Here is a 57,188-nt window from a genome sequence, read left to right as displayed (position 1 = left end):
TGTCTTTATGACTGACTTGCGCTATAGTTTAGCAAGTTTTTACTTTATTAAAAGGGCTAAGTGACAATTTCTATATGAAATTTCTTTGTCATCGCGCCCCTGATTATAGCCCTAATTTTTATGTGCTTTTTATTCTTGAGTAATAAGGTAAAATGTCGCGATTATTTGCAGTAACTCCATCTAGAGGAAGCAATGGAAACTATCGATAAAATCAAACAGCAAATCGCAGAAAACCCAATCCTTCTTTACATGAAAGGTTCTCCAAAGCTACCAAGCTGTGGTTTCTCCTCTCAAGCAGCTCAAGCTCTGATGGCTTGTGGTGAAAAGTTCGCTTATGTGGACATTCTGCAGAATCCTGACATCCGCGCCGAGCTACCAAGCTACGCACAATGGCCAACGTTCCCACAGCTTTGGGTTGAAGGTGAATTGATCGGCGGTTGCGACATCGTGATCGAGATGTTCCAAAAAGGCGAACTTCAGCCATTGATCAAAGAAGCCGCGGCACGCGCTGCGAGCAACGAAGCGGAGTAATCTCGCTCTGCTTTGCTCTCCCATGGATGACGTGGTGTCAGAGTAGTGGTGATGAGCAATCACGTATAGAATACAAAGGAGCTGCTATTTGGCTCCTTTTTCTTTTTTGAGTGGGTAGAATGAAAATCAAACTATATTACGTCCATGATCCTATGTGCAGTTGGTGTTGGGGTTACAAACCCACCTTGGACAAACTAAAACAGCAGTTGCCGGGGGTAATTCAGTTTGAATATGTGGTCGGGGGGCTTGCTCCTGATTCGACCCTGCCGATGCCACCAGAAATGCAGCAAAAGATAGAAGGGATTTGGCATCAGATTGAGCGTCAGCTCGGTACCCGTTTTAACTATGATTTTTGGACCAAGTGCACACCCGTGCGCAGCACTTATCAAGCGTGCCGAGCGCTAATCGCAGCAGGATTTCAAGACAGCTACGAAGCGATGCTTGATGCTATCCAACAAGCGTATTATCTGCGCGCTATGCCACCGCATGAGGAGGCGACGCACCGCCAATTGGCAAAGGAGCTTGGGCTGAATGTGTCACAGTTTGAGCATGATGTGAATGGGGCGTTTCTTGAGGGAGTTTTTCAGGATCAATTGAGTTTCGCGAGCAGTTTGGGTGTGAACTCCTATCCGAGTTTAGTGCTGCAAATCAACGATGCCTATTTCCCGATCGAGGTGGATTACCTTTCATCAGAATCGACGCTTAAGCAGATCCGCGAACGCATTTTACAAACGATGCCTGCGCAGTCGTAGTGATCAGGATGCCAGTTAAAACAAAGCCGCTCATTGAGCGGCTTTGTTGTTGATGGATGTTCTATCACTACAGAATCATCGCGGCGATCCAGCCAAAAATGATCAGTGGAACGTTGTAGTGGATAAATGTAGGGACAACGGTTTCCCAAATGTGTTCATGTTGACCGTCGGCATTGAGGCCAGACGTTGGACCTAAAGTAGAGTCCGAAGCCGGTGAGCCTGCATCACCAAGTGCTGCTGCAGTGCCCACTAAAGCGATGGTTGCCATCGGTGAGAAGCCAAAAGCGATCGCCAGTGGCACGTAAATGGTGGCCAGAATTGGGATAGTAGAGAACGAAGACCCAATGCCCATGGTGACCAGCAAGCCTACAATCAACATCAGCAGCGCGGCCAGCGCTTTGTTGTCACCAATGCTAGTCGAGAGTGACTCTACCAAAGTTTCTACGCCGCCAGTCTGCTTCATTACCGCAGCAAAACCTGCCGCAGCGATCATAATGAAACCGATCATCGCCATCATGTGTACACCTTTGGTAAACACATCGTGCGTTTCTTTCCACGCAATCACGCCACCAAAGGTAAACACCATGAAGCCAGCGAGCGCACCGATGATCATTGAACCGGTGTAAAGCTGAACGCTCAGCGCGGCGATGATACCAACGGCGGCAACCAGAATATGTTGCTTGTTCAGCCCTTGCGTTTCATCGTGCACGACAGTGAGTTCAGTCTCTGCGTATTCGCGAGGCTTACGGTAGCTAAAGAAAATCGCAATCAATAAGCCGCAAACCATTCCTGCACCAGGCAAGAGCATCGCGGTAGGGACTTGGCTGGCAACGACATTGTCTAGGCCGTTGTCGTGCAGATTTTTCAGCAGAATGTTGTTGAGGAAAATGCCGCCAAAGCCAACGGGTAACACCATGTATGGGGTGATGAGACCAAACGTTAGCACGCACGCGATAAGACGACGGTCTAGTTTTAGTTTGGCAAAAACGCCCAGCAGAGGTGGAATCAAAATGGGGATAAAGGCGATATGCACAGGGATAACGTTTTGCGATGACATAGTCACCAGCACTAGCGCCACGAGCACGGCATATTTGAGGCCGGTGGTTGAAGCGGCGCTGTCTTTACCGTTGAGGCGTTTGATGACGCTTTGCGCCAAAAGATCGGTGATGCCTGATTTGGAAATCGCCACCGCAAAAGTACCTAGCATGGCATAACTCAAGGCAATGGTTGCGCCGCCACCAAGGCCGCTCTCAAACGCGGCAATGGTATCGCCGAGATCCATGCCAGCCACCAAGCCACCTACGATGGCACTGAACGTGAGGGCGACCACCACGTTCACTCGCATCAATGCCAAAATCAGCATGACGCAAACAGAAATAACAACAGGATTCATAGTTTTCTCAGGAAGTTGTGTTTACTTATTATTGTCTTCATCATCGACAAGCGGCCAGCCACCTAACGCTTTCCACTTATTGACAATGCCGCAAAATAGCTCTGCGGTTTTCTCGGTATCGTATAGGGCAGAGTGCGCCTCACGATTATCAAATTCCATCCCCGCGGTTTTACACGCTTTGGCTAACACCGTTTGGCCATAAGCCAAACCACTTAAAGTGGCAGTATCAAAGGTGGCAAAGGGATGGAAAGGGATACGTTTTAGCTTGCAGCGCTCGTTGGCAGCGTTGACAAAGCTGAGGTCAAATGCGGCATTGTGTGCCACCATGATGGCGCGGCCACAGTCTGCCGCTTTTTGCTCTTTGCGGATCAGTTTGTAGATCTCTTTGAGTGCTTCCTGTTCAGTCACAGCGCCGCGTAGCGGGCTAAAAGGGTCGCGGATGCCATTAAATTCTAAGGCTTCCTTTTCTATATTGGCCCCTTCGAATGGTTCGACATGAAAGTGAATGGTTGATGCGGGGTGAAGATCGCCATGTTCATTCATTTTCAACGTGATGGCGCAAATTTCCAAAAGTGCATCAGTTTTTGCATTAAACCCGGCAGTTTCAACGTCTACGACGACAGGGAAATAGCCGCGAAAACGTTTTTTTAGGGTCTGTGCTGTGTTTTCTACAGTCATGTTTCTATTTATTTGTGTGACAAAGACGGCATTATTGCAGATTATGACGGCGAAAAAAACGCTACAGAAAGAGAAAACGGCAAAAGTTTACGGGTTTGATGGCTAGATTTTTGCATGTAAATTTCGAAATGAAGTTGGGTAATGTGCGTTGGCAAACTTGCCAGAGCGTGCAGATGATTGAAGAGATGTTGCCGATAATGAAAATGTGGCTTGTAACCAGTAGTTTAGTGCTAACCACTTTTGCCTCTGTCTCCACGATGGCGATGGACAAACGTTATGTGGCCACGCCGCAACAATCTCAGTGGGAGATGGTGGTCAACTCGCCGCTGGAATGTCGCTTGGTGCATCCCATTCCGAACTTTGGCGACGCGGAGTTTTCTTCGCGTGCCAGCAAAAAAATCGTGCTCGATTTTGAGCTGAAAATGCGCCGCCCGATGGGCGAAACGCGTAATGTCAGCTTGATTTCGATGCCGCCACCTTGGCGACCCGGAGAGCGCGCCGATCGCCTAACTACGCTCAAATTCTTTAAGCAGTTTGATGGTTATGTGGGCGGTCAGACCGCTTGGGGTATTTTGACCGAGCTGGAGAAAGGGCGTTATCCGACATTCAGCTATCAAGATTGGCAAAGCCGCAATCAGCGCATTGAAGTGGTGCTTTCGGCGGTGCTGTTTCAGCAAAAATACAATGCGTTTAGCGACTGCATCGCTAACTTACTGCCGTACAGTTTTGAAGATATCTCCTTCACCATTCTGCATTACGAGCGTAACGGCGACAAACTGACCAAAGCGTCGCAAAAACGCCTTTCGCAAATCGCTGAATACGTGCGCTACAACACCGATATTGATCTGGTGTTAGTCTCCACTTACACCGATTCGACGGATGGCACTAGCCTGAGTCAGAACCTTTCTGAGCGCAGAGCGGAATCGCTGCGGGAGTACTTCAAAGCGCTGGGGCTGACAGAAGATCGCATTCAAGTACAAGGCTTTGGCAAACGTCGCCCAATTGCCGACAACGCGACGCCAATCGGCAAAGATAAGAACCGCCGCGTCGTTATTTCGCTAGGCAGGACCGAGGTATAAGTTCAGTTGAGCCTAAATTTGGCGATAATTTCGCATTGGGTTGCGGTATCGATCTTCTCTACCAACTGCGCAATTTTTGGGTTTGGGTGACGTTTTAGGAAATCAAACAGCGCTTTTTTACAACAGCCGATGGAATCAATAAAGTTCTCGCATTGATGCTGTGGGCACTGCGGGATCAAGGTCAGCACTTTTTCTGAAGCGAGCTGCAAGTACTTGAGTTCATACTCGGTGTCACCAGCCCAACGCCAGAATTGCGCCAGATTATGACAAGAGATAACCGAAATTAAGATCTTATCATCGGCTTCAATCTCAACGCTATTGGCTATCTCGTCACTCAGTGCCAAGGCTTGTTGGTAGTGCAGAATACTGCGAATTGGATCGTCGAGTTGCAGTGCAGTGTCTGCCAATAAGGTGTGTTTTTCCCACTCGTTTATCATGCTTTTCTTCCACTTAGCCAAACTCTCATTAATCTAAATGAAAATAATTCTCATGTAAAGCGGCGTCAATGAAACAAAAAAGAGGAAGCGCTTGGCTTCCTCTCTCACATCACTCAGTGTGTCAGACGGTGGTTATCACCCCTCAGAATGTCCGGCTTAGCCTTCCAATCCTGCAGATGCTTGTTTGTTCTGAATCAGCTCAATCATGTAGCCATCGGGATCTTTGACAAACGCGATGTGCGTTGTGCCGCCTTTTACCGGTCCCGGTTCGCGCGTGACGTTGCCGCCTGCCGCTTTGATGGCATCACAAGTGGTGTAAATATCATCAACACCAATCGCAATATGGCCGAACGCGGTGCCGAGATCGTATTCAGACGTGCCCCAGTTATGCGTCAATTCGATCACTGCGCCTTGTGACTCGTCACCGTAACCAAGGAAAGCCAAGGTGTACTCGTATTCCTTGTTCTCGTTCTTGCGCAGCAGTTGCATACCCATGACTTCGGTATAAAACTGAATAGATTTGTCTAAATCCCCCACGCGTAGCATGGTGTGTAAAATGCGACCATTTGACATTGTTTGCTCCTAATCAATCGAACTTAGTTATCTGGGTAGACCTTCTCTTTGAACTCACAAAGGTCTTCTATAATACAGCTCCCACAACGCGGCTTTCTGGCGATACAGGTATAGCGGCCGTGGAGAATCAACCAGTGATGGACATCAAGTTTAAATTCCTTGGGCACCACTTTCAGCAGCTTTTGCTCTACTTCATCCACATTTTTACCGATGGCAAACTTGGTGCGGTTAGATACACGAAAAATGTGTGTATCAACGGCAATCGTTGGCCAGCCAAACGCAGTATTGAGCACCACATTAGCCGTTTTTCGCCCAACGCCCGGTAAAGCTTCGAGTGCTGCTCGGTCTTCCGGCACTTCACCGCCGTGTTTTTCCAGCAGAATCTGGCAGGTTTTAATGGTGTTTTCTGCTTTCGAGTTAAACAGGCCGATGGTTTTGATGTACTCTTTCAGGCCGTCGACCCCTAAATCTAAGATGCTTTGCGGGGTATTCGCCACCGGGAAAAGTTTGTCCGTGGCTTTGTTGACGCTCACATCCGTCGCTTGGGCTGAGAGCAGCACCGCGATAAGCAGTTCAAACGGTGAATTCCAATTGAGCTCCGTTTGTGGGTTGGGATTGTGCTCGCGCAAACGCTGCAAGATTTGAATTCGTTTTTCTTTGTTCATGCTGACTTCCAAGGGAAAGGCTTAGCGCTAGGATAATTATAATGGCCGCTAAGCCGATAAAACCGATTAGGCGTTAGTGACGCGTGCGCGCTCGATTGCCGGCTTTTCTTGTTGAGGCTGACGTGCTTTGAGATTGGCATCAATCACGTTTTTCAGGGCAATCAAAAAGCCGACGCCAATAAATGCACCCGGTGGCAACAAGGCTAATAAAAAGCTGGTGTCAAAATGGAATATTTCTATACGCAGTGCGGCAGCCCAATCTCCCAGTAATAAATCGGCGCCATCAAAGAGTGTCCCGTTGCCGAGAACTTCACGCATCGCGCCGAGCACGACCAAAACGCTGGTCATGCCCATCCCCATCCAAAAGCCGTCTAATGCTGCGGGCAATACCTCATTTTTAGAGGCATACGCTTCTGCTCGGCCGATGATGATGCAGTTGGTGACGATCAGAGGAATGAAAATACCGAGAGAGAGATAGAGCCCGTAAGCATAGGCATTCATCAGCAATTGTACGCAGCTTACTAAAGACGCGATGATCATAACGAACACGGGGATGCGGATCTCTTTCGGGACATGATTGCGGATCAAAGAGACACTGACGTTTGAGCCAACCAACACCAGTAAGGTAGCAATACCGAGGCCAAGCGCATTGGTGACGGTTGAGGAGACGGCAAGCAGTGGGCATAACCCGAGCAGTTGAACCAGAGCGGGGTTATTGCTCCACATGCCGTTTTTCAGCAAAGTTTTATGTTCACTCATGGCTGTTCTCTCCACAGTTTAATGGCTGAGTCAGAAGTTGCTGGCGATTAGCGTTGACAAACTCTACCGTATTACGCACCGCTTTTACAACGGCACGGGGTGTGATGGTCGCGCCAGTAAATTGGTCGAAATCGCCGCCATCTTTGCGCACCTTCCAACGGTCATAGTTGCTTTCATTGAGTTGCTTACCGGAAAAACTGCTGATCCAGTCGCTCACACGCAAGTCAATCTTATCACCCAATCCGGGTGTTTCTTGATGGCTGAGAACGCGAGTTGCCAAAACCGTGCCTGTGTTATCAATGCCTGTGATGATTTTAATCGCGCCGTTATAGCCATCTGGAGCGATGGATTCAATCGCGATCGCGGTTGGTTCACCGTTCAAGGTCGCGAGGTAAGCGGGCATGGCTTTATCGGTGCCAAGAGCTGGATTGGTGAGCAAAATACAGGATTCAAACAGCAGATTATCGTGCATCTGTTTGGGAATCACCTGATTGAGCACTGAAGAGAGCTGCGCTTGCTCTTGGCGCTTGATCTGATCTTTGGTGAAATATTGGGTAACGGCCACCAAACCTGTGGTGACACAGGCAAAAATAGCGAGCGTTAATCCGTTGTGACGAATGGCGTTAATCATGCACTTTTCCTGTTTAATGTCCGTAAGTTCGCGGTTTGGTGTAGTAGTCGATCAACGGTACACACATATTGGCTAACAGAACGGCAAAGGCGACACCATCAGGGTATCCGCCCCAGCTGCGAATCACGAAAACCAAGGTGCCGATGATGGCGCCAAAGATCAATCGACCTTTCACCGTGGTGGATGCAGACACCGGGTCGGTGGCAATAAAAAACGCGCCGAGCATGGTTGCGCCCGAGAGCAGGTGAAGGACTGGAGAAGCAGTTTCGCCAGGCGCAAACAGCGCAAATAGACTGCTGAGTACCGCTAATGCGCCAAGAAACCCTGCTGGAATGTGCCATTGGATAATTCTTTGTTTGATAAGCACCAAGCCGCCGAGCAGATAGGCGAGGTTTACCCACTGCCAGCCCAGCCCTGCCAAGCCTTCAAAGATCGGCTGTTGAAGAATCTCTGAGGGTGTCGCACCAGCGCGTAACCCAGTTTTGAAAGCATCCAGTGGCGTCGCTGTGGTGATGCCATCGATGCCTGCACGCACTTGCTGGAGTGAAGAGCCATCAAGCGTCAAACCACTAAAAATAAGGGAAAGTGTATCGCCAAAAGTGGTAGCTTCGCGGCCAACGGTTTGCCTAATCTCTTGCAGCATGCTTGGCTCATTCCAACTGGTCATTTGCACCGGAAATGAGATAAGCAGAACCACGTAAGCGACCATGGCCGGATTGAATGGGTTTTGTCCCAAGCCGCCATAAAGGTGCTTGGCAATCACGATGGCAAACACCAGACCAATGGCGATGATCCACCAAGGCGCCAAAGGCGGGATCGCGACAGCGAGTAACCATGCCGTGACGAGGGCGCTGTTATCGCGTAAAGCGCGCGCAGGTGAACGCTTTCTCAACAGCATGACCAAGGCTTCTAAACTCAATGCTAGGGTGATGGCCATGATCAGTTGAATCAAGGTGCCCCAGCCGAAAAAGTAGCTTTGTGCAATCAAGCCAGGCAAGGCACACAACGCGACCCATTTCATCAGGTCAGGCGTGCTGCGTCGATTATGGGCGTGTGGTGAACTGGCAATAAAAAACGACATTACTCGTTCTCCTCAGACTGATTCTTTTCTGCTTGTTGTTGTGCTTTGCGTGCTTTAGCGCGGGCAATAGCGGCTGCGACGGCGGCTTTTTTCGGGTCGTCTTGCACTTCGGCTGGCTCTGCTGGCGCTGCAACTGCCTCTTCACTTTGTGCTTTACGCGCTTTGGCGCGGGCAATCGCGGCTGCGACGGCGGCTTTTTTCGGATCGTCTTGCACTTCGGCTGGCTCTGCCGGCGCTGCGACTGTCTCTCCACTTTGCGCTTTACGTGCTTTGGCGCGGGCAATCGCGGCTGTGACAGCGGCTTTTTTCGGATCGTCTTGCGTTTCGGCTGCTTCTGTAGGCGCTGCAACTGCCTCTTCACTTTGCGCTTTACGCGCTTTAGCGCGGGCAATGGCGGCTGCGACGGCGGCTTTTTTCGGATCGTCTTGCGCTTCTGCTGCTACAACTGCTTCTTCACTTTGCGCTTTACGCGCTTTGGCGCGAGCAATCGCGGCTGCGACAGCGGCTTTCGAGTCGGAACTCTTGGCCTCATCGTCAACGCTTGGCGGCGTTTCTTTGGCCGCTTTACGCTCGCGAGCGAGGCGCTTACGTTCTTCACGCAGTTTGGCCATTTCGGCATTATCAGGTTCGGTTTTCCCTGCTTGTAAAGCCTGCGCTTGCTTTGCTTTCGCTTTGGCAATCGCGGCGGCAACGGCAGGTTTGACTTCGGTTTGCGAGCGGCTTTCTTGCGCTTTCTGAGCTTTAACTCGTGCAATCGCCGCGGCAATCGCATCATCGCCGCCAGTTGATTTCATCTCTTTCCGGCGATCATCAGCCGCTTTCTTAAAGCGGTTTTCCCGTTCCTCTTTCTCTCGCTCAAGGCGCGCTTTTTTCTCTTCAAAACGCAGTTTAGCACGCTCGGCGGCTTCAGCTTCTTGAGCGCGAGTGCGGATTTCGGCTTTTGCTTGGCGATAGTAGTTGACCAGTGGGATTTCACTCGGGCAGACGTAAGCACAAGCGCCGCACTCGATACAATCTTTCAGGTTGAGCTCGGTGCACTTTTCGTACTCTTGCGCTTTGGCGTGCCATTGCAACTGCTGAGGCAAAAGCGATGCAGGGCAAGCCTCAGCACACGCGCCACAGCGAATACAGTCCATCTCATAACGAGATGGTTCAATTTCCCGACGGGTTGGCGCGAGAATGCAGTTCGAGGTTTTGGTGATTGGCACATGCGCGTGCGGTAGGCTAAAGCCCATCATCGGGCCGCCCATAATCAGGCGCGGCAGTTTTTTATCGGCTTGATAGCCAAACTCGTCCAGCAGTGCTTGCACTGGTGTGCCTAGCAAAGCCCAGACATTGCGTGGCTGTTTGAAGGTGTTACCCGTGAGAGTCACAACGCGGTTGACCATCGGCTCGCCATCGACAATCGCTCGTTTGACCGCGTAGAGTGATCCGACGTTCTGTACCAAAATACCGATATCGGCAGGAATGCCACCGGCAGGCACTTCTTTGTTGGTCAACACTTTGATCAGTTGTTTTTCGCCGCCAGAAGGGTATTTGGTCGGGATAACGCGAATCACGATATCTTTGTTGATGGCGGCTTTTTCTAACGCCGCGATCGCAAGGGGTTTGTTGTCTTCAATGCCGATGATGGTGAGCTGGGGCTTTAAAATATGCTCTACAATTTCAATACCTTGGATAACTTCGTCGGCGTGCTCTTGCAGCAGTTTGTCGTCTGCGGTGATGTAAGGTTCGCACTCGGCGGCGTTGACAATCAGAATGTCAGTACGACTCAGCCCAGATTGCAGCTTTTTGGCGGTCGGAAAGCCAGCGCCGCCCATACCGGAAATACCCGCCATGCGGATGAGATCGACCAATGTTTCCGCATCGCACTGCGTGTAATCGCTCACAGGTTGCTTGGGTGCCCATGCATCTTGGCCGTCTGGGCGAATAACGACACACAACTCACTTAAGCCGGAAGGGTGCGCGGTGGTTCTTGGCTCAATCGCTGTGACAATTCCAGAGGTGGACGCATGCACTGGCAGAGTAAAGCCTGTGGTTGACTGAGTGAGCGCTTGCCCTTTGAGGACGCGATCGCCAATGTTGACCAACAGGTTGCCCGCTTTGCCAATGTGCTGTTTAAGCGGCAGAACGATTTCTTGCGGGATGGAAGCAAAAACCAGCTCTTGCTGGTTAGATTGGGTTTTGTTTTCGGCCGGATGAATCCCTCCGGGGAAGTCCCACAGGGCGCCAGTACGAATTTGTTCAATCAAAGACAACATGCTGCCCCTTAATTGTTATTGTTGCTGTCCGAAGCGCGGTGAGTATCTGCCTCGGTAATGTTGACCACAGGGATAGTATTTAGCTGCCATTTCCAGCTCTCTGGAGTGGCTGTAAGCGGGATCATCTCAATACAATCCGTTGGACATGGTGCAACACATAAATCACAGCCAGTACATTCATCCTTGATCACCGTATGCAGGGCCTTGGTGCCGCCGACGATCGCATCCACTGGGCATGCTTGAATACACTTAGTACAGCCGATGCACATGTCTTCATGAATGAAGGCCACGGTTTTGACTTTGCCCTCTAAATCATGAGCCGACTCTTGAGCCTCAACGCCCATCAGATCGGCCAGCTTTTCTATGGTTGCTTGGCCACCAGGAGGGCATTTATTGATGCTGTCGCCATTGGCGATCGCTTCTGCGTAAGGTCGACAACCAGGGTAGCCACATTGACCACATTGAGTTTGCGGCAAAATGGCATCGATTTGATCGACGATGGGGTCAGCTTCGACTTTAAAACGGATCGAAGCGAAACCAAGAATGGCGCCAAACAGCGCCGCCAAAATGGCGATCGCGATAACCGCGATTAAAATGGTACTCATGCTATCTTACCAACCCGGTGAAACCGAGAAATGCCAGAGACATCAAACCTGCGGTGATCATGGCAATCGAAGCGCCTTTGAAAGGAACAGGCACGTCGGCAGCATTAATGCGCTCACGCATAGCAGCAAAGAGGATCAACACCAGCGAAAAGCCCACTGCGGCACCAAAACCGTAAATGATCGATTGGATGAAAGTGTGGTTTTCATTGATATTGAGCAGCGCAACGCCAAGTACAGCACAGTTGGTGGTAATCAATGGCAGGAAGATACCCAACAGACGATAGAGGGTTGGGCTGGTTTTATGTACCACCATTTCGGTGAACTGTACCACCACCGCAATCACGAGAATAAAACTCATGGTTCTGAGGTATTCAATCGCAAGCGGGCGGAGAATGTAGCTTTCCACCAAATAGGCACAGACAGAAGCCAGAGTGAGGACAAACGTAGTCGCAAGCCCCATGCCGATGGCTGTTTCCAGCTTTTTCGACACCCCCATAAATGGACACAGGCCCAAAAACTTCACCAGTACAAAGTTGTTTACCAACACAGTGCCAATCAACAACAACAGATATTCGGTCATAGTTATAAGGTTCTTCAATTCCGATCCCGGTATTATCGTGCTTTGTTACGTCAATAACAACCAATGAAAGCTAAGGTTTTTGTATAGCTGGCTGAAATTTATACGTTATGCAATCGCTCGGACAAGCAGAGCCGAGAAACGTCGCCGTGGATGGCAAGGAAAGCCGTTGGCAACGCTATCAAATAGTGGAATGAAGTCGGTCGTGTGTTTTGAATGAAATTGGCTAACGCGATCTGTTTTTGGCACTTGATAATTCATTTGGCCCGTTAGCCCAATCTCGAGGTGAAATGTACTTATGCCGCTTTTTGGTACAAACACAAAAAGGCCGTCACTGCGCGCTCCGTGGAAAGACGAAGCTGTTCTGATGACGGTTGTTCGATCGCGCCTAACACGTAAGGTTCATGATATTCCGAGTAGAGCAGCGCTTTAAACTGCATGGCGGCTACCCAAGGATCACAAGGCACCAATACCCCACGTTCAGTTTGTAATGAAAGATAATTTTTCATCCGGGCCCAGCCTCGCTTTGGACCATTTTCATAGAAATGTTTACCAATGTCTGAGCGCTCTGCATCATGAATTGCCATGCGATAAATCGAGATGACTTCAGGACGCAGAACCGATTTTAGAAAATTGTAACCAAATTCTAATAGTGCGCTGCGGATGTCGCTATTTTGCTCAAGTGCGAGGAATGAATTGGAAATTTGTGATGCAGCACATTGCTCCATAACGGCAGAAAAGATCTCTTCTTTTGAGCAGAAATAGTTGTAAAGCGTCGCTTTTGAGCCGCCCAGTTGCTTCGATATATGTGACATGGAAGTCTGTTCAAATCCTTGTTTAGTAAAGGATTCTTTGGCTATATCCAAAATGGCTTGGCGCTTTTCATCGCTTTTAACTCGCATCTTTCTTACCAATTCCAACCGAAAAAATGGGGTTAAGTTTCTCTTGACGGTTTCCTGATGTCAAGAGTATAACTGTACAGTACGGTTTAGTTATTTACTCAAGACGTTCAATTTGACTGCTGCCTAACGAAAACGGCGCAACTGGTGTGCGCCGTTCTCATTTCCCCTTGATTTCCGGATGAAGCCAATCTTCAAAGGCTCCATCGTGCATTTTTGACGAAGGTTTACTATATGACATCTCCAACCAAAGAAGAGACAGGCCAAGATTTTGATGCCGCACGCGCTGCTCAATCGCGCAAAAAGGGATTCCTCGCTTTAGCTGCCGCCGTGGCCATCGCGGCGGGCGGCTATACAGCCTATTGGCACTTTGTCGGATCTCATTTTGTAACCACAGACAACGCATACACCGCCGCTGAAGTGGCAGAAGTGACGCCTGCAGTCGGCGGCATTGTCGCTAACGTAAACGTCGTGGATACCCAATATGTCAATCAGGGGGATGTCTTGGTGCAAATTGATGATACCGATGCCCGTTTAGCACTGCGCCAAGCGGAGGCGGATCTGGCTTTAGCCATCCGTCGTGTGCGTAGCTATCTGGCAAACGATGAAGGGCTGACCGCGTTAGTCGAAGCGCAAGAAGCGAATGAGCAACGAGCGCAGGCACAGCTCAATGCTGCTAAAGCCGATTTTGAGCGTGCCCAAATTGATTTGAGCCGCAGAGAAGATCTGCTGCGCTCTGGTTCGGTATCGAAAGAGGAGTTGACCAACGCGAAAACACAATTTGCTCAAGCTAAGGCGAATCTCAATGCGGCCAAAGCCGCCATGGCACAAGCGCAAGCGAATAAGTTATCCAGCATCGGCTCGCAGAAAGCCAATGCAGCATTGACAGACAACACTACGCTGGAAAATAACCCGGAAGTGTTGCTAGCCAAAGCGCGCTATGAGCAAGCGAAAATTGACTTGGAGCGTACCGTGATCCGTGCGCCAATCAGTGGTGTCATTGCCAAGCGCCAGGTACAGACTGGTCGCCGTGTGCAAGTTGGCGTGCCGCTGATGAGTGTGGTTCCCCTGCATAACATTTATGTCGATGCCAATTTTAAAGAGGTGGAGCTGCGCGATGTCAAAGTGGGCCAAGAAGTCACTCTAAAAGCTGATCTGTACGGCGATGATGTACTTTATCACGGTGTCATTGCGGGATTTTCTGGCGGTACAGGCGCAGCGTTCTCCATGATCCCGGCACAAAATGCGACCGGTAACTGGATTAAAGTGGTGCAACGCTTGCCTGTGCGCATCGAACTCGATCCTAAAGATTTGCAAGCACATCCATTGCAAGTCGGTTTATCGATGGAAGTGACGGTCGATACCACCGCCGATACTCACGGGCAAACCTTAGTCAACTATCGCGCAATTAAACTGGCCAACCAAGGTTAAGGAGGCGACATGAGTCATTCCTCCGACCAAGCGATCCAGCCCCTATCGGGAGGGGCACTTTTTATCGGCGCGCTCTGCTTGGCGATGGCCAATTTTCTTGCCATTCTCGATACCACCATAGCGAACGTTTCGGTTTCCAATATCGCAGGTAGCCTCGGTACGTCGACCAGTCAGGGCACTTACGTGATTACCTCATATGCGGTCGCTGAGGCGATATCCGTGCCATTAACTGGCTGGCTCGCGTCGCGTTTTGGATCAATTCGCGTATTTGTCACTTGCTTTATCTTATTTGGTGTATTTTCGCTGCTCTGCGGTATGGCGGACAGCATGAGCACATTGGTGATGTTTCGTGTTTTTCTTGGCTTCGCGGGTGGCCCTCTGATGCCTCTATCGCAAACCTTGATGATTCGCATCTTTCCCAAGCACAAGAGTCACGCGGCGATAGGCATTTGGAGTATGACCACCTTGATTGCGCCGATCATGGGGCCAATACTCGGTGGCTATTTGTGCGACCAATACAGCTGGCCTTACATCTTCATGGTGAAAATGCCGTTTGCCATCATTGCAGGCTTGCTATGCTGGAAACTGCTGCAGAGATTTGAAACCAAGACGGCGAAAGTAAAAATAGACAAAGTGGGTCTGCTGCTGCTGGTTGTTTGGGTGGCTGCACTGCAATTGATGCTGGATGAAGGTAAAGATCACGACTGGTTTGAATCGTCGCGAATTGTCTTTTTGGCGGTAGTGGCGGTGATTGGTTTTATCGCGTTTCTAATATGGGAACTGACCGAAAAGAACCCCGTGGTGGATCTCAAAGTCTTTCGCCATCGAGGCTACAGTATGAGTATGGTGACGCTCTCTTTGGCCTTTGGTGCTTTCTTTAGCATCTCTGTGTTGACGCCGCTTTGGCTACAAATCTACATGGGCTATACCGCCACCATCTCCGGTTTTGCGACAGCGAAAATGGGCATTTTAGCGGTGTTTTTAGCGCCGATTGTTGCCAACTTGGCGTCAAAATATGATCCTCGGCCGTTCGTTTTTACCGGAGTGATGTGGCTTGGGTTGTGGACCTTATATCGCAGTTTTGGTTCGGTTGAGATGACTTTCGCCCAGATCAGTTGGCCGCTGTTTTTTCAAGGTATCGGCATGCCGCTGTTTTTTGTGCCGCTCACTGCGATTGCCTTGGGAAGTGTCAAACCGCATGAAATGGAATCTGCGGCAGGATTAATGAATTTTATCCGAACCTTATCCGGCGCGTTTGCCACATCGATGATCAATACCTCGTGGGAGCATGAAACGCGGTATGTTCATGCGGAGTTGGCAGGCTTAACCGATCGCAGTGGTGTGGCGTTAGAAGCAATGCAAAATGGCGGAATGAGTGCTGAGCAAGCACGCTCTAGCATGGATTGGATGCTGCAAGGGCAAAGTGTCATGATCGCGACTAACCAACTGTTTATGGTGATTGCGTGTATCTTTGCGTTGGCCGCTTGCATGATATGGTTAGCACCTAAGCCCAAACGAGGCGTCGATACCTCGTCGGTACACTGATTCGTCGGTTTCACAAACAAAAAAGCCACATCGCAAGATGTGGCTTTTTTATGAATTTGGCTCCTCCTGCTGGGCTCGAACCAGCGACCTGCGGATTAACAGTCCGTCGCTCTACCGACTGAGCTAAGGAGGAAAGGTCGTGCTAAAAAGCGGGGCAAATGGTACCGATCGGGTGATAGCCTGTCAATAGCTATTCATGTCTGAGACACACATTTTTGCTTAAAAAAAAACTTTACTTTTCTGTATGCCTTACGGTTCAAAGGCTGAGTTTACTTATCCACCAAAGTTGTGGATAAGTGTGTGAGTTAAACTTGAGCAAATAGATTGAGTGGATAATTTAGGTATTAAACTCTAGAAATTAATGACGAATTACTAATGCTAATTTAATGATTTCTATCGAATAATCCAAAAATATGACACGGATCCAAGGTGTGATCGAAATGGTTTGCGGGTCGCGGAAAAGTAAGAAAACAGGCAAAAACGCTCTATTCTGGGGAAAACTTGTGGAAGAATATTTTGCTGTTAAAGCCAGTCAAGCCGCAAAATGGGCGAGGATAATATCAAGTCATTGTCAGGAAATCCAGAAAAAACTCTGTGCGATTTTGCCTGAATGCGGATCAGGCAAAATCGACAAACGTTTGTCGCACTGTCATTCTCTGCAGATGATGTGTATATTTATACAGCTTTGAATCGCAGCCATCAGAAACGGGGAAGATATGAGCAAAGTATTTGATTTAGTTTCGGAATATGCACCATCCGGAGACCAACCAAGTGCAATTAAGCAATTGGTCGAAGGATTAGATTTCGGTTTGGCCCACCAAACTTTATTGGGTGTGACGGGATCAGGCAAAACCTTTACTCTAGCGAATGTCATAGCGCAAGCACAGCGACCCGCGATCCTGTTGGCCCCCAACAAGACCTTAGCGGCTCAGTTGTACGGTGAAATGAAAGCCTTTTTCCCCAACAACGCCGTTGAGTATTTTGTTTCATACTACGATTACTATCAGCCCGAAGCGTATGTGCCCACCACTGACACCTTTATCGAGAAAGATGCCTCCGTCAACGCACATATTGAGCAGATGCGCTTGTCGGCCACCAAAGCGCTGCTGGAGCGAAAAGACGCGATTATTGTCGCTTCGGTTTCTGCGATTTATGGTTTGGGCGATCCTGAAGCGTATTTGCAGATGATGCTGCATATTCGTCGTGGCGACGTGATGAATCAACGCGATATCTTACGCCGATTGGCTGAACTGCAATACAGTCGCAACGACATTGCCTTCGAGCGAGGGCAGTTTAGAGTTCGTGGCGAAGTGATTGATATTTTCCCCGCCGAGTCCGATCAAGATGCGGTACGAGTGGAAATGTTTGACGATGAAATTGATTGCATTAGCATTTTTGATCCCTTGACGGGCGTGATTAAACAGCGTGATATTCCTCGCTTTACGGTTTACCCCAAAACGCACTACGTGACGCCGCGTGATCGCATTCTCGAAGCGATTGAGAATATCAAGAAAGAGTTACTTCAGCGTCAAACCTATTTGCGAGAAAACAATAAATTACTGGAAGATCAGCGTATTACCCAACGCACTCAATTTGATATTGAGATGATGCTCGAGCTGGGCTTCTGCTCGGGTATCGAAAACTACTCTCGTTATCTTAGTGGACGTTCAGAAGGCGAGCCGCCACCAACCTTGTTTGATTACCTCCCGCACGATGGTTTGCTGATCATCGATGAATCGCACGTGACCGTTCCACAAATCGGCGCCATGTATAAAGGTGACCGTTCGCGTAAAGAGACCTTGGTAGAATATGGTTTTCGTCTGCCTTCAGCGTTGGATAACCGCCCGCTCAAGTTTGATGAGTTTGAAGCCTTGGCGCCACAGACTATCTTTGTGTCGGCCACACCCGGCAACTACGAGTTGGAAAAATCGGCGGGTGAAATCGCTGATCAGGTTGTGCGCCCGACAGGATTATTGGATCCAGTCTTGGAAGTGCGCCCAGTGGCGACTCAGGTCGATGATCTGCTTTCGGAGATTCGCCTGCGCGCCGTGAAAGACGAACGGGTGCTGGTGACCACGCTAACCAAACGCATGGCGGAAGATTTGACCGAATATCTGCATGAACACGATGTCAAAGTACGCTATTTGCACTCGGACATTGATACGGTTGAGCGGGTTGAGATCATCCGCGACTTGCGTCTGGGTGAGTTTGACGTGCTTGTAGGGATCAACTTATTGCGCGAGGGGCTCGACATGCCTGAGGTGTCGCTGGTGGCGATTCTGGATGCCGATAAAGAAGGTTTCTTACGCTCTGAACGCTCTCTCATTCAAACCATTGGTCGCGCAGCGCGTAACTTAAATGGTAAAGCCATCCTGTACGCGGACAACATCACCAAATCAATGCAAAAAGCGATGGACGAAACCAACCGCCGTCGAGAGAAGCAGCAGGCTTACAACGAGAAAATGGGCATCCAGCCGCAAGCGCTAAAACGCAATATCAAAGATATTATGGAGCTGGGCGATATTGCCAAGAGCCGCAAGCAGAAGAGCAGCAAAATGGTACCTCTGTCTAAAGTGGCTGAGCCTTCTCAGACTTACGACATCTTGTCTCCGCAGCAACTTGAGAAAGAGATCAGCAAATTGGAAGCTCAAATGTACAAGCATGCACGTGATCTGGAATTTGAGTTGGCCGCAGAGAAGCGCGACCAAATTGAAAAGTTGCGCCAGCAATTCATCGCCAATAGCTAGGAGCAACTTGCAATATCAGACGCAAAAAAAAGCCAACAGCGTTTTCACTATTGGCTACAGTTGCGAACACGAAGTTCACTAACAACGTCAGTTGGCTAGGTGACCTAAAAGGTCAGTTAGCCACTGCATCCTTTATGCCAATCTTTGTGGCTCTCATTGCTTGAATTTCGAACATATTTTCGAAAAATTACCTTTTGTAATTTGCAAAATGCATCGCGCAATGCGATTATTGTTCGAAACACAAATAAAAATTGGCTAGAGTATGCAACACACTACTGATGCGCCGCGCTCGCGTTACCTTCTCATGGTGGAAGATACTGCGTCTGTTGCGGCTTTATACCGATCCTATCTAACGCCATTGGGTATCGACATTAATATTGTCGGTACTGGACGCGATGCGATTGAAAGTCTCAAACACCGAATTCCGGATCTGATCCTGCTTGATTTAAGGTTACCTGATATGACCGGGATGGATGTACTGCACGCAGTGAAAGCCAGTCATCCCGATGTCCCGATTATCTTTATGACCGCGCACGGTTCGATAGATACTGCAGTCGAGGCGATGCGACATGGTTCACAAGACTTTTTGATTAAACCTTGTGAAGCAGATCGCTTGCGGGTCACGGTCAATAACGCCATTCGTAAAGCCAGCAAACTGAAAAATGAAGCCGACAGCCCGGCGAATCAGAACTACCAAGGTTTCATTGGTAGTAGCCAGAAAATGCAGCAGGTTTACCGCACCATAGATTCAGCGGCAAGCAGCAAAGCGAGTATTTTCATCACCGGAGAAAGTGGTACGGGGAAAGAAGTCTGTGCAGAGGCCATTCACGCCGCGAGTCGTCGTGGCGACAAGCCTTTCATCGCGATCAACTGTGCGGCGATTCCCAAAGATTTGATTGAAAGTGAGCTGTTTGGCCACGTAAAAGGTGCTTTTACCGGCGCAGCGACGGATCGGCAAGGGGCGGCAGAATTAGCCGATGGCGGTACTTTGTTTCTTGATGAGCTGTGCGAAATGGATTTGGATTTGCAAACCAAGTTGTTGCGCTTTATCCAAACAGGCACGTTCCAGAAAGTCGGCTCGTCAAAAATGAAAAGTGTCGATGTGCGTTTTGTTTGTGCCACCAACCGCGATCCTTGGAAAGAAGTTCAAGAAGGGCGTTTTCGTGAGGACTTGTACTACCGCTTGTATGTGATCCCACTGCATCTTCCTCCGCTGCGAGAGCGGGGAGAGGATGTGATAGAAATCGCCTACTCTTTACTGGGTTACATGTCTCATGAAGAGGGCAAAAACTTTGTACGTTTCTCTCCACAGGTACTTGAGCGATTCAATGAGTACGAATGGCCTGGCAATGTGCGACAGCTCCAAAACGTGCTGCGCAACATAGTAGTACTAAACAATGGTAAGGAAATTACCTTGGAGATGTTGCCACCGCCGTTAAACCAACCATTGGCTCGCAGTGAAAATCGCCTATTCAAAGAGTTAGAGCCGGTTTCTGTAACAGATATCTACCCGTTATGGATGACAGAAAAAATGGCGATTGAGCAGGCGATCAAAGCGTGTGATGGCAATATTCCACGTGCTGCAGGTTACTTGGACGTTAGTCCATCGACTATCTATCGCAAACTCCAAACTTGGAACAGTAAAGAAGAGATCAGGGCCCGTGATGGAATTACTGAATAAACAGAAAATCGCTTCGCTTGGTGAAGAGATTGGTCCGGAGAATGTGCCTGTATTGCTAGGTATTTTTCTCAACGAACTTGAGACCTACCTCGGGGTACTGTCGGATGCCACTTACAATGACAAAATCACTTACCTCAAAGAGATCAGTCATGCATTAAAAAGCAGCGCCGCCAGCTTTGGTGCCGATGTTCTATGCGACTTTGCCCTCAATTTGGACGGACGAGCGAAACAAAACGACGCGTTTGACGAAGTGAACGATGTGTTGGCAATGATTGATGTGTTACATCAAACTCAGCACGCGTATCAGCGATGGTAAATCGAGGCGTTCTAAGCGCCTAGTATAAGAATCGAAAACGGCCCTAGATGGGCCGTTTGTGTATCACAGATTAAGTTTGGATCAGTTGCTGTTCTATGGCTAAACGCAGTTTGTTGCGATCATGCCGCCAATCGTGGTTGGCAGAGGCAAGAGATTGGGTCGCGAAATGCCAATGTTGTTTTAAATCAGGATGTTCAGTATCGCCAAGAATGACATCAATTTTCCGTCCTTGACAAGCACGCTCACACCATTCCAACTTCTGTTTGAGATCCATTCTTCCTGCTGGGCCATATTCTGGGCTTAGGTTAGCTACAAAAATCAGCTTCGCCTTGCTGTTACGTGCGATCGCTTTACCCAGCTCAGGCAAAAGTAAAGGTGGCATAATACTGGTCAAAAAGCTGCCCGGGCCGAGAATAATCGCATCCGCTTGTTCAAGGGCAATGACGGCTTCCTTCGTCGCGGGCACTTTGGGGGAAAGATCTAAGCGTTTTAAATCGGCCGTCATTTCATCCACGCTGGTTTCCCCAGTAACCCATTTTCCCTCCACCGACAGGGCGGTAAGATCAGACGGGTGCTCAGACATGGGGAGAATATTGACCGCGACTTTGAGCATATCACGCACAAGATTGATGGCGTCCAAAGGCCGAACGGATAAGTTGTCTAATGCCGTGAGCATCAGATTCCCTAAGTTGTGCCCATCAAGCTCGCCACTGCCTTTAAAACGGTATTCAAACATCATGGAACTGATCGATGGTTCGGTGATGAGCTGGTTAATGCAGTTACGTGTATCGCCCCAAGCAATGCCACCTTGGCAGTGGCGAATGCGCCCAGTAGAGCCGCCGTTATCTGTGGTCGCGACAATGCCTGTCGCGTTGCCACCAAAGTCTTTAAGAGCTGCCAAAACTCTTCCTAAGCCATGGCCGCCACCCACTGCGACGACCTTTTTGGAAGTGTATACGTTCATTCAATTCTTCTTATTTTTTGTCATAACCAACTACAATTTAGAGTATTCGATTCATATCAGATACTCATTAAGTAGTAAATTGTGTATTTAGTGATGTTTTTATTGGCTAGAGCTAGATTCCACCATAAATATTAAGTATTTTATCTGGCAAAGCTACCCTTATCTTTCTAGAACAAGGGTGCCATAACTCCGAGCTTAACTTGCTAAGTCGTGTTTTACGATAAGCAGATTAAGCCAGTGGCAAAAGGCCACAAGGGCGACATTGGAAATGATCTCGCCTCCCGTATTTGGAAAGGTGTTCCGTGGCGCAACAATTTGAAGATACATTTCATCGCAAGTTCTATTACCTGCGTTTGTCGGTGACTGACGTCTGTAATTTTAAGTGCACTTACTGCTTACCTAACGGCTATCAGCCGCACGGGCAAGCGCCTTCGTCTTTTTTATCTGTCCCAGAGATCCGCCGGCTGGTGGCTGCGTTTGCCTCTTGCGGCACGAACAAAGTGCGCATTACTGGTGGTGAGCCTAGTCTGCGTAAAGACTTTTTACCCATCATTGAGAGCATTGCTTCAACCCCGGGCATCGAAAAAGTGGCGATGACCACAAATGGCTATCGGCTTGAGAAGCAGGTAGCGCAGTGGAAAGCGGCAGGGCTGACTCACATCAATGTCAGCGTCGATAGTCTTGATGCGCGGATGTTCCAGCAAATTACCGGTGAGAACAAATTTGCTCAAGTGATGTCAGGCATCGACCGTGCATTTGATGTCGGTTATGAGCAAGTCAAAGTCAACGTGGTGTTGATGAAAGGGCTGAATTTACGCGAGTTTCCGGCTTTTCTGCGCTGGATAAAAGATCGCCCCATTCAATTACGTTTGATCGAACTAATGCAAACCGGTGAGATGGACCAACTCTTCAACCAGCATCATGTTTCTGGTGCTGTGATCCGCACTCAACTACTCAACGAAGGCTGGCTACCGAAAGTAAGAGCTGCCAATGATGGCCCTGCACAGGTTTTTGCCCATCCAGATTATCGGGGTGAAATTGGTCTGATCATGCCCTACGAAAAAGATTTTTGCACCAGTTGCAATCGCTTGAGAGTATCGGCGAAAGGTAAATTGCATCTGTGTTTGTTTGGTGAACAAGGAGTCGATCTGCGTGATCTCTTACACCGTGACGAGCAACGTGACGAGCTGATCACTCGCATTGCAGGCGGATTGAAAAATAAAGCCGTCAGCCACTTTCTCCAACAAGGAAACACCGGTGCAACGCCGCATTTGGCTTCTATCGGTGGATAACACCAAACTTCTCGAACTCACCGCCTAAACGGTGAGCAGACAACTGATTAAATGATATGACAAGGTGAACAAAAATGGGTCACGCTGAAAGTAAATTCCAACCAGCAAACATTGCGGTATTGACCGTTTCAGACACACGTAGCGAAGAAAATGACACTTCTGGTGCGTATCTGGTGGAGAGCGCCAAGGAAGCCGGACATCACATAGTCGATAAGAAAATTGTCATCGACGATATGTATAAGATCCGCGCCATCGTATCTCAGTGGATTGCCGATGAGAGCGTACAGGCCGTGCTTATTACTGGCGGAACGGGCTTTACTTCGCGTGATAGCACGCCTGAGGCGCTCAAGCCATTGTTTGATAAAGAAGTAGAAGGCTTTGGTGAGCTATTCCGTCAAGTATCGTATGAAGAGATCGGTACCTCGACGATTCAGTCTCGCGCGATTGCAGGTTTTGCCAATCATACAGTGATTTTTGCCATGCCGGGTTCAACGGGCGCGTGTCGCACGGGCTGGAGCAAAATTATCAAGCAACAATTGGATGCCAGCCATCGTCCGTGCAACTTTATGCCTCACCTGAGTGTATAGAGGAAAGAGTATGAGTCAATTAACCCATATCAATGCCTCGGGCGAAGCCAACATGGTGGATGTGTCGGCTAAAGCTGAAACGGTGCGTGAGGCTAGGGCAGAAGCCTGGGTTCACATGGCGCCAGAAACGCTGCAACTTATTCTTTCCGGCCAACATCATAAAGGTGATGTTTTCGCGACGGCGCGCATTGCCGGTATCCAAGCGGCAAAAAAAACTTGGGATTTAATTCCACTTTGCCACCCTTTGTTGCTGACAAAAGTCGAAGTACAGATCGAAGCCATTGACACGGAAAATAAAGTCCGTATTGAATCGGTATGCAAATTGGCGGGCAAGACAGGCGTTGAAATGGAAGCGTTGACTGCGGCTTCTGTTGCGGCTCTCACCATCTACGATATGTGTAAAGCGGTACAGAAAGACATTGTCATTGGCCACATTCGGCTGTTGGAAAAAACTGGCGGCAAATCAGGGCACTTTAAGGTGGGCGTATGATCAAAGTTCTCTTTTTCGCTCAAACCCGGGAGTTGGTAGGCACGGATGGTGTTGAGCTGCAAGAGCCGTTTGCGAATGTCGAAGCGATTCGAGCTCATCTCGCCTCACAAGCCGGAAAGTGGGCGCTTGCATTGGAAAGCGATAAGCTGCTGGCGGCCGTCAATCAAACTATTGTGCCATTAGATACCGAGGTCAAAGACGGTGATGAGGTGGCATTTTTTCCACCCGTGACAGGAGGTTAGCCTTGGATTCGCGTGTTTCTGTTCAGTTAGAGGACTTCGATCTCGCTACAGAATATGCCCAGTTAGCGCAGGGGAGCGCCGCCGGGGCTGTGGTCACTTTTGTTGGCAAAGTGCGTGATATGAATCTCGGCGACAAAGTGATTGGCTTGTCACTCGAGCATTATCCCGGCATGACGGAAAAGTCTCTGAGTGAGATTTGCGATCAAGCGCAAACACGTTGGCCACTATTAAGCGTTCGCGTGATTCACCGAGTTGGTGACCTAGCACTTGGCGATCAAATTGTCCTAGTCGGCGTGTCCAGCGCGCACCGTAGTGCGGCATTTGAGGCGTGCGAATTTATTATGGACTTCCTCAAGACCAAAGCGCCTTTTTGGAAGAAAGAGATAACCACCGATCAAACGCGCTGGGTGGAATCTCGAGAATCGGACAACAAAGCAGCGCAGCGTTGGCACTCTTCACTATAAATAACAGACAATGAAAAAAGCGATGGTTTATCCCATCGCTTTTTTGTATCACGATCACTGTCAGTAATAACATGATCTTAAGTTAACTTTTGTATCTGTGTTGAATCGGTGACATTGTTCACAAGACCATCTTTTCTGACAAAATAATCGCCACAATTCGTTAGACGCCATATGTCATAAATGTTAATTTTTAACAACATATCTAGCACAAGATGCTGATGTGGAGTGGATTTTTAGATTTATCGACACTTACATTTGCGAGTTTTGGTTAGCTGGTCAAGAAACTTCTGCTGAAAACTAAAGCTGTAGTATAAGGTGCTAATATTGTGCGGTTTCCTAAGGATTATTACGTTTTTTGCTACATTTTTATGGCAAATTACTTTGATGATTGCTAATGTGTGCCGCAATCTTTGCGAGTATTTAGCTATTTTTGCTGAAAAAACAAGCTAAAAATTCCTAAATCACTGGCCGTTCTGGTGTATTGCAAAGAAGTCATGGATGCAAATGAAAAACTTGGAGTTTATGCATGTATAAGAACAAAATCACTCAAGCCCTTCTTCTAGGCGCTGGTTTGGCAATGGCTGCCACTTCTACACTTTCCCTCGCTGCTGACGTTCCAGCAGGCACTAAACTAGCAGCAAAACAGGAACTGGTCCGTGGTAACGGTACAGAAGTTGCGACGATCGACCCGCACAAATCACAAGGTGTGCCTGAGTCTCATGTTATCCGCGATCTATTAGAAGGACTTGTTAACCAGGACGCAGACGGTAAGACAATCCCTGGTGTAGCAACAAGCTGGGAAACGACGGACAACAAAACGTTTACTTTCCACCTACGTAAAGACGCCAAATGGTCTAATGGCGATCCAGTCACGGCACAAGATTTTGTGTACAGCTGGCAGCGGGCCGTTGATCCAGCAACCGCGTCTCCATACTCTTGGTACATGGAATACACCAAGATGGTTAACGCAAAAGATATCGTTGCGGGTAAAAAAGACAAATCAACACTGGGCGTAAAAGCGCTCGATGATCACACCTTGGTGATTGAGCTGGAAACGGCCGTACCTTACTTCGTGATGATGACTGGTCACACCACCATGAAACCGGTTCATAAAGCGACAGTAGAAAAATTTGGCGATCAATGGACGAAACCAGAACACTTCGTTGGTAACGGCGCGTACGTTGTTGATAAATGGGTAGTGAACGAGCGTTTAGAAATGGTTCGTAACCAATACTACTGGGACAATGCGAAAACGGTGATCAACAAAGTCACTTTCTTACCGATCGAAAATGCGGTAGCGGAAATGAACCGTTTCTTGTCTGGTGAAATTGATTTCACGTCGACACTGCCAACTGAACATTTTAAGCGTTTGCAGAAAGAGTACCCAGAATCTGTGTCTGTTGAAGGTAGCCTGTGTACTTACTACTACTCTTTTAACACTAAGAAAGCGCCATTTGATGATGTCCGTGTACGTAAAGCGATCTCTTACGCGATCGATCGTGACATCGTATCAAACGCTATCCTTGGTCAAGGTCAAAAACCAGCGTATTTCCTGACGCCAGAAATCACCGCAGACTTCAACCCTGAACTGCCAGCATACGGCAAGATGACTCAGAAAGAGCGTAACGCAGAAGCAGCACGCCTGCTTGAAGAAGCGGGTTACGGTAAAGGGAATCCACTGAAGTTTACGTTGCTGTACAACACCAACGAGAACCACAAGAAGATTGCAGTAGCACTGGGCTCTATGTGGAAGAAAACACTAGGTTTGGATGTAAACCTAGAGAACCAAGAGTGGAAAACTTATCTATCAACAAAAGATCAGGGTGATTTTGAAGTAGCACGTGCTGGTTGGTGTGGTGACTACAATGAAGCCTCTTCATTCTTGACTCTAATGGTGAGCGCGAACACGACTGGCGGTCAGCACTGGGGTAACAAAGAGTACGATGCTCTGATTGACAAAGCACTCAAGTCTACTTCTGAAGCAGAGCGTTCAAGCTTGTACCTTGAAGCGGAAAATCTGATGGCGAAGGAAATGCCAATTGCTCCAATCTATCAATATGTTCGCTCACGTCTACTGAACCCACGTGTTGGTGGCTTCCCATCAAACAACGCAGAAGAGAAGATCTACTCTAAAGATCTTTACATCATCGCGAAGTAATTAACTAAGCTGATAACTATAAAAAATCCAGGCACTGCATGTGGTTGCACCACATGCAGGGTCTATTTACATTTAAACTGTCACAGACTGAAAGAGTGAGTTTATGCTTAAATTCATCATTAAAAGGATATTTGAGGCGATCCCAACTATGTTGGTTTTGATCACCGTATCTTTCTTTCTCATGCGTTTCGCACCCGGTAACCCGTTTTCAAGCGAGAAACCACTTCCACCGGAAGTTATGGCGAACATTGAAGCAAAATATGGCCTAGATAAGCCAGTATTTGAACAATACACCACTTATCTGTTTAACGTAGTGCAGGGGGATTTTGGTCCTTCATTCAAATACCTAGATTACTCGGTAAACGAGCTGATCTCGGTTGCTCTGCCAGTTTCAGCCAAAGTGGGCTTTATTGCATTTATCTTTACGGTCATTGTTGGGGTGACGATAGGTACAATTGCTGCACTCAAACATAACACTTGGGTCGACTATACCATCATGTCTACAGCGATGATTGGTGTAGTAATGCCTTCGTTTGTTTTGGCCCCCGCACTTATCTACTTGTTTTCGCTGCATTGGGATATTTTCCCTGCCGGTGGTTGGCACGATGGTGGACTGATGTACATCGTATTGCCTGTGATCGGCATGTCGTTATTGTACGTGGCGACATTTGCGCGTATTACGCGCGGCTCTATGATCGAAACACTAAACAGTAACTTCATCCGTACTGCTCGTGCGAAGGGTCTAAGTTATCGTTACATCATTATCAAGCATGCTTTGAAACCAGCCATGCTGCCTGTGGTCTCCTACATGGGGCCGGCATTCGTTGGTATCATTACTGGCTCTGTGGTCATTGAAACCATTTTTGGTTTGCCGGGTATCGGTAAACTATTCGTTAACGCTGCGTTTAACCGCGATTATTCATTGGTTATGGGCGTGACGATTCTGATCGGTTTCTTGTTTATTCTGTTCAACGCCATTGTGGATATTCTGCTGGCGGTGATTGATCCGAAAATTCGCTACTAACAGGGAAGTTTGAAGTTATGTTGACGAAAAAAGAGCATCTTGAAGCGATCGAAAAGTTTTCTGAGAATTTGGAAATCGAAGGTCGCAGCTTATGGCAAGACGCCCGCATCCGCTTTATGCGCAATAAAGCGGCGATGGTGAGCCTATTTATTCTGATGGTGATGACTCTGGCAGTGATCGTCCTGCCAATACTTGCGCCATTTACATTTGACGATACCGACTGGTATGCGATGCACGTTGGTCCAAACGCAGAGCACTGGTTTGGTACAGATAGTCTTGGTCGCGATCTTTATGTCCGTACTTTGATCGGCGGGCGTATCTCACTGATGGTTGGTGTGCTAGGGGCGCTGGTGGCTGTACTGATCGGCACACTTTATGGCGCGGCATCGGGTTTTATTGGCGGCCGTACCGACCGTATCATGATGCGTATTCTGGAAATCCTTTACGCTGTGCCATTCATGTTTCTTGTCATCGTGTTGGTGACCTTCTTTGGCCGCAACATTATCCTTATATTTGTGGCGATAGGTGCGATTGCTTGGCTTGATATGGCGCGTATTGTACGTGGTCAGACACTGAGCTTGCGTAGCAAAGAGTTTATTGAAGCTGCACACGTATGTGGTGTCAGCAAATGGAAAATCATCACACGTCATATCGTACCAAACGTACTCGGCATCGTAGCGGTTTACTCCACTTTGCTGATCCCAAGTATGATTCTGACGGAATCCTTCCTTTCATTCCTTGGTCTTGGTGTTCAAGAGCCGATGACGAGTTGGGGCGCTCTTCTACAAGAAGGCTCACAGACAATGGAAGTTGCAATCTGGCAATTAGCTTTCCCTGCGTTGTTCATGGTCGTAACCCTGTTCTGTTTCAACTACGTCGGTGACGGTCTGCGCGACGCGCTGGATCCAAAAGACAGATAAGTAGAATAAAAGATTAAGGAAGCAATGATGAACTTATTAGATGTCAAAGATCTGCGCGTCGAATTTACCACGCAAGATGGTATCGTCACCGCAGTAAACGATTTAAATTTCTCGTTAAACCAAGGTGAAACCTTAGGTATCGTCGGTGAGTCTGGTTCGGGTAAATCCCAGACGGTATTCGCCATCATGGGCTTATTGGCGAAAAACGGTAAAATTTCAGGTAGTGCTAAGTTTGAGGGCAAAGAGATCCTTAACTTGCCTGAAAAGAAACTGAACAAAGTGCGTGCAGAACAGATCGCGATGATCTTCCAAGATCCAATGACGTCGCTTAACCCGTACATGAAGGTGAGCGATCAGTTGATGGAAGTGCTTATGCTGCACAAAGGCATGAGTAAAGCGCAAGCGTTCGAAGAATCTGTGCGTATGTTGGAAGCGGTAAAAATTCCCGAAGCGCGTAAGCGTATCACCATGTACCCGCATGAGTTCTCAGGTGGTATGCGCCAGCGTGTGATGATCGCGATGGCGCTGCTGTGTCGTCCGAAATTGCTGATCGCCGACGAACCAACGACCGCATTGGATGTGACCGTTCAGGCGCAGATCATGGATCTGCTCAATGAGCTTAAACGCGAGTTCAACACTGCGATTATCATGATTACTCATGATTTGGGCGTCGTTGCTGGCTCTTGTGACAAAGTGCTGGTGATGTACGCGGGACGTACCATGGAATATGGCACGGTTGATGAAATTTTCTATCAACCGACCCATCCGTACGCCGAAGGTCTTTTGAAAGCGATTCCTCGTCTCGATACCGAAGGCGAGATCTTACCAACTATTCCGGGCAATCCGCCCAACTTGTTGCGTTTGCCTCCAGGTTGTCCATATCAAGAACGCTGTCATCGCGTGATGGATCACTGTAAACGCGAAGCGCCAATTCTGACACCATTCGGTGAAGGTCGTCAGCGCGCCTGTTTTTCTGATTGGGAGGCTTGGACAAAATGAGTGCACAAGAGAAAAAGATACTGCTCGACGTTAAAAATCTGAAGGTTCATTTCAGCATCGCGTCTAAATCCGCTTGGCCTTGGAGCAAGCCTGCAAATCTGAAAGCGGTTGACGGTGTTAACATCCGTCTTTACGAAGGGGAAACGCTTGGCGTAGTAGGCGAGTCTGGTTGTGGTAAGTCTACCTTTGCTCGTGCCATTATCGGTCTTGTTCAAGCGACCGAAGGCGAAGTCGTTTGGCTTGGCCAAGATGTGACCAAGATGAAAGAGGTTCAGCGCCGCGAAACACGTAAAGACATGCAGATGATTTTCCAAGATCCATTGGCATCGCTTAACCCGCGTATGACGGTTGGTGACATCATCGCAGAGCCTTTAGAAACCTTCTACCCGCAGCTTTCTAAGCAAGATGTGAAAGATCGTGTGAAAGAGATGATGGCGAAAGTGGGCCTATTGCCTAACGTAATAAACCGTTATCCGCACGAGTTTTCTGGCGGTCAGTGCCAGCGTATTGGTATTGCTCGCGCGTTGATCTTGAACCCGAAAATGATCATCTGTGATGAACCTGTTTCTGCATTGGATGTGTCGATCCAAGCTCAGGTTGTCAACCTATTGAAAGAGCTGCAAAAAGAGCTTGGTCTCTCTTTGGTGTTTATTGCGCACGATTTGTCGGTGGTGAAACACATTTCTGATCGCGTATTGGTGATGTACCTCGGTAATGCTGTTGAGCTAGGTAAATCAGAAGCCTTGTTTGCCGATCCGAAACACCCATACACACGAGCGCTGATGTCAGCGGTGCCGATCCCTGATCCAAAGATTGAACGCAGTAAAACCATCCAGATGTTGGAAGGTGATTTGCCTTCGCCAATCAATCCACCATCAGGCTGTGTCTTCCGCACGCGTTGCCCACAGGCAACGGAAGCGTGTGCCAAAACCAGACCAACTATTCAAGGTACAGACACTCACGCGGTTTCGTGCCTGCACGTTGAAATCTAAGCCATTCAGCCTGTGACGGGCTTAAGCGCGGTATCGTGATGATCCGCGCTTTTTTTGTCTCTATTTTTGCCTCTCTGTGGCGCTTCAAATTACACTTCTGTACTTGTTCGAAATTTCTGAATATCACTAGCAATCACCACTTGTTAAGAAAAATGCCAGCCTGTTTATACTGAGAAAAACACGAGGAGGCACGAAAATGGGCAAGCTGATCAACGGTGAATGGCACGATGTTTGGTACGAAACGCAGCAAAATCAGGGCAAATTTGTCCGTGAAGAGGCCGGATTTCGCCATTGGATAGAAAATCGCGAAGCAGCAACATTTCAACCTGAATCTGGGCGTTATCATCTTTATGTGTCTCTGGCGTGCCCTTGGGCGCATCGTACCTTGATTTTTCGCCATCTTAAGGAGTTAGAAAGCCATATTGATGTCACGATTGTCTGCCCTGATATGCTCAGTGAAGGCTGGAAAATGGGATTGCCTGAGCCGCTATTTGGTCATACGCGTTTGCACCAAATTTACACTCAGGCGCAGAAAGACTACACCGGAAGAGTCACGGTACCTGTTTTGTGGGACAAAAAGACCCACACTATCGTCAGTAACGAATCGTCTGAAATCATTCGTATGTTCAACTCAGAATTTAACCAACTGACGGGTAATACGGAAGATTACTATCCGCTTGCGCTTCGTGATGTGATTGAAGAGTGGAATGCGTTTATCTACCCAAATATCAACAATGGTGTCTATCGTTGCGGATTCGCCACCACACAAGAAGCCTACGAAGAGGCATATGAAGCGCTCTTTGCAGCTTTAGACAAAGTGGAAGCACATTTGGCGACTCATCGTTATTTAGCTGGTCGTCACTTAACTGAGGCTGACTGGCGTCTGTTTACCACCTTGATTCGCTTCGATGCTGTGTATGTTGGCCATTTTAAGTGCAATAAAAAGCGCATTGCCGATTCCCCCAATTTGAATGGCTACCTAAAAGAGCTCTATCAGATCGAAGGCATTGCTGAAACGACGGATTTCTACCATATCAAACGTCATTACTATTTCAGCCATACGACCATTAATCCAAGCCAAGTGGTGCCTGTTGGTCCAGATTTGGATCTGAACTCGCCTCACGGACGTGAGCACCTGTAATGAAAAATGAGTCGTCTTTTGTGTCACAACCTTTGTCATGTCACACTCCATATTGGTGAATCAACTAAACTGAATTTAAAGGGGATTTTCCCATAAAGGAGGTGGAATGGACGTCAGTGGGTTGGTTAATGAGCAAGGCGTTTGGCATCTATTGATTGCGCTGTTACTCGGCGCAATCATCGGCACTCAGCGTGGCTGGGTGATGCGCAACAGTGCAGAAGGGAGCCGAGTAGCGGGCATTCGCACTTTCTCTCTGGTTGGCCTGTTTGGCGGCTTAACCGCTTTACTTGCCGCCCACACATCAGCAATCATCCTTGGCTTTGCATTAATCGCTTTAGTGGTACTCTCTTGCATCGCTTTTGTCATGCAACAGAAAAGCAGTCAGGATATCAGCATTACTGGCGTTGTCGCCTTGTTGATCACTTTTGTCATTGGTAGTTTGGCCGTCAGCGGACAACCTGTGGCGGCGGCCGCATCGGCGGTGATTACCGCGGTGGTGCTCGACAACAAACGCGAGCTTCATCAAGCTTTACAGCGTTTGCAAGAGTACGAGCTTGATGCCGCGCTGCGGCTGATGATGATCTCAGTGGTATTGCTGCCGTTGCTGCCCAATCAACCTTATGGGCCTTGGAATGCGCTCAATCCCTATGAGATCTGGTGGATGGTGGTGTTGATTGCCAGCATCTCTTTTGTTGGTTATTTTGCCATTAAAATCGGTGGTGCTAAGCGCGGGATCTTGTTCACCTCAGTTTTTGCGGGGTTGAGCTCGTCAACCGCCTTAACGCTGCAATTTTCTCATCTCTCCCGCGAACAGCCTGTGATTAGCCCATTGCTTGCCACCGGGATATTACTCAGTTGTGGCACCATGTTTCCTCGACTTTTGGTGGTGCTTTCGGTGCTTAATCCTCAATTGGTGGTTCACTTGTGGCCAGTTGCATTGGCGATGATGCTCATGCTCTACCTTCCCGCTTGGTGGATTTGGCGTTTTAGCGATACAGAATTTTCAGAGCAGCCCGGCAGGCAGAAGAACCCGCTTGCACTGCAATCGGCGCTGTTTTTTGGTGTGATCTTGGCCATCATTATACTGCTTTCTCATGCGCTCGCAGACTGGTTCGGCAATGCTGGAACGTTGATTTTAGCCGCGCTTTCTGGCCTTACTGATGTCGATGCGATTTCGCTCGCGCTCGGCCGACAGAGTGTATCGGGGCTAAATGTGACTACTGCGGCGTTGGGTATTTTTATCGCCGCTTCGGTAAACACCTTAGTCAAAATGGGTATGGTGTTGGCGATAGGTGACAAGCGCTTGTGGAGGCGATTGGTTCCCGTGATGCTTGCCAGCGTTGCAGTCGGCGGGGCGGTGTTCTTCTTACTGCACAGCGGGTCGTTGGCTTGAAAATAAAAAGCCCTCGACTTAGCGAGGGCTTGAACTTTACAGTGACAATTACTTCTGCTCTTGGCTTGACTGAATGGCCGTTAGAGCGATGGTGTAGACGATATCGTCTACAAGCGCACCACGAGACAAGTCATTTACTGGCTTGCGCATACCTTGCAGCATTGGACCGATAGAAACTAGGTCTGCGCTGCGTTGTACCGCTTTGTAAGTCGTGTTGCCTGTGTTTAGATCAGGGAAGACGAATACGGTTGCTTTACCCGCAACTGGAGAGTTTGGTGCTTTAGAAGCGGCCACGTTTTCCATAATTGCTGCGTCGTATTGCAGTGGACCGTCGATGATCAGATCAGGGCGTTTCTCTTGTGCAATGCGTGTTGCTTCGCGCACTTTGTCAACGTCAGCGCCTTTGCCTGATTCACCGGTTGAGTAAGAGATCATGGCTACTCGTGGTTCAATGCCGAACGCTGCGGCAGAATCTGCTGACTGGATAGCAATCTCTGCCAACTGCTCTGCGGTTGGATCTGGGTTGATCGCACAGTCACCGTAAACCAGTACTTGATCAGGCAAAAGCATGAAGAATACTGATGATACGATCGACGCATTTGGTGCTGTCTTGATGATCTGGAACGGAGGAACGATGGTGTTCGCAGTCGTATGGACCGCACCCGAAACCAGACCGTCAACTTCATCGGCTTCGAGCATCATGGTGCCAAGGAACACAGAGTCTTGCAGTTTTTCGCGCGCAACTACTTCGGTCATGCCTTTCGCGCCACGCAGCTCAACTAGGCGAGCAACGTAGTTTTCACGAATCGCATCTGCGTCGATGATTTGCACGCCAGCACCAAGTTCAACGCCTTGCTGAGCGGCAACACGTTTGATCTCTTCAGGGTTACCAAGCAGGACACATTCTGCGATACCGCGCTCGGCACAGATAGCCGCCGCTTTGACGGTACGTGGCTCATCACCTTCTGGAAGCACGATACGTTTACCCGCTTTACGTGCCAGTTCAGTCAACTGATAACGGAACGCTGGTGGGCTCAGACGGCGTGATTTCTGCGTGCCTTCGGTCATGGATTCGATCCAGTTGCCGTCAATGTGGCTTGCAACGTGGTCGTTGATGAATTCAATACGCTCTTTGTCGTCTGCTGGTACTTCTAAGCTAAAGCTTTGCAGGTTCAAAGAGGTCTGCCAAGTGTTGCCTTGTGCTTTGAAGATAGGTAGGCCGGTTTCAAACGCTGGCTTACACAAACCTTCGATTTCAGCCGGAATATCGTAACCACCAGTCAGAAGCACGGCGCCAATTTCCACACCGTTCATTGCGGCAAGCGATGCTGCAACGATAACGTCTGGACGGTCCGCAGAGGTCACCAACAGCGAACCCGGTTTAAAGTGCTCAATCATGTGCGGCAGAGAGCGTGCACAGAAGGTGATGCTTTTGATACGGCGAGTCTTGATGTCACCTTGATTGATGATCTCGGCCTTCAGGTGCTTAGCCATGTCGATGGCGCGAGTAGCAATTAGATTGATGCTCCAAGGCACACAACCCAGAACGCGGATTGGACTTGAGTTGAAGATCTGCATCACTTCAAGCTGGTTCTGTTTTGCGCTGTCGGCGTCGTCAAAGATTTCCGACAAGTCAGGGCGAGTACGGCCCGCTTCGTCAACAGGGGCGTTTAGCTTGTTGATGATCACGCCAGAAATGTTCTTGTTTTTTGTGCCGCCGAAGTTTGAGCAAGCCACTTCAATGCGCTCTTTCAACTGCGATGGGTTGTCTGTGCCTGGGGTGGCAACCAACACAATTTCCGCGCCCAGTGTAGCGGCGATTTCTGCGTTCACTTGGTTGGCGAATGGATGCTTACGTGTTGGAACCAAACCTTCGATCAGCGTAACATCCGCATCTTTATTGATCTGGTTGTAACGCTCTACAACGGTCTCAAGCAGCTCGCCCATGTTATCGTTGCCGATCAAGTTTTCAGCCACTGACATCTGCATTGGCTCGCCAATTTTCATGTCACTATTGACTGCAACGATGGTGCTAGTTAGATCGGGCTGATCACCGCCACTGCGTGGCTGAGCGATAGGTTTGTAAAAAGAAACTTTAACGCCCTTGCGCTCCATAGCGCGTAGGACACCCATGCTGACGCTGGTTAAACCAACACCGGCACTGGCTGGGATAAGCATAATAGTACGGGACATCAGACAAAGTACCTTTAACTATTGGGGGATAAAAGCTTAACTGCGTATGGCTTGGCCGAGCCAAACAATAGCAGTGAAGCCCCTTATTCTTTTGTCAAAAAGAAATCTGGCTAGCGGTGAGGCTAGCCAGTGAAGTCGATTACAGACCTGCGAGACGCGCAGTATCTTCTGCAATCACCAACTCTTCGTTGGTTGAGATAACCATCGCTGGGATACGGCTGTTTGCTGTTGTGATAACGCCTTCGCCGCCGAAACGTGCTTTTAGGTTTGCTTCGCTGTCTACTTCGATACCGAAGATGCCAAGGCGGTTGAGAACCATTTCACGGATTGGAGCAGAGTTTTCTCCGATGCCGCCAGTGAAAGTGATGGCGTCTAGACGACCGTCTAGAGTTGCAGTGTAACCAGCAACGTATTTAGCAAGGCGGTGACAGAATACATCCATCGCGCGAGTTGCTTCTTCTTTCTGGCCGTAGTTGTCTTCAACGAAACGGCAGTCAGACGTCACTTCAGTCAGACCAGTTAGGCCAGACTCTTTGGTCAGCATAGTGTTGATTTTTTCAACCGAGTAGCCAAGCGCATCGTGCAGGTGGAAGATGATCGCAGGGTCGATATCGCCACAACGAGTACCCATTACTAGACCTTCAAGTGGTGTTAGGCCCATTGAAGTATCCACTGACTGGCCGTTCTTCACTGCACAAACAGAAGCGCCGTTACCTAGGTGACAGTTGATGATGTTCACTTCTTCCACTGGCTTGCCAAGGATATTGGCTACTTCACGAGTGATGAAGAGGTGAGACGTGCCGTGCATGCCGTAACGACGGATACCGTGCTCTTTGTACAGGCTGTATGGCAAAGCGTATAGGTAAGATTCTTCAGGCATCGTTTGGTGGAAAGCAGTATCAAATACCGCCACGTTTTTCAGTGCAGGGAACGATTTTTGTGCCGCTTTAATGCCGATGATGTGTGCTGGGTTGTGAAGCGGTGCCAGTGTTGCGCAGTCTTCGATACCTTTGAGAACGTCGTCAGTGATAAGCGCTGACTGAGTGAATTGCTCGCCGCCGTGTACTACACGGTGACCGATTGCTGCTAGGTTTTCAGAAAGCTCTGGCTTAGAAGCAAGAATAGTTTCTACCATAAACGCTAGGGCTTCTTCGTGTGCTGCACCGTTACCCAGCTGAGCTTCGTGTTTGCCATCCAGTTTCCATTTGATACGTGCTTCAGGAAGGTGAAGACACTCAGCAAGACCTGATAGATGCTCGTCGCCATTCTCGGCATCAACAACAGCAAATTTGAGAGAAGAACTACCGCAGTTTAAAACTAAAACTAGCTTAGACATTTGTGACTACCTGTTATTCGTCTGATAAAGATCAGTAAGGATGAAAAATCATTCACAAGAATAGACGATGCCGTTACAGCTGCGTACTAATCTTGGTCAAAAAACTTTTGCTTTCCGTAATAAAGAAAGGTGGCGATCCCAATCACCACCTTTGCCATCCTTTGCAGATAGGTCCTCAGAGTTGCTTAAATTGTAAAATACAGCAACAATGACATTGAGGATCGTCAAAGGATAACGATAATAGGCAATGATAACAAAAAAAATTTGAAAGGATATTAACTTTCATCAATTTTTTGCGTTTTCAGTTTAAATCTTCAACTAAATTTTAGTGAGGGCGTTATGAGCAATAAAGTCGGATTAGCCCACAGCCTACGAGATGGGCAAAAGTACATGGATATCTGGCCGATGCGCAAAGAGTTGAACGCCATATTTCCTGACCAGAGAATCATTAAGGCGACGCGCTTCGGCGTGAAAGTGATGCCTGCGATTGCGGCCATTAGTCTGCTTACCCAAATGGCTTTCGACAATTACCAAGCCCTGCCACAAGCTATTGTGGTGGCACTGTTCGCTCTAAGTATGCCGTTGCAAGGAATGTGGTGGCTTGGCAACCGCTCTAACACGCAATTGCCTCCTGCGTTGGCGAGTTGGTATCGTGAGTTGCATCAGAAGATTGTCGAGACAGGGTTTGCTTTGGAACCCCTCAGATCTCGCCCGCGCTACAAAGAGCTAGCACAGATCCTCAATCGTGCTTTTCGTCAACTGGATAAAAGTGCCTTAGAACGTTGGTTTTAGCGCAATTTCTACGTGCTTAAGTGAATTCTTCCGGGCAGCCTTCGTGCTGCCTTTTGTTTTGCGTTATTTTCCGCTAGACACTTTGTCTTATCTCTCCTTTTTGTTTGTTTTCTGTTAAATCCCACTTTCCATCACGCTAAGTTACTGGTAATAATGTCATTCAGATGCACGAAAAGTGCACACAATAAAGATCGAACACAATAAACAAACACAACATCACCCACCTAAATTATGCTGAAATCAAGGAGTCAAGATGAAAGCAGGAAAACTGATCGCGACGGCCGTTCTTGCCAGTGCTGCATTACTCTCATCTCAATCGGTATTAGCGAAAACTGCCAAAGTTGCGGTATCGCAAATCGTTGAACATCCCGCCTTGGATGCAACGCGTCAAGGATTGCTCGATGGCCTGAAAGCCAAAGGCTATGTTGAAGGGGAAAATCTCGAATTTGATTACAAAACAGCGCAAGGCAACCCAGCGATTGCGGTGCAAATTGCCCGTCAGTTTGTTGGGGAAAACCCAGATGTATTAGTGGGCATTGCTACGCCAACTGCGCAGGCTTTGGTTTCGGCGACTCGCTCTATTCCGGTGGTGTTTACTGCGGTAACTGACCCTGTTGGGGCGAAGCTGGTCAAAACTATGCAGCAACCGGGCAAGAATGTGACGGGTTTGTCTGACCTTTCTCCTGTTTCTCAGCATGTTGACCTTATCAAAGAAATTCTGCCGAATGCCAAGTCGATTGGTGTGGTGTATAACCCAGGTGAAGCCAACGCGGTGACGCTAGTCGAGTTGCTGAAAAAGAGTGCAGCAGAGAAGGGTTTACAGGTGGTGGAAGCCACTGCGCTGAAAAGTGCTGATGTTCAGTCAGCGACTCAAGCGATTGCGGCTAAGTCTGACGTGCTGTATGCACCGACGGACAACACCGTTGCCAGTGCGATCGAAGGGATGATTGGTGCTGCAAACCAAGCGAAAACCCCGGTGTTTGGAGGGGCGACCTCTTATGTTGAAAAAGGGGCGATTGCGAGCTTAGGTTTTGATTACTATCAAGTCGGTGTACAAACGGCAGAGTACGTCGCAGCCATTTTAGATGGCCAAGAACCGGGCAAGTTGGATGTAAAAGTCGCCACTGGTTCTGATTTAGTGGTGAACCAGCGTGTTGCTACTAAGCTCGGTGTAACGATTCCTGCTTCTGTACTTGAGCGCGCGACAGACGTTCAGTAATCCTCCTCATCGGCCAGCGGGAAGCTGGCCCAATTCTTGAGCAGAATTAAAGGAGTGACTATGTCTGCTTTTGCATTTTTCGGAGCTTTAGAGCTTGGCCTGCTGTACGGTTTGGTCGCATTGGGCGTTTTTCTCACCTTTCGTGTGTTGGATTTTCCTGATCTCAGTGTTGACGGTAGTTTTCCGATGGGCGCGGCGGTTGCAGCAACGGCAATCGTGGCGGGCGTTAACCCTTGGCTTGCCACTGGAATGGCGATTCTTGCTGGCGCAATGACCGGTTGGGTAACGGCATTTTTAGCAGTGCGCTGCGGAATATTGCACCTTTTAGCATCCATTCTCACCATGATTGCCGCGTTCTCCATCAACATTCGCATCATGGGCCGGCCAAATATGGCTCTACTTGGGGAAGAAACCATTCTCACGCCGTTTGAGTCTTTGGGCGATCCTATGCTGGTTCGTCCATTGGTGGTTGGTATCTTAGTGTTGATCTCAGCTTGGTTAGTGGTTCGTCTGCTGAGCAGCGATTTTGGTCTGGGTTTGCGTGCCACGGGGGTTAATGCTCGAATGGTGCGCGCGCAAGGTGGAAGCACTTCTTTTTATACCTATTTTGGCCTTGCACTGTCGAACGGTTTTGTCGGCTTTGCGGGGGCATTGTTTGCGCAAACCAATAGTTTTGCCGATGTTACCTCTGGGGTTGGCACCATTGTAGTCGGTCTTGCGGCGGTCATTTTAGGCCAAACGTTGATCTCAGGTCGTAAAATTTGGGTCGCCGTCGTAGCGGTGATTGTTGGCTCGGTTCTTTATCGTTTAGCCGTTGCCTTTGCCTTGAGCTCTGGCATGTTCGGTTTACAAGCATCGGATCTCAACTTAGTGACCGCCATTCTCGTTGCGATTGCCTTGATCGCGCCGAAACTGAAAGGAAACCTCAGTATAAAAAAGTCCGTTAGCCCTGCCAAAGTGGCGGGTGGAAAAAGTCGATCAGGAGGTACGGCATGATTAGGCTGGAAGATATTCAGGTGACGTTTAACCGCGGCACTATTCTTGAAAATCGCGCTTTGCGTGGTGTCTGTTTAGAAGTGCCGGAGCACCAGTTTCTCACGGTTATTGGCTCAAATGGCGCAGGTAAATCAACACTTTTGGGCGCGGTAACAGGTGAAACGCCGATGGTCGGAGGCAAAGTATTGATTGATGACACCGACGTGACCCATCAAACCGTAGACCAGCGGGCTAAGCTTTGCGCACGTGTATTTCAAGATCCATTAGCGGGTACTTGCGGCGCGCTGACCATCGAAGAGAACATGGCTTTGGCTTACATGCGCGGGAAATCTCGTGGTTGGAACTTAGCGCTCTCTTCCCAGCGCAGAAAGCTCTTTCAAGAGCGCATCAGTATTCTGGGTTTAGGTTTAGAGGATAGGCTGGGCGACAGTATTGGCCTGCTATCGGGCGGGCAGCGCCAAGCCGTGAGTTTGGTGATGGCGACCTTATCAGACAGTAAGCTGCTCTTGCTGGATGAGCATACCGCAGCCTTAGACCCTCGTATGGCGGCGTTTATCATCGATCTGACCAAACGCATCGTCAAAGAGTTTAACCTGACTGTGATGATGGTGACTCACTCAATGAAAGATGCGCTAGCGTGTGGCGATCGCACCGTCATGTTGCACCAAGGCGAAATTGTTTTGGATGTCGCCGGAGAGCAACGGGCAGGAATGACGGTGACTCATCTGCTCGAAATGTTCTCGAAAGTGCGTGGTGAAGAGTTAGCGGACGACAGCTTACTGCTCAACTAAAAAGAGTCGCGTCACATCTCTACGCCCCTAACAATACGCCTACCAAGTGTGATCTCCCCTTGAAAAATAAAGGATTATTTATTTTTTAAGGGGGGAGTTTCTCGGTTGTTTGCGCTTTTACAATAAAGCAAAGCAACAACCAGAGTACCTCAAATGACGCATCCCTTTCTTTTTCACTCGCAGACTCAAGATGGATTTTGCTTAAGCCAAGGCTTAGCGCAGGTGACACTTCGCACTCAATCGCAAGGCATTAAAAAGGTCTATCTCAGACATGAACCCGATAATGAAGAGTACTTAGTCGAGATGCAACCGATTGAGCCAGTCGGGGCGTTAAAGCAATGGCGAGCAAGTTTCGCGCTCAACAGTGACCGCGATGTCACTCAATATGTCTTCAAAGTACTGACGGAAGATGGACAGTATTGGTTAGATGCTCGCGGGGTGCAAAAGCGTATGCCGGGCAGCGAATATCACTTTAAATACAATGCTAAGCATCAACCGCCAGAGTGGGTGAAAGAGCAGGTTTTCTATCAAATCTTCCCAGATCGCTTTTGCAACGGCAATCCTGATATCAGCGTGAAAGATGGTGAGTACACAGTAAAAAATGGTACGCGCCCGGTGGTGGCCAAAGCTTGGGGAGAGGCGGTTGATACGGGCTCTGGCTACGGTGGCTGTGAGTTTTATGGCGGCGATCTGGCTGGTATCGCAAGCAAACTGGATTATCTACAAACCTTGGGCGTGAGCGCGCTCTATCTCAACCCTATTTTTACCGCACCGAGTAATCATAAGTACGATACGACCGATTATCTGACGGTCGATCCGCATCTTGGCACCAATCAGGAGTTTGCCGAGCTCACGCAAGCATTACACCAGCGCGACATGAAAGTGATACTCGATGCGGTGTTTAACCACACCTCTTGCGAGCATCCTTGGCTCGATCGCGGCGGGAAAGGAGACAACGGTGCCTACCATCACAGTGATTCGCCTTACCGTGACTACTATTTCTTTGATGGGGATACGAAGAATTACATCGGTTGGAAAGGGATTGAGAACTTACCAGTGCTCAATTTTGCCCATCAAGCGGTAAGAGATTACATCTACCAAGGTGAAGATGCGGTGATACGCCATTGGCTCAAAGCGCCTTATCAAATTGACGGCTGGCGGTTTGATGTGATCCATATGCTCGGTGAAGGGGAAGGGGCTTACAACAATCCCCATTACGTGCAGGCATTTCGTCAGGCGACCAAAGCGCAAAACCCACAGGCGTACGTGCTCGGAGAACATTTTTTCGAGGCCACTAAGTGGCTGCAAGGTGAGCAAGAGGATGGCTCAATGAACTACTACGGTTTTGCCCACCCAGTTCGAGCTCTACTGGCACAACAAGATATTGCTTACGATCCGATTGCCATTGATGGCTGTGAGTTTGTCGAATGGCTCAATGAAGCGCGTGCGAAAGTTCCTTGGCTCAACCAATTAAGCCAGCTCAATCAACTCGATAGCCATGATACCGCACGTTTTATTACTTTGCTCAATCAGCACCAAGGTTACATGGAAATCGCACTCGGGCTGTTGTTTACGTATGTTGGCACGCCGTGCCTTTACTATGGGACAGAAGTGGGCTTAGCAGGCGGACAAGATCCCGATAATCGACGCTGCTTTCCTTGGGAACAGGTCGACACGTCCCCTTGGTTTGGTTATGTGCAACGCTTGATCCAATTAAGAACAACCCATCCTTGTTTACAGCAAGGCGCAATACTGTTTCTGGCGATAGAGAAGGACCACTTTGCCTTTACTCGCCAATTGGGAGAAGAATGCGCGCTGGTGGTTGTCAATTTAGCCAGTCAAACACAGCCGATCTCATTACCATTTTGGCAAACGGGAATATCAGCAGGCCAATTGACGCCGATGATGGAGCAACGCGCGCCTTTAGCCATTAGTGAAGAGATGTGCATGGAGATTGCACCAGAGTCCATTTCCGTATGGATGGTGGACACGAAGTGAGGCTCTCGGCCGCTGCGTACCAGCGGCCGATACGTTTTCATTTTATGCAGGAATGCTTTCTGCATGGAGCTGCGCGCGATAATGCTGCAAATGAGTCACAATCGGCTCAACTTGGGTCAGAGTACGAATGTCACTAAAGAGTGGGGCGGCTTGAGGGTAAGCTTGGCGTAAGTAGGCAAACCACTGCTTAATGCGATTCGGGTAATACTTACTTTTATCGCCGCGTACCTCGTATTCACTGTATTGCAGTAGCAAATCCACCACTTGATCCCACGGCATCGCCTTGTGATCATGTTTCATCACATTGCCTAAGTTCGGCACATTTAGCGCGCCGCGACATACCATTAAAGAATCGACCCCTGTGGTTGCTATACAAGCTTGCCCATCGGCGTAATTCCAGATTTCGCCATTGGCGATCAGAGGAATGTTGCAGCGCTGGCGGATCTGGTCGATATAGTGCCACTTAATTTCACTGGCTTTGTAACCGCCCGTTTTGGTTCGGGCGTGCACCGTCAGTTCATCCGCTTTGCCTTGTTCGACTGCATCGACGATCTCAAAGCAATCTTCTGGATTTTCCCAACCTAGGCGAATTTTGGCAGAGACAGGAATATGCGCAGGAACGGCTTCTCGGCACGCTTTGACCACTTGATAGATAAGCTCTGGATGTTGCAACAGCGCCGCGCCACCTTTACTTTGGTTAACCATCTTCGCCGGGCAACCAAAATTTAGATCGATGCCATAAGCACCAAGCTCGGCTGCTCGTACCGCGTTTTCTGCCATCCAATGTGGATCTTGACCTAGAAGTTGCAATTTGATTGGCACACCAGCACGTGTCCTTGAGCCTTGCAGCAGTTCAGGGCACAAGCGATAGAAGACATGATCGGGAAGTGGCTGACTGACCACGCGAACAAATTCGGTGACGCAGAAATCGTAATCATTGATCTCTGTGAGCATCTCACGCATCAAATGATCCAATACTCCTTCCATCGGTCCCAATATTACACGCATCGCTAATTTTTGCCTCTGTCAAAACGAGGCGCGATTGTAGCGATAAGCGACTCGCTTGTCACGATAAGAGGGATCCCAAAAGCCACAACGAATTTATCCACCACGTGGCCAAGCTTAGGTATATAATCGGCGCTATTTACTGAAAAAATTGCCGAAAAAAGTTAAAGACAATGCAATACCAACTTATCGACCTCACGACTTCCACATGCCCAGAATCAGCCTGGTTTATTGAAGGGGCTGTTTTTGCTGCCAATTTGACCGTCAAACCGACCGATCCAGAACAATGGCTAGCCAGCTTACTGGGCGAAGTCTCTGACGATATTCGTCATGCGGTCACAGAGCAGATCCACAAGCAACACAATCGCATTCTGCGCAATGAGTACTCGCTGCAGACACTACTCGAGCAAAATCAAGAAGCATTAGCGGATTTTGCCGAAGGGTTTATGTCGCTATGGCCGATGGTGGAAGAGCAGTGGCAAGAGGTGCAAATCAATGACGGTACGCAGCGTATGCTCAGCGCATGGTTAACGTGCTTGATGCTGGCTATCGACCAAGAACAAACTCAAGCGCAAATGAAGGCGGCAGGAATCGAGACGCCACCGCAGCTGGGTGATTTTCTGCCTCAGCTCGATCTGATGCTCAACGAAGTAGCACAAGCCGCCGATGAACTGATGGTTGGCAACAAATCGCAAAGTCTGAATCCTTACAAAGGCATCGGCCGCAACGATACATGCCCTTGTGGTAGCGGTAAGAAATTCAAACAGTGTTGCGGGCAGTAACATTGGTCTACAACGTAGAGAAAGCAAAAAGCCGGGAAATCACCCGGCTTTGTTTCATCTTTGCTCAAGCTGTTAGCGAATGGGATTTCTTTTTTTGATGGCAAAGAACTGGGAAATCATCACAAACGCGAGGACCACGAGGTTGGCAGCAAATATCACCACGAGCCACTGTGGCATGGATAAAGTTAAGAACTGCCAAACGATTTTGCTGCAATCTCCATAGGCCTCAAACAGCCAAGGTGCCCACTGGTTTAGCGGTGCCCAATCAGGGAAAGTGACAAACAGATCACAGGTTGCAAAAGGAGATGGATTAAACTGGTAGTCCACGTGTTGCATCGCCAGCGCTAAGCCTTTGTATGAACTGGCTCCCCAAGCCGCAAAACCAAGCCAACGAATCAATGGGTTGCTCGGTGCTATTAGCCCTATGAGTGCCGCGCCACCAATACCAAACATGGCGACTCGTTCATAAATGCACATCACGCAGGGCGAAAGTAGCATGACATGTTGGAAAAAGAGGGCTGCCCCCTCGAAGAAAAGAACAAAAATCAACAAAAGTAGCCATGAGGCACGACTACGAGAAAACCGATTAAGTGATGAAAAAAGAGTCACTTTAAGCAATCCTTTTGTAAAGAAAATAAAAAAGCCCTGAGTACTCAGAGCTTTTTATCTTGGATAAGTTTCTTAATCAATGGAAATATTTAGTGGCCACTAGAAACTGCGTGTGAAACGGCTCCAACATGATGCGAAATCCAACCAGCGTCATAAAACCAGGCAGTCATCGGCTCAAGTAAGAACACAATACCAAACAGACCCACCAAAGCGAGCACGACCGTATATGGCAGTGCCATCAGCACCATACGTCCATAAGAGAGGCGGATCAAAGGCGACAAGGCCGAAGTCAATAAAAACAGAAATGCCGCCTGACCGTTTGGTGTGGCCACCGAAGGTAAGTTGGTCCCCGTGTTGATAGCAACCGCCAGCAAGTCAAACTGATCGCGGTTAATCAAACCTTCGTGCAAGGCGGTTTTCACTTCGTTGATATAAACAGTGCCAACAAACACGTTGTCTGAAACCATAGAGAGCAGACCGTTAGCAACATAGAACATCGCAAGCTGTGTTCCTTTGTCTTCGAGAGCCAATACTGAATCAATCACAGGCTTAAACAGTTCTTGGTCGATGATCACCGCAACAATAGAGAAGAATACCGCTAGTAGCGCAGTGAATGGCAGCGCTTCTTCAAACGCTTTACCCAGTGAATGTTCTTCAATCACTCCTGTGAAGGCAGTGGCGAGGATGATAACCGATAGACCAATCAAACCGACCGCAGCCAAGTGCAGTGCGAGTCCAACAATCAGCCAAACCGCAATCAGGCCCTGAATCCACAGTTTTGCGACGTCTTGATTGGTGCGGGTTTTGCGCTCTTCGTTGTCAAAATCGACCAGGATATGACGAACATTGTCAGGCAGCTCAGCGCCATAGCCGAACACTTTAAACTTCTCAACCGCAACACAAGTGAGTAAGCCGCAGACAAAAACAGGCAGTGTGATTGGCGCCATACGAATCAAGAATTCACCGAACAGCCAGCCTGCTTGATCGGCAATGATCAGGTTTTGCGGTTCGCCAACCATAGTGGTTACGCCACCGAGTGCAGTACCCACACCTGCGTGCATCAATAGTGAGCGTAGAAATGCGCGGTAATTCTCAAGGTCATCTCGAGTTAGCTCAGTAAAGTGATCATCTTGGGTATGATCGTGGTCTGAACTTACCCCGCTGCCAGAGGCCACTTTGTGGTAGATTGAGTAGAACCCGACGGCAACACTGATAACGACAGCGATCACCGTCAGGGCATCTAGAAATGCCGAAAGAAACGCGGCCGCAAAGCAGAATGCTAGAGAAAGCATCGCCTTAGAGCGGATTCCGAGCAAGATCTTAGTGAAGATGAACAGAAGCAGGTGCTTCATAAAGTAGATGCCAGCTACCATGAATACCAGGAGCAGTAGCACTTCGATATTCGCAACCAGTTCATGTTTGACTTGTTCTGGACTGGTCATCCCGATAGCAATTGCCTCAATCGCTAATAAACCGCCGGGTTGAAGTGGGTAACATTTTAGTGCCATCGCCAACGTAAAGATGAACTCTACCACCAGTAGCCAGCCTGCTACGAAAGGATTGACGAGGAAAAAAACGATAGGGTTAATGATTAGAAAAGAAATGATGGCAAGTTTATACCAATCAGGTGCCTTACCAAGAAAATTCTTGATAAAAGCGTTTCCGAGCGATATCGGCATGATAATTCTCTTAATTTAACTGAGTTATGAATAGACACTACAACATAGTGCTTAAGCCTATGTGTCAAAGACGAAACATCTATCTTAAAAACAATAACTTAGAAAAACAACAAATCCTTGTTTTCATGTAGTTTTGCCAAGTTACTTCCCTTGAACTTAAGCACCGCTCCTTTTCGCCCGCAACTCTACTATTAAGTAACACTTAGTCAACAAGAAATCCCCTTCAGATTGACAAATAGCGACTTTGTTTCATAAAACGCGATCGAAGTAGCACAAGTATACCATGAAAAGTATGCAAAAGTTCTCTTATCATCATAATTTACGTTCAAAGGAGAAAAAAGATAAATTAAGGTGGTGTTTTAAGTGATTCACTCAAATTTAATTTTCAGTTTTTCAATTTAAAAATGTGACGAATGACCCTTTATTTATTCTGGGTTTGTGCGTGGTTCGATAGTCATAAACTGTCATTTTTGACAATCTTCTTCAACTTTCTAGTCTTTCAGTACCCACTTGGGATTAGAGTAAATATACAATATTGCAGTTTAGTTTCATTTATTGTTAGGAAATTTTCGCTATTGAATAAGTAGTGGTATGATGAGTGCCATTGAAGACGCCAAAACAAAAACTGGATAACAAAATATAATGGTTATTAAGGCAAAGAGCCCTGCGGGCTTTGCAGAGAAGTATATTATTGAAAGCATCTGGAATGGTCGCTTTCCACCCGGTTCTATTTTACCTGCCGAGCGTGAGCTCTCTGAATTGATTGGGGTAACCAGAACAACACTGCGTGAGGTGTTGCAGCGCTTGGCTCGCGATGGCTGGTTGACTATTCAGCATGGTAAGCCAACCAAAGTAAACCAGTTTATGGAAACATCTGGTCTGCATATCCTAGATACCTTGATGACGCTTGATGTCGATAACGCGACTAACATCGTGGAAGATCTTCTGGCGGCGCGCACCAACATCAGTCCTATTTTTATGCGTTATGCGTTCAAAGTGAATAAAGAGAGCTCTGAGCGAACCATCAGGAATGTGATTGACTCTTGTGAACAATTGCTTGAAGCGCCATCGTGGGATGCATTTTTGTCATCGTCTCCTTATGCCGACAAAATTCAACAAAATGTAAAAGAAGACAATGAGAAAGATGAAGTCAAGCGCCAGGAAATTCTGGTGGCGAAGACGTTCAATTTTTATGATTATATGCTGTTTCAACGTTTGGCGTTCCACTCCGGAAACCAAATCTACGGCCTCATCTTTAATGGTCTAAGAAAACTGTATGATCGTGTTGGAAGCTTCTATTTTTCTAACCCGACTTCGCGAGCGCTTGCTCTGAAGTTTTATCGCCAGTTACTCCAGATCTGCGAGTCAGGTCAACGTGAGCAGCTACCAGGCCTTATTCGTCAATATGGCATTGAAAGCGCGATGATTTGGAACGAGATGAAAAAGCAGTTGCCGACCAATTTCACGGAAGACGATGCTTAGAAGCGAATAAAGAAAACCGCCAAATCGGCGGTTTTCTTTTAAGCGATGGACAGTTTGGGCAGTGGCAGGTAAACACTCTCAATGATCTCATCTAACATGGCGTCATAGCTGGTAAAAATGGCCGCCGAAATTTGACTGGTCAGCTCATAAAGTTCGGTCTTTATCGGACGACTTTCTGCCGATTCTGCGTATGCCTCTAATGCACGAGTGATTTCCATCCCAGCCGGAGAGGCGATACTCAAAGGACTTATCAGCGCTAATTGATTCAGTCTTCTAACCATCCTCTCTGCATTATGACGAAATCGCGTTAGCCCTTGCTCATCTTGAATGTCTTGGATTGAGATGCGCAGCTGTGTCAATGCTTCAAGACTTTCAATCACAATCTGCCAATGACCGTGGTATTCATCACTCAGTTCATCACGTTCTGACTCGGCCAACCAACTGACAGTCACTTCATCGATTAGGTAGAGTGTATGACGGATCAACTTACCATGGTGAAATTGACTTTTTGCCACGCTGTTTTCCTGCCAATTGTTAAAAAGAAACGTGTATTGATTCAATAGGATGCGATACAAAGGCTTGCTGTCTATCGCAGTGAGATCGATCAACATCTGACAACGCAACAACACTTCTTCCTGAATGTGCTTAATCTCGCTACAGTGAGGCTGTTTGTAGAGCAAGCTCAAATGCGCCGCAGAGCGGTGTTGTCGTGTTAAGTGCACCACTTCTCTCAATGTGCTAAGGATTTGATACTTCTGCATGTAACGGTTTTCACGCTTTTGTGAAAGGTAGAAGAGTGAACCTAAAACGGCGATAGACAATAATGATGACAGTAAAACAAACATAACTTACTCCTTGTATGCGTTCCTAGCCACAAAGGGGTAGAGCAGGTTTAATGCCAGAATATTAATTGTTTAAATTCAAATGGTTAGATTTTTCTAGTGAAAATTTCTGTGCCAATTTGGTGCAGTCATCACCAAAAGTGTGAAATAGGACACAAAAAAGCCTCGCATTTATATCGCGAGGCTTGGAGAGAAGTAAAAGGTTGGCGGCGGGTTACATCACACGCATGCCAGGCTGCGCGCCTTCATGCGGCTCAAGGATCCAGAGATCTTTGCCACCAGGGCCTGCCGCTAGGATCATGCCTTCAGACATGCCAAACTTCATCTTACGTGGTTTGAGGTTAGCAACCACAACAGTGTATTTACCAACCAGATCCTCGGGGTTGTAAGCGGCTTTAATGCCAGAGAAAACTTGACGCATTTCACCGCCGATATCCAATTGGAATTTCAAAAGTTTGTCCGCTTTTGGCACCGATTCACAAGACACGATTTTGGCAATACGAAGGTCAACTTTTGCGAAGTCATCGAATTCAATTTCATCGGCAATTGGATCTTTGCTGAGCTCAGTCTCTTGAGCTGCATTAGAGGCTTCCGCTTTCTCTTTTGCCGCCATTTCAGCCGCCGCATCTTCTTTTGATGCTTCAATCATGGCTTCGATGTTTTTCGGATCGATACGATTGAACAGCGCTTTAAACGCGGTAATTTCGTGTGCCGTTAATGGCTGAGCAATCCCTTCCCACGTCAGCTCTTGATTTAAGAAAGCCTCAGTGCGAGCAGCAAGCGCTGGCATCACAGGCTTCAAGTAAGTCATCAGAACGCGGAACAGGTTAATACCAACAGAACAGATTTCCTGCAGTTCCTGATCTTTACCTTCTTGTTTTGCCACAACCCAAGGCGCTTTTTCATCAACGTATTGGTTGGCTTTGTCCGCCAACGCGGTGATTTCACGGATCGCACGACCAAACTCACGCGCTTCGTAAAGTTCTGCGATACGCTCTGCCGCGGCAACAAATTCGTTGTAAAGCTCTGGCTCGACGAAGTTTTCAGCGAGCTTGCCTTCAAAGCGCTTGGCAATGAAACCAGCGTTACGCGATGCTAGGTTGACGATCTTGTTCACCACATCGGCGTTGACGCGCTGAGTAAAGTCTTCAAGGTTAAGATCTAGGTCGTCAATACGGCTGTTCAGCTTTGCTGCGTAGTAGTAACGTAGGCACTCAGGATCTAAATGCTCTAGGTAAGTACTTGCTTTGATGAAAGTACCTTTAGACTTAGACATCTTAGCGCCGTTGACCGTAACGTAGCCATGAACAAAAACGTTGTTTGGCTTACGGAAACCAGCACCGTCTAGCATCGCTGGCCAGAACAGGCTGTGGAAGTAAACGATGTCTTTACCGATGAAATGGTACAGTTCTGTTTTGCTGTCTTTGTTCCAGTATTCATCGAAATCAAGATCATCACGCTTATCACATAGGTTTTTGAATGAACCCATGTAGCCGATTGGCGCATCTAGCCAAACGTAGAAAAACTTGTCTTTTTCGCCTGGAATTTCAAAACCGAAGTAAGGTGCATCACGGGAGATATCCCACTGCTGCAGGCCCGACTCAAACCACTCTTGCATTTTGTTGGCGGTTTCAGTTTGAAGAGAGCCAGAGCGAGTCCACTCTTTGAGCATGCTTTCAAACTGAGGCAGGTCGAAGAAGAAGTGCTCTGAATCTTTCATAACTGGTGTGGCGCCTGATACCGCTGATTTCGGGTTAATCAGTTCAGTTGGGCTGTAGGTTTCGCCACAAGCGTCACAGTTGTCGCCGTATTGGTCTTCTGACTTACATTTTGGGCACGTCCCTTTAACGAAACGATCCGGTAGGAACATCTCTTTTTCAGGGTCGAACAACTGAGAAATAGTACGGCTAGAGATAAAGCCATTTTTCTTCAGTTGTAGATAGATGTGCGAAGCCAGCTCGCGGTTCTCGTCTGAATGCGTGCTGTGGTAGTTATCAAAGCTGATATCAAAGCCAGCAAAGTCCTTCTGGTGCTCCACGTTGACCGCAGCGATCATCTCCTCTGGCGACATACCCATCTGTTGAGCTTTAAGCATGATTGGCGTGCCGTGAGCATCGTCAGCACAGATGAAATTTACAATGTTGCCGCGTAGGCGTTGGTAACGAACCCAAATGTCCGCTTGGATATGCTCAAGCATATGACCAAGGTGGATCGAACCGTTAGCGTACGGAAGGGCACAAGTTACCAGCAATTTCCTTGGGGGAAAGTTTCTTGGATCGTTTGCCATACTTAATATTCGCTTTTCTCGATAGGTATAAAAATTTGATTGATAATACTAACTCAGTAAATCGGTAAGTCCAAGGTGTGACAGAGGATAATCACCTGGTTTTTTTGGGGTTCAGTCGTGCTTTACTCGGTGATAGGATGCAGTCAACAGAGGAGGCGATATGCGTCAATTCACTTCAAAACAAGATTTCTCTTATTGGCTTAATCAGTTCGAACATTGGGCTTTGATACCGCAGTGGGCAGATATGCACGGTGTGGTGAGTTTAAAAGCCGATGGTGGGCTGCACATCACGCTGCCTTTTGCTGCCAAATCGTTGATCGAAGCGTTGACGAGTTGGGTAGAGCAGCAGCAAGCAAGCGGCGAGGCGGCTAAGGTGGGGTTCACTATTGAGCAGCGAGTCAAAGCGATGGAAACGCCAGTTGCTCACGCTGTAAGTGGAGTAAAAAACATCATCGCGGTTACCTCCGCCAAAGGCGGTGTGGGCAAATCTACTACGGCGGTTAATTTGGCACTGGCGATAGCGGCCAGTGGCGCAAAGGTCGGATTGCTTGATGCCGATATTTATGGCCCGTCTTTGCCGCTTATGCTCGGCACACTAAATAAAAAGCCAGACGTCGAGCAGGGAAAATGGATGCAACCCGTGCTGGCGCATGGCATCTATACCAACTCAATCGGTTACTTAGTGGATCAAAACGAAGCCGCTATTTGGCGCGGGCCGATGGCTTCCAAAGCGCTGGCGCAATTGCTCAATGAAACTCAGTGGCCGGATCTCGACTATTTAGTCATCGACATGCCTCCCGGTACCGGTGACATTCAACTGACCTTATCACAGCAAGTGCCAGTGGCAGGCAGTGTTATCGTCACCACGCCGCAAGATCTTGCGTTGGCGGATGCGCGCAAAGGGGCCGCGATGTTTCGTAAAGTAGGCGTACCGGTGCTCGGTGTGGTTGAGAACATGAGTTACCATATTTGCCGACACTGCGGGGCCCAAGAGGCGATTTTCGGCCATGGTGGTGGTGAAGAGATGGCCAAAGAGTATGGACTTGCTCTGCTAAGCCAGATCCCACTGCATATTGAGATGCGCGAAGACATTGACGCTGGTGTGCCAACGGTTTGTCGGCGACCAGAAAGTGAACACGCGCAGCGCTATTATCAGCTTGCGGAGCGTATATGCAGTGCGTTGTACTGGCAAGGAAAGGCAAAACCAGAGACCATTCTCTACACTCGGCTTGATTAAATAAGCCCGTCGATTTTGGATGAAAAAAAGACCAAGTAATCGTTTGCTTGGTTTTTTGTTCTCCGCCACCGGAGAAAAGGGCGTTAAAGCAGGAAAAGCGACTAGTATCTAAAGGATGAACTCCCTATAATCAGGCGGTTTATCTATTCCTACTGCTACAAAATCATCATCGGGTGCAACTAATGTCTGAGAATAATCAATGCGTCATCGTCGGTATTGCGGGCGCGTCAGCTTCTGGAAAAAGTCTGATTGCCAGCACGATCTATAATGAACTTCGTGCCAAAGTAGGCGACCATCAAATCGGTGTGATTACGGAAGATTGCTACTACAATGATCAAAGCCATTTGAGCATGGAAGAACGCGTTAAAACTAACTACGACCACCCGAGCGCACTCGACCACGATCTGCTTTGCGAGCACCTAGAAAAGCTCACCCGAGGTGAAGCGGTTGAAGTCCCTGAGTACAGCTATACTGAACATACTCGCACGGCCAATACCACTACCATGACGCCGAAAAAAGTGATCATCCTAGAAGGCATCTTGCTTTTGACCGATCCGCGTTTGCGTGACTTAATGCACGCGACCGTCTTTATGGATACGCCACTGGATATCTGTCTGCTGCGTCGTGTGAAACGTGATGTAGAAGAGCGCGGCCGTACCATGGAATCGGTGCTGAAACAGTACCAGCAGACTGTGCGCCCAATGTTTATGCAGTTTATTGAGCCTTCAAAACAGTACGCGGACATTATTGTCCCTCGTGGTGGTAAAAACCGCATTGCGATTGATGTACTGAAAGCGCACATTGCAAAACTATTGAAAGCTTAAGTCATTGTCTCGTCAGCGAGCTTTATTTTTATTTGAGAAAGTGGCACTTTAAGTGCCACTTTCTTTTTTGGAGCAAGAACGGCGCAAAATAGGTGTTTTCTCTGTTCTTGTCTCAACTCTTGCATGCAAAGGAATACGCATATGAAAAAACTGTTCCTTATTTTGGCTGCGTCTATCGCGGTTGTCGTGATTGCAGTGATAGCGCTAGTGACCTTAGTGAACCCCAATCAATTTAAACCGCTGATCACCGAACAAGTGGCCAAGCAAACGGGTTTAGAGTTGGTGATTGAAGGTGACATTGAATGGCAATTTTTTCCTTCGATTGGTTTTGCTCTAGGCAAAACGGAATTAAAGAATCCTCAGGGCTTTTCTCAAGAAAACTTATTTAAAGTTGAGAACGTTGGGATCGATATCTCGGTGATGCCTCTGCTCGATAAAGTCTTGCAGATTGGTGATGTTCGCCTTGATGGTGCGGAATTTCATTTAGAGACGCGTAAAGATGGGCAAAAGAATATTGATGCGTTGACTCAGCAACAAAAAACGCAGCAAGAGACGGCTCAACAAGAGGTGATCTCGGAGCCCCCTGCGGATGCTCCACAGCAAGCTAGCGTGGCGGCAGAGTGGCGTATTGAGCTGGCAGGGATCACGGTGAGCAATGCCAAACTCGTTAACCAAGATAGACAAGCGGGTACTTCACTTGAACTCTATGATGTGAATTTCTCACTTTCAGAGTTTGCCTTTGAGCAATGGACTAAAGCGGAGTTTTCAGCCAAAGGAAAAAACAACCAGCAACAGTTCAGCGCAAACGGCAAGCTAGAGTTTCAGTTGGCGCAAGATTTCTCTTCTTATGCTCTGCGCAATATTGAGCTGAACAGTCAGTTTAGCGATCCAGCCACGAAGATGGATAGCATCAAGTTGGTGCTGGACACGTTCGAGTTTGATAAAGACAACGCACTGACCTTTGCAGTCAAAGGCCAAGCATCCGGTATGGACCTTTCGGCCAACGGCTCGGCGCAGTTGCATGTGGATGCGGCAATCAGTACCGTGATGGTGAAGGCATTCCAGTTGGAATCTCAACTCGATGGGGAATCACTGCCTCAATCACCGATGAAGGTGGCAATGAGCTCTGAGGTGACCTTTGATGTGCCGCGCAGCCATTTATCGCTTGTGCTTAATAAACTGACCGCCAACGCCATTGCTTTAGACGGTAAAGCCGATGTGACGTTAGCTGAGATTCCCCAAGTGCGTTTTTCGCTGCACAGCCCAGAGATTGATCTCGATGAATTTCTCGGCCTAACCAAGCCATCGCAAGAAACGGCAAGCACAAACAGCAGCAATGACAAAGAAGCGCATCCAGAGGTAAACAACGACGTTGAGCCTGATCTGAGCGCGTTAAAAACGTTGGATGTGATCGGTCAAGTAAACATTGATAAGTTCAAAGCCAACAATGCCAAGCTGCAAAATGTCATCACCAAGTTCACTGTGAACCGTGGTATCGCGACCTTAGATCGCTTTGATGCCAATCTCTATCAAGGCTCTATCAACGCCAGTGCGAAACTGGATGCCCGCCGATCACCCGCCACTTATAGTGTGAAAAAGCGCATCAAAGGTGTCCAAGTGCAACCGCTATTGGTAGATGTGGCACAAAACGACAAGCTGGAAGGTACGGGTAATATCGATGTTGATGTCAAGGGTGCAAGCTTAACGCCAAGCGGTATTCAGAAAAACCTTGTCGGTACAGTTGAAATCAATTTTGCTGATGGTGCCGTCAACGGAATTAACGTCGCGCAGATGATTCGTGAAAACTACGCCAAGATTAAAGGTGAAAAGTTAGACGCGACCGATGGAGTACAAAAAACCGACTTCAGTTCAATGACGGCAACGTTGACGTTGAACAAAGGCAAGGTGACAACCAATAACATGCACATGCAATCTCCGCTACTGCGTATTCGTGGGAAAGGAGAAGCAAACTACATCAATCAAACGGTTGATTTTACGGTCAGTACTTCCATTGTTGGCACGTTAGAAGGTCAGGGTGGTAAGGATATTGATGAACTGAGAGACGTGACAATTCCTATCAACATTTCAGGCAGTTGGGCGGATCCAAAATTCAAGCTAGTGTTTGACGATGTGCTCAAGCAGAAAGCGCAAAAAGAGATCGACCGCGGAGTCGAGAAGTTGACCGATAAGATCAAAGATGAAAAAACCAAGCAAGCGGTGGATGGATTGTTAAAAGGACTGTTCAACTAAACGCAATAAGTAAATTAAACTAAACACAATAAGGGCGACCATTAAGTCGCCCTTATTGCAAGCGATGTGTGACGAGGAAAAGGCTACCAATCAACCCCTTTCAATGCTTTGATACCGGATTCAAAAGCGTGTTTCACATTTCTCACTTCAGAGACAGTGTCCGCCATTTCGATCAGAGTGCGATGTGCACCGCGCCCGGTGATCACCACCGATTGCATGTGAGGACGCTGCGCTAGCGCATCCACCACATCATCTAAATCAATATAACCATAGCTGACCATGTAGGTGAGTTCGTCAAAAAGAAGCACGTCTAGTGATTCATCTTTGAGCATGCGCTTGCACTCTTGCCAAACTTGCTGTGCGGCTTGGGTATCCGTCTCTTTGTTTTGAGTTTCCCAAGTAAAACCGGTCGCCATGACTTGAAACTCAACGCCTAGTTTTTCCAGCAAATTGCGTTCGCCATTGTCCCAGGTCCCTTTAATAAATTGCGCCACTGCGCATTTTTTGCCGTGGCCGACGGCACGAGCAATGGTGCCAAAGCCGGAAGTGGACTTGCCTTTGCCATTGCCTGTGATCACCAGTAACAAGCCTTTTTCTTCCTGTGCGGCGGCGATTTTGGCATCGACTTGCTGTTTAATTTTCTGCTGTCGTTCCTTATGGCGACTCTCTTTGTTCTCTTCCGAGTGCATATCAACTCCAATAATATTTACCTTTTCGCCATAGTAACGGAAAACCTAACTACAAAGTACTTGTAATCATTAGGGTTAAATAGAAATGGTGCACGCTAAAAAGCATTTTCTTTAGAAAAATGTTGTCGCTTGTTAGAGTCAGAGTTTGAAAGAAGGCGATTACCAAGGATGAAGCGATGAAAAAACTATTGGTTGTATGTATGGGAAACATTTGCCGCTCTCCGACGGCTGAAGCGGTACTGCGCGCTAAAGCAATGAATCTGGGTATGGAGGTAGAAATTGATTCAGCGGGGACGATTGACTATCACAGTGGATTGCAGCCAGACCATCGTTCTCGACGCGCTGGAGAGAAAAGAGGCTACTCGTTCCAAGGAGTTCGAGCGCGGCAAGTGAGAGGAGAGGATTTTGCGTACTTTGATATGGTCTTTGCGGCAGATAAGGCAAATCTTCACGATCTTTTTGCGATTTGTCCTGCGCAGTACCAGCATAAGATTTCGCTCTTTTTGAGCCATTGCTCTTGCGAGCATGATGAGATCCCTGATCCCTACTATGGTGGTGATGCAGGGTTTGAGCAGGTGCTGGATCTGATTGAACAGGCGGCAGATGCCATCTTGGAAAAGTGCAAGAACTAGAAGCTCAAATAGCAAAAGGGCTACTGTTCAGTAGCCCTTTGAGTTAGAGAGGTTAGATTAGCTTGTCGATTGCGGCTTTGCCATTTCAGCAGAAGCTTGGCTGGTTGCCACCTGACTACCGGCACCGCGTTGAACGTAACGCTCAGAGCGGAACGCGGCTGCGACGACGGTAATCTCACGCAACTCCTGTGGACCAGGCGCTTTGGTCATCGGCGCAAAGGCATGTGGCTTAGATAGC

General features: G+C 48.2%; 53 protein-coding genes, 1 tRNA gene and 1 riboswitch (1 of these 55 running past the window's edge). Of the genes, 31 read left to right on the top strand and 23 right to left on the bottom strand.

The window, feature by feature from the left end; all coding sequences use genetic code 11:
* Positions 1 to 192 precede the first annotated feature (192 nt).
* Together EA26_RS15910 and EA26_RS15905 are read left to right on the top strand one after the other, a co-directional pair.
* Positions 193 to 531, top strand: a complete 339-nt coding sequence (locus EA26_RS15910) for a Grx4 family monothiol glutaredoxin (protein ID WP_039429958.1) — start codon at positions 193 to 195, stop codon at positions 529 to 531.
* A 119-nt stretch (positions 532 to 650) separates the two neighbouring features.
* Positions 651 to 1,283, top strand: coding sequence for a DsbA family protein (locus EA26_RS15905; protein ID WP_039429957.1), 633 nt, complete (start codon positions 651 to 653; stop codon positions 1,281 to 1,283).
* Positions 1,284 to 1,350: 67 nt separating this feature from the next.
* Here EA26_RS15905 and EA26_RS15900 read toward each other — a convergent pair whose 3' ends face one another.
* Complete coding sequence (locus EA26_RS15900; RefSeq protein ID WP_039429954.1) at positions 1,351 to 2,676, bottom strand: Na+/H+ antiporter family protein; 1,326 nt, start codon at positions 2,674 to 2,676, stop codon at positions 1,351 to 1,353.
* Between the two features lie 21 nt (positions 2,677 to 2,697).
* Positions 2,698 to 3,354, bottom strand: a complete 657-nt coding sequence (gene rnt / locus EA26_RS15895) for a ribonuclease T (protein WP_039429951.1) — start codon at positions 3,352 to 3,354, stop codon at positions 2,698 to 2,700.
* Between the two features lie 197 nt (positions 3,355 to 3,551).
* On the opposite strand from rnt, the gene motY reads away from it, so the two are divergent.
* Positions 3,552 to 4,433, top strand: a complete 882-nt coding sequence (gene motY / locus EA26_RS15890; protein ID WP_039431602.1) for a flagellar protein MotY — start codon at positions 3,552 to 3,554, stop codon at positions 4,431 to 4,433.
* Between the two features lie 2 nt (positions 4,434 to 4,435).
* On the opposite strand, the gene EA26_RS15885 is transcribed toward motY, so the two are convergent.
* The 10 genes from EA26_RS15885 to EA26_RS15840 all read right to left on the bottom strand — a co-directional run bounded on the left by EA26_RS15885 (position 4,436) and on the right by EA26_RS15840 (position 12,924).
* Positions 4,436 to 4,870: a DUF2753 domain-containing protein gene (locus tag EA26_RS15885; protein ID WP_039429949.1), complete on the bottom strand. Its 435-nt coding sequence runs from the start codon at positions 4,868 to 4,870 to the stop codon at positions 4,436 to 4,438.
* 156 nt (positions 4,871 to 5,026) lie between these two features.
* The gene (gloA, locus tag EA26_RS15880; RefSeq protein ID WP_039429946.1) at positions 5,027 to 5,443 is read right to left on the bottom strand and encodes a lactoylglutathione lyase; all 417 of its coding nucleotides are present in this window, start codon (positions 5,441 to 5,443) and stop codon (positions 5,027 to 5,029) included.
* A 23-nt stretch (positions 5,444 to 5,466) separates the two neighbouring features.
* Entirely contained in the window at positions 5,467 to 6,108 is a 642-nt protein-coding gene (gene nth / locus EA26_RS15875) for an endonuclease III (protein ID WP_039429944.1), read from the bottom strand.
* Positions 6,109 to 6,174: 66 nt separating this feature from the next.
* Positions 6,175 to 6,867: an electron transport complex subunit E gene (locus EA26_RS15870; protein WP_039429940.1), complete on the bottom strand. Its 693-nt coding sequence runs from the start codon at positions 6,865 to 6,867 to the stop codon at positions 6,175 to 6,177.
* Complete coding sequence (gene rsxG / locus EA26_RS15865) at positions 6,860 to 7,498, bottom strand: electron transport complex subunit RsxG (RefSeq protein WP_039429938.1); 639 nt, start codon at positions 7,496 to 7,498, stop codon at positions 6,860 to 6,862. Before rsxG ends, EA26_RS15870 begins: the two co-directional genes overlap by 8 nt.
* 13 nt (positions 7,499 to 7,511) lie before the next feature.
* Positions 7,512 to 8,579: an electron transport complex subunit RsxD gene (gene rsxD, locus EA26_RS15860; RefSeq protein ID WP_039429935.1), complete on the bottom strand. Its 1,068-nt coding sequence runs from the start codon at positions 8,577 to 8,579 to the stop codon at positions 7,512 to 7,514.
* The gene (gene rsxC, locus EA26_RS15855; RefSeq protein WP_039429933.1) at positions 8,579 to 10,840 is read right to left on the bottom strand and encodes an electron transport complex subunit RsxC; all 2,262 of its coding nucleotides are present in this window, start codon (positions 10,838 to 10,840) and stop codon (positions 8,579 to 8,581) included. The genes rsxD and rsxC overlap by 1 nt, the downstream gene beginning before the upstream one ends.
* A gap of 8 nt (positions 10,841 to 10,848) precedes the next feature.
* The gene (gene rsxB, locus EA26_RS15850) at positions 10,849 to 11,445 is read right to left on the bottom strand and encodes an electron transport complex subunit RsxB (RefSeq protein ID WP_039429930.1); all 597 of its coding nucleotides are present in this window, start codon (positions 11,443 to 11,445) and stop codon (positions 10,849 to 10,851) included.
* A gap of 1 nt (position 11,446) precedes the next feature.
* Complete coding sequence (rsxA, locus tag EA26_RS15845) at positions 11,447 to 12,025, bottom strand: electron transport complex subunit RsxA (protein WP_039429927.1); 579 nt, start codon at positions 12,023 to 12,025, stop codon at positions 11,447 to 11,449.
* Between the two features lie 293 nt (positions 12,026 to 12,318).
* Positions 12,319 to 12,924 (bottom strand): TetR/AcrR family transcriptional regulator, encoded by a 606-nt coding sequence (locus tag EA26_RS15840; RefSeq protein WP_039429926.1) that lies wholly within the window; start codon positions 12,922 to 12,924, stop codon positions 12,319 to 12,321.
* Between the two features lie 231 nt (positions 12,925 to 13,155).
* Here EA26_RS15840 and EA26_RS15835 point away from each other — a divergent pair, with 231 nt between their 5' ends.
* A complete protein-coding gene (locus tag EA26_RS15835) occupies positions 13,156 to 14,352 on the top strand; it encodes an HlyD family secretion protein (protein ID WP_039429923.1) in 1,197 nt (398 codons plus the stop codon).
* A gap of 9 nt (positions 14,353 to 14,361) precedes the next feature.
* On the top strand, positions 14,362 to 15,897 hold the full coding sequence (gene vceB, locus EA26_RS15830) for a multidrug efflux MFS transporter permease subunit VceB (protein ID WP_039429920.1): 1,536 nt from the start codon (positions 14,362 to 14,364) through the stop codon (positions 15,895 to 15,897).
* 57 nt (positions 15,898 to 15,954) lie between these two features.
* Here vceB and EA26_RS15825 read toward each other — a convergent pair.
* Positions 15,955 to 16,030 (bottom strand) — tRNA-Asn (locus EA26_RS15825).
* 583 nt (positions 16,031 to 16,613) lie between these two features.
* On the opposite strand from EA26_RS15825, the gene uvrB reads away from it, so the two are divergent.
* The 3 genes from uvrB (at position 16,614) to luxU (ending at position 20,641) form a co-directional block, all read left to right on the top strand.
* Positions 16,614 to 18,644, top strand: a complete 2,031-nt coding sequence (gene uvrB / locus EA26_RS15815) for an excinuclease ABC subunit UvrB (RefSeq protein WP_039429915.1) — start codon at positions 16,614 to 16,616, stop codon at positions 18,642 to 18,644.
* A 262-nt stretch (positions 18,645 to 18,906) separates the two neighbouring features.
* Positions 18,907 to 20,325 carry a quorum-sensing sigma-54 dependent transcriptional regulator LuxO gene (gene luxO / locus EA26_RS15810; RefSeq protein ID WP_039429913.1) on the top strand — a complete coding sequence of 473 codons (1,419 nt, stop codon included), beginning with the start codon at positions 18,907 to 18,909 and terminating at the stop codon, positions 20,323 to 20,325.
* Complete coding sequence (luxU, locus tag EA26_RS15805) at positions 20,309 to 20,641, top strand: quorum-sensing phosphorelay protein LuxU (protein ID WP_039429910.1); 333 nt, start codon at positions 20,309 to 20,311, stop codon at positions 20,639 to 20,641. Before luxO ends, luxU begins: the two co-directional genes overlap by 17 nt.
* Positions 20,642 to 20,711: 70 nt before the next feature.
* Here the strand turns inward: luxU and EA26_RS15800 are convergent, their stop codons facing one another.
* Positions 20,712 to 21,605, bottom strand: a complete 894-nt coding sequence (locus EA26_RS15800; protein ID WP_039429908.1) for a YvcK family protein — start codon at positions 21,603 to 21,605, stop codon at positions 20,712 to 20,714.
* 175 nt (positions 21,606 to 21,780) lie between these two features.
* Positions 21,781 to 21,919: riboswitch (molybdenum cofactor riboswitch) on the top strand.
* On the opposite strand from EA26_RS15800, the gene moaA reads away from it, so the two are divergent.
* From moaA to EA26_RS15740, 12 genes are all read left to right on the top strand, one after another.
* Positions 21,908 to 22,897 (top strand): GTP 3',8-cyclase MoaA, encoded by a 990-nt coding sequence (moaA, locus tag EA26_RS15795; protein ID WP_039429905.1) that lies wholly within the window; start codon positions 21,908 to 21,910, stop codon positions 22,895 to 22,897. Its footprint overlaps the riboswitch before it by 12 nt.
* Before the next feature lie 74 nt (positions 22,898 to 22,971).
* Entirely contained in the window at positions 22,972 to 23,484 is a 513-nt protein-coding gene (moaB, locus tag EA26_RS15790; RefSeq protein ID WP_039429902.1) for a molybdenum cofactor biosynthesis protein B, read from the top strand.
* Between the two features lie 10 nt (positions 23,485 to 23,494).
* Positions 23,495 to 23,974, top strand: coding sequence for a cyclic pyranopterin monophosphate synthase MoaC (moaC, locus tag EA26_RS15785; RefSeq protein WP_039429900.1), 480 nt, complete (start codon positions 23,495 to 23,497; stop codon positions 23,972 to 23,974).
* The gene (gene moaD, locus EA26_RS15780; protein ID WP_039429897.1) at positions 23,971 to 24,216 is read left to right on the top strand and encodes a molybdopterin synthase sulfur carrier subunit; all 246 of its coding nucleotides are present in this window, start codon (positions 23,971 to 23,973) and stop codon (positions 24,214 to 24,216) included. Before moaC ends, moaD begins: the two co-directional genes overlap by 4 nt.
* Positions 24,217 to 24,218: 2 nt before the next feature.
* Entirely contained in the window at positions 24,219 to 24,680 is a 462-nt protein-coding gene (gene moaE / locus EA26_RS15775) for a molybdopterin synthase catalytic subunit MoaE (RefSeq protein WP_039429894.1), read from the top strand.
* A 526-nt stretch (positions 24,681 to 25,206) separates the two neighbouring features.
* A complete protein-coding gene (locus tag EA26_RS15770) occupies positions 25,207 to 26,838 on the top strand; it encodes an ABC transporter substrate-binding protein (RefSeq protein WP_039429892.1) in 1,632 nt (543 codons plus the stop codon).
* Positions 26,839 to 26,941: 103 nt separating this feature from the next.
* The gene (oppB, locus tag EA26_RS15765) at positions 26,942 to 27,862 is read left to right on the top strand and encodes an oligopeptide ABC transporter permease OppB (RefSeq protein ID WP_039429890.1); all 921 of its coding nucleotides are present in this window, start codon (positions 26,942 to 26,944) and stop codon (positions 27,860 to 27,862) included.
* Positions 27,863 to 27,879: 17 nt separating this feature from the next.
* Complete coding sequence (gene oppC / locus EA26_RS15760) at positions 27,880 to 28,782, top strand: oligopeptide ABC transporter permease OppC (protein WP_039429889.1); 903 nt, start codon at positions 27,880 to 27,882, stop codon at positions 28,780 to 28,782.
* Positions 28,783 to 28,809: 27 nt separating this feature from the next.
* Positions 28,810 to 29,781, top strand: a complete 972-nt coding sequence (locus EA26_RS15755) for an ABC transporter ATP-binding protein (RefSeq protein ID WP_039429886.1) — start codon at positions 28,810 to 28,812, stop codon at positions 29,779 to 29,781.
* Positions 29,778 to 30,773 (top strand): murein tripeptide/oligopeptide ABC transporter ATP binding protein OppF, encoded by a 996-nt coding sequence (gene oppF / locus EA26_RS15750; RefSeq protein WP_039429885.1) that lies wholly within the window; start codon positions 29,778 to 29,780, stop codon positions 30,771 to 30,773. Before EA26_RS15755 ends, oppF begins: the two co-directional genes overlap by 4 nt.
* Before the next feature lie 196 nt (positions 30,774 to 30,969).
* The gene (locus EA26_RS15745) at positions 30,970 to 31,914 is read left to right on the top strand and encodes a glutathione S-transferase family protein (protein WP_039429882.1); all 945 of its coding nucleotides are present in this window, start codon (positions 30,970 to 30,972) and stop codon (positions 31,912 to 31,914) included.
* 106 nt (positions 31,915 to 32,020) lie between these two features.
* Positions 32,021 to 33,307: an MgtC/SapB family protein gene (locus tag EA26_RS15740; RefSeq protein WP_039429880.1), complete on the top strand. Its 1,287-nt coding sequence runs from the start codon at positions 32,021 to 32,023 to the stop codon at positions 33,305 to 33,307.
* A gap of 48 nt (positions 33,308 to 33,355) precedes the next feature.
* On the opposite strand, the gene pta is transcribed toward EA26_RS15740, so the two are convergent.
* Positions 33,356 to 35,500 (bottom strand): phosphate acetyltransferase, encoded by a 2,145-nt coding sequence (gene pta / locus EA26_RS15735; protein ID WP_039429878.1) that lies wholly within the window; start codon positions 35,498 to 35,500, stop codon positions 33,356 to 33,358.
* Positions 35,501 to 35,639: 139 nt separating this feature from the next.
* Entirely contained in the window at positions 35,640 to 36,836 is a 1,197-nt protein-coding gene (locus EA26_RS15730) for an acetate kinase (protein ID WP_039429877.1), read from the bottom strand.
* A gap of 339 nt (positions 36,837 to 37,175) precedes the next feature.
* Between EA26_RS15730 and yfbV the strand changes: the two genes are divergently transcribed.
* From yfbV to malZ, 5 genes are all read left to right on the top strand, one after another.
* Positions 37,176 to 37,628, top strand: a complete 453-nt coding sequence (gene yfbV / locus EA26_RS15725; protein WP_039429875.1) for a terminus macrodomain insulation protein YfbV — start codon at positions 37,176 to 37,178, stop codon at positions 37,626 to 37,628.
* A gap of 253 nt (positions 37,629 to 37,881) precedes the next feature.
* Positions 37,882 to 38,847: an ABC transporter substrate-binding protein gene (locus tag EA26_RS15720; RefSeq protein WP_039429874.1), complete on the top strand. Its 966-nt coding sequence runs from the start codon at positions 37,882 to 37,884 to the stop codon at positions 38,845 to 38,847.
* 60 nt (positions 38,848 to 38,907) lie between these two features.
* A complete protein-coding gene (locus EA26_RS15715) occupies positions 38,908 to 39,843 on the top strand; it encodes an ABC transporter permease (RefSeq protein ID WP_039429872.1) in 936 nt (311 codons plus the stop codon).
* The gene (locus EA26_RS15710) at positions 39,840 to 40,634 is read left to right on the top strand and encodes an ABC transporter ATP-binding protein (protein ID WP_039429871.1); all 795 of its coding nucleotides are present in this window, start codon (positions 39,840 to 39,842) and stop codon (positions 40,632 to 40,634) included. Before EA26_RS15715 ends, EA26_RS15710 begins: the two co-directional genes overlap by 4 nt.
* Before the next feature lie 153 nt (positions 40,635 to 40,787).
* Positions 40,788 to 42,632 (top strand): maltodextrin glucosidase, encoded by a 1,845-nt coding sequence (gene malZ, locus EA26_RS15705; RefSeq protein ID WP_039429869.1) that lies wholly within the window; start codon positions 40,788 to 40,790, stop codon positions 42,630 to 42,632.
* A 42-nt stretch (positions 42,633 to 42,674) separates the two neighbouring features.
* On the opposite strand, the gene dusC is transcribed toward malZ, so the two are convergent.
* The gene (gene dusC, locus EA26_RS15700; RefSeq protein WP_039429867.1) at positions 42,675 to 43,640 is read right to left on the bottom strand and encodes a tRNA dihydrouridine(16) synthase DusC; all 966 of its coding nucleotides are present in this window, start codon (positions 43,638 to 43,640) and stop codon (positions 42,675 to 42,677) included.
* A gap of 170 nt (positions 43,641 to 43,810) precedes the next feature.
* On the opposite strand from dusC, the gene EA26_RS15695 reads away from it, so the two are divergent.
* Positions 43,811 to 44,419 (top strand): YecA family protein, encoded by a 609-nt coding sequence (locus EA26_RS15695; RefSeq protein WP_039429865.1) that lies wholly within the window; start codon positions 43,811 to 43,813, stop codon positions 44,417 to 44,419.
* 72 nt (positions 44,420 to 44,491) lie between these two features.
* Here the strand turns inward: EA26_RS15695 and dsbB are convergent, their stop codons facing one another.
* Complete coding sequence (gene dsbB, locus EA26_RS15690; RefSeq protein WP_039429862.1) at positions 44,492 to 45,028, bottom strand: disulfide bond formation protein DsbB; 537 nt, start codon at positions 45,026 to 45,028, stop codon at positions 44,492 to 44,494.
* An 89-nt stretch (positions 45,029 to 45,117) separates the two neighbouring features.
* Positions 45,118 to 46,707 (bottom strand): Na(+)/H(+) antiporter NhaB, encoded by a 1,590-nt coding sequence (gene nhaB / locus EA26_RS15685; RefSeq protein WP_039429861.1) that lies wholly within the window; start codon positions 46,705 to 46,707, stop codon positions 45,118 to 45,120.
* Positions 46,708 to 47,349: 642 nt separating this feature from the next.
* Between nhaB and fadR the strand changes: the two genes are divergently transcribed.
* A complete protein-coding gene (fadR, locus tag EA26_RS15680; protein ID WP_039429858.1) occupies positions 47,350 to 48,189 on the top strand; it encodes a fatty acid metabolism transcriptional regulator FadR in 840 nt (279 codons plus the stop codon).
* A gap of 38 nt (positions 48,190 to 48,227) precedes the next feature.
* On the opposite strand, the gene EA26_RS15675 is transcribed toward fadR, so the two are convergent.
* Together EA26_RS15675 and metG are read right to left on the bottom strand one after the other, a co-directional pair.
* The gene (locus EA26_RS15675; protein ID WP_039429855.1) at positions 48,228 to 49,034 is read right to left on the bottom strand and encodes a hypothetical protein; all 807 of its coding nucleotides are present in this window, start codon (positions 49,032 to 49,034) and stop codon (positions 48,228 to 48,230) included.
* 211 nt (positions 49,035 to 49,245) lie between these two features.
* Positions 49,246 to 51,318 carry a methionine--tRNA ligase gene (gene metG, locus EA26_RS15670; protein ID WP_039429853.1) on the bottom strand — a complete coding sequence of 691 codons (2,073 nt, stop codon included), beginning with the start codon at positions 51,316 to 51,318 and terminating at the stop codon, positions 49,246 to 49,248.
* 160 nt (positions 51,319 to 51,478) lie between these two features.
* Between metG and apbC the strand changes: the two genes are divergently transcribed.
* From apbC to EA26_RS15655, 3 genes are all read left to right on the top strand, one after another.
* Positions 51,479 to 52,555 (top strand): iron-sulfur cluster carrier protein ApbC, encoded by a 1,077-nt coding sequence (gene apbC / locus EA26_RS15665; RefSeq protein WP_039429851.1) that lies wholly within the window; start codon positions 51,479 to 51,481, stop codon positions 52,553 to 52,555.
* A 182-nt stretch (positions 52,556 to 52,737) separates the two neighbouring features.
* Complete coding sequence (udk, locus tag EA26_RS15660; protein WP_039429849.1) at positions 52,738 to 53,379, top strand: uridine kinase; 642 nt, start codon at positions 52,738 to 52,740, stop codon at positions 53,377 to 53,379.
* Between the two features lie 141 nt (positions 53,380 to 53,520).
* Positions 53,521 to 55,629, top strand: a complete 2,109-nt coding sequence (locus EA26_RS15655) for an AsmA family protein (protein ID WP_039429847.1) — start codon at positions 53,521 to 53,523, stop codon at positions 55,627 to 55,629.
* Positions 55,630 to 55,712: 83 nt separating this feature from the next.
* Here EA26_RS15655 and cobO read toward each other — a convergent pair whose 3' ends face one another.
* The gene (gene cobO / locus EA26_RS15650) at positions 55,713 to 56,318 is read right to left on the bottom strand and encodes a cob(I)yrinic acid a,c-diamide adenosyltransferase (RefSeq protein ID WP_039429844.1); all 606 of its coding nucleotides are present in this window, start codon (positions 56,316 to 56,318) and stop codon (positions 55,713 to 55,715) included.
* A 176-nt stretch (positions 56,319 to 56,494) separates the two neighbouring features.
* On the opposite strand from cobO, the gene EA26_RS15645 reads away from it, so the two are divergent.
* Positions 56,495 to 56,950 carry a low molecular weight protein-tyrosine-phosphatase gene (locus EA26_RS15645; protein WP_039429841.1) on the top strand — a complete coding sequence of 152 codons (456 nt, stop codon included), beginning with the start codon at positions 56,495 to 56,497 and terminating at the stop codon, positions 56,948 to 56,950.
* A 57-nt stretch (positions 56,951 to 57,007) separates the two neighbouring features.
* On the opposite strand, the gene rne is transcribed toward EA26_RS15645, so the two are convergent.
* Positions 57,008 to 57,188 carry the 3' end of a ribonuclease E gene (gene rne / locus EA26_RS15640; RefSeq protein WP_039429839.1) on the bottom strand. The gene runs 2,984 nt beyond the window's last position, so 181 of the gene's 3,165 nt are visible here — the last part of the coding sequence; the start codon falls outside the window, past its right edge; the stop codon is at positions 57,008 to 57,010.

Origin of the sequence: Vibrio navarrensis, from assembly GCF_000764325.1 — a bacterium.
Taxonomy (GTDB): domain Bacteria; phylum Pseudomonadota; class Gammaproteobacteria; order Enterobacterales; family Vibrionaceae; genus Vibrio; species Vibrio navarrensis.
The sequence above is the reverse complement of the archived record's forward strand: the minus strand, read 5'-3'. Positions and strand labels throughout refer to the sequence as shown.

What these genes read in the sequence shown, in the direction of transcription:
- EA26_RS15910 (WP_039429958.1), top strand. Translation starts at nt 193, where the DNA reads ATGGAAACTATCGATAAAATCAAACAGCAAATCGCAGAAAACCCAATC.
- EA26_RS15905 (WP_039429957.1), top strand. Translation starts at nt 651, where the DNA reads ATGAAAATCAAACTATATTACGTCCATGATCCTATGTGCAGTTGGTGT.
- EA26_RS15900 (WP_039429954.1), bottom strand. Translation starts at nt 2,676, where the DNA reads ATGAATCCTGTTGTTATTTCTGTTTGCGTCATGCTGATTTTGGCATTG.
- rnt (WP_039429951.1), bottom strand. Translation starts at nt 3,354, where the DNA reads ATGACTGTAGAAAACACAGCACAGACCCTAAAAAAACGTTTTCGCGGC.
- motY (WP_039431602.1), top strand. Translation starts at nt 3,552, where the DNA reads ATGAAAATGTGGCTTGTAACCAGTAGTTTAGTGCTAACCACTTTTGCC.
- EA26_RS15885 (WP_039429949.1), bottom strand. Translation starts at nt 4,870, where the DNA reads ATGATAAACGAGTGGGAAAAACACACCTTATTGGCAGACACTGCACTG.
- gloA (WP_039429946.1), bottom strand. Translation starts at nt 5,443, where the DNA reads ATGTCAAATGGTCGCATTTTACACACCATGCTACGCGTGGGGGATTTA.
- nth (WP_039429944.1), bottom strand. Translation starts at nt 6,108, where the DNA reads ATGAACAAAGAAAAACGAATTCAAATCTTGCAGCGTTTGCGCGAGCAC.
- EA26_RS15870 (WP_039429940.1), bottom strand. Translation starts at nt 6,867, where the DNA reads ATGAGTGAACATAAAACTTTGCTGAAAAACGGCATGTGGAGCAATAAC.
- rsxG (WP_039429938.1), bottom strand. Translation starts at nt 7,498, where the DNA reads ATGATTAACGCCATTCGTCACAACGGATTAACGCTCGCTATTTTTGCC.
- rsxD (WP_039429935.1), bottom strand. Translation starts at nt 8,579, where the DNA reads ATGTCGTTTTTTATTGCCAGTTCACCACACGCCCATAATCGACGCAGC.
- rsxC (WP_039429933.1), bottom strand. Translation starts at nt 10,840, where the DNA reads ATGTTGTCTTTGATTGAACAAATTCGTACTGGCGCCCTGTGGGACTTC.
- rsxB (WP_039429930.1), bottom strand. Translation starts at nt 11,445, where the DNA reads ATGAGTACCATTTTAATCGCGGTTATCGCGATCGCCATTTTGGCGGCG.
- rsxA (WP_039429927.1), bottom strand. Translation starts at nt 12,025, where the DNA reads ATGACCGAATATCTGTTGTTGTTGATTGGCACTGTGTTGGTAAACAAC.
- EA26_RS15840 (WP_039429926.1), bottom strand. Translation starts at nt 12,924, where the DNA reads ATGCGAGTTAAAAGCGATGAAAAGCGCCAAGCCATTTTGGATATAGCC.
- EA26_RS15835 (WP_039429923.1), top strand. Translation starts at nt 13,156, where the DNA reads ATGACATCTCCAACCAAAGAAGAGACAGGCCAAGATTTTGATGCCGCA.
- vceB (WP_039429920.1), top strand. Translation starts at nt 14,362, where the DNA reads ATGAGTCATTCCTCCGACCAAGCGATCCAGCCCCTATCGGGAGGGGCA.
- uvrB (WP_039429915.1), top strand. Translation starts at nt 16,614, where the DNA reads ATGAGCAAAGTATTTGATTTAGTTTCGGAATATGCACCATCCGGAGAC.
- luxO (WP_039429913.1), top strand. Translation starts at nt 18,907, where the DNA reads ATGCAACACACTACTGATGCGCCGCGCTCGCGTTACCTTCTCATGGTG.
- luxU (WP_039429910.1), top strand. Translation starts at nt 20,309, where the DNA reads ATGGAATTACTGAATAAACAGAAAATCGCTTCGCTTGGTGAAGAGATT.
- EA26_RS15800 (WP_039429908.1), bottom strand. Translation starts at nt 21,605, where the DNA reads ATGAACGTATACACTTCCAAAAAGGTCGTCGCAGTGGGTGGCGGCCAT.
- moaB (WP_039429902.1), top strand. Translation starts at nt 22,972, where the DNA reads ATGGGTCACGCTGAAAGTAAATTCCAACCAGCAAACATTGCGGTATTG.
- moaC (WP_039429900.1), top strand. Translation starts at nt 23,495, where the DNA reads ATGAGTCAATTAACCCATATCAATGCCTCGGGCGAAGCCAACATGGTG.
- moaD (WP_039429897.1), top strand. Translation starts at nt 23,971, where the DNA reads ATGATCAAAGTTCTCTTTTTCGCTCAAACCCGGGAGTTGGTAGGCACG.
- EA26_RS15770 (WP_039429892.1), top strand. Translation starts at nt 25,207, where the DNA reads ATGTATAAGAACAAAATCACTCAAGCCCTTCTTCTAGGCGCTGGTTTG.
- oppB (WP_039429890.1), top strand. Translation starts at nt 26,942, where the DNA reads ATGCTTAAATTCATCATTAAAAGGATATTTGAGGCGATCCCAACTATG.
- oppC (WP_039429889.1), top strand. Translation starts at nt 27,880, where the DNA reads ATGTTGACGAAAAAAGAGCATCTTGAAGCGATCGAAAAGTTTTCTGAG.
- EA26_RS15755 (WP_039429886.1), top strand. Translation starts at nt 28,810, where the DNA reads ATGAACTTATTAGATGTCAAAGATCTGCGCGTCGAATTTACCACGCAA.
- oppF (WP_039429885.1), top strand. Translation starts at nt 29,778, where the DNA reads ATGAGTGCACAAGAGAAAAAGATACTGCTCGACGTTAAAAATCTGAAG.
- EA26_RS15745 (WP_039429882.1), top strand. Translation starts at nt 30,970, where the DNA reads ATGGGCAAGCTGATCAACGGTGAATGGCACGATGTTTGGTACGAAACG.
- EA26_RS15740 (WP_039429880.1), top strand. Translation starts at nt 32,021, where the DNA reads ATGGACGTCAGTGGGTTGGTTAATGAGCAAGGCGTTTGGCATCTATTG.
- pta (WP_039429878.1), bottom strand. Translation starts at nt 35,500, where the DNA reads ATGTCCCGTACTATTATGCTTATCCCAGCCAGTGCCGGTGTTGGTTTA.
- EA26_RS15730 (WP_039429877.1), bottom strand. Translation starts at nt 36,836, where the DNA reads ATGTCTAAGCTAGTTTTAGTTTTAAACTGCGGTAGTTCTTCTCTCAAA.
- yfbV (WP_039429875.1), top strand. Translation starts at nt 37,176, where the DNA reads ATGAGCAATAAAGTCGGATTAGCCCACAGCCTACGAGATGGGCAAAAG.
- EA26_RS15720 (WP_039429874.1), top strand. Translation starts at nt 37,882, where the DNA reads ATGAAAGCAGGAAAACTGATCGCGACGGCCGTTCTTGCCAGTGCTGCA.
- EA26_RS15715 (WP_039429872.1), top strand. Translation starts at nt 38,908, where the DNA reads ATGTCTGCTTTTGCATTTTTCGGAGCTTTAGAGCTTGGCCTGCTGTAC.
- EA26_RS15710 (WP_039429871.1), top strand. Translation starts at nt 39,840, where the DNA reads ATGATTAGGCTGGAAGATATTCAGGTGACGTTTAACCGCGGCACTATT.
- malZ (WP_039429869.1), top strand. Translation starts at nt 40,788, where the DNA reads ATGACGCATCCCTTTCTTTTTCACTCGCAGACTCAAGATGGATTTTGC.
- dusC (WP_039429867.1), bottom strand. Translation starts at nt 43,640, where the DNA reads ATGCGTGTAATATTGGGACCGATGGAAGGAGTATTGGATCATTTGATG.
- EA26_RS15695 (WP_039429865.1), top strand. Translation starts at nt 43,811, where the DNA reads ATGCAATACCAACTTATCGACCTCACGACTTCCACATGCCCAGAATCA.
- nhaB (WP_039429861.1), bottom strand. Translation starts at nt 46,707, where the DNA reads ATGCCGATATCGCTCGGAAACGCTTTTATCAAGAATTTTCTTGGTAAG.
- fadR (WP_039429858.1), top strand. Translation starts at nt 47,350, where the DNA reads ATGGTTATTAAGGCAAAGAGCCCTGCGGGCTTTGCAGAGAAGTATATT.
- EA26_RS15675 (WP_039429855.1), bottom strand. Translation starts at nt 49,034, where the DNA reads ATGTTTGTTTTACTGTCATCATTATTGTCTATCGCCGTTTTAGGTTCA.
- metG (WP_039429853.1), bottom strand. Translation starts at nt 51,318, where the DNA reads ATGGCAAACGATCCAAGAAACTTTCCCCCAAGGAAATTGCTGGTAACT.
- apbC (WP_039429851.1), top strand. Translation starts at nt 51,479, where the DNA reads ATGCGTCAATTCACTTCAAAACAAGATTTCTCTTATTGGCTTAATCAG.
- udk (WP_039429849.1), top strand. Translation starts at nt 52,738, where the DNA reads ATGTCTGAGAATAATCAATGCGTCATCGTCGGTATTGCGGGCGCGTCA.
- EA26_RS15655 (WP_039429847.1), top strand. Translation starts at nt 53,521, where the DNA reads ATGAAAAAACTGTTCCTTATTTTGGCTGCGTCTATCGCGGTTGTCGTG.
- cobO (WP_039429844.1), bottom strand. Translation starts at nt 56,318, where the DNA reads ATGCACTCGGAAGAGAACAAAGAGAGTCGCCATAAGGAACGACAGCAG.
- EA26_RS15645 (WP_039429841.1), top strand. Translation starts at nt 56,495, where the DNA reads ATGAAAAAACTATTGGTTGTATGTATGGGAAACATTTGCCGCTCTCCG.